The sequence below is a fragment of the Piscinibacter defluvii genome (genome assembly GCF_004011805.1).
GTDB classification, from domain to species: domain Bacteria; phylum Pseudomonadota; class Gammaproteobacteria; order Burkholderiales; family Burkholderiaceae_C; genus Piscinibacter; species Piscinibacter defluvii.
The window spans coordinates 55,965-112,109 of the sequence record NZ_RCHJ01000017.1 but is presented as its reverse complement, the minus strand read 5'-3'; the positions used below and the strand labels follow the sequence as shown (position 1 = coordinate 112,109).

At 67.5% G+C, this 56,145-nt stretch carries 53 protein-coding genes, 3 pseudogenes and 1 other annotated feature (2 of these 57 running past the window's edge); of the genes and pseudogenes, 23 read left to right on the top strand and 33 right to left on the bottom strand.

Annotated elements, in window-relative coordinates; translation table 11 throughout:
- From traC to trbC, 7 genes are all read left to right on the top strand, one after another.
- On the top strand, positions 1–2,250 hold the 3' portion of the coding sequence (gene traC / locus D9C15_RS25080) for a type IV secretion system protein TraC (protein WP_128001248.1). 351 nt of this gene lie to the left of the window's left edge; the window shows 2,250 of its 2,601 coding nt (coding positions 352–2,601); its start codon lies off the left edge, out of view; it ends in the stop codon at positions 2,248–2,250.
- A gap of 70 nt (positions 2,251–2,320) precedes the next feature.
- Positions 2,321–2,713 (top strand): hypothetical protein, encoded by a 393-nt coding sequence (locus D9C15_RS25075; RefSeq protein WP_128001246.1) that lies wholly within the window; start codon positions 2,321–2,323, stop codon positions 2,711–2,713.
- Positions 2,710–3,252: a conjugative transfer signal peptidase TraF gene (gene traF / locus D9C15_RS25070; protein ID WP_128001244.1), complete on the top strand. Its 543-nt coding sequence runs from the start codon at positions 2,710–2,712 to the stop codon at positions 3,250–3,252. The genes D9C15_RS25075 and traF (D9C15_RS25070) overlap by 4 nt, the downstream gene beginning before the upstream one ends.
- A 9-nt stretch (positions 3,253–3,261) precedes the next feature.
- Entirely contained in the window at positions 3,262–3,672 is a 411-nt protein-coding gene (locus tag D9C15_RS25065; protein ID WP_240668590.1) for a hypothetical protein, read from the top strand.
- Positions 3,648–4,343 (top strand): type-F conjugative transfer system protein TraW, encoded by a 696-nt coding sequence (traW, locus tag D9C15_RS25060; RefSeq protein WP_240668589.1) that lies wholly within the window; start codon positions 3,648–3,650, stop codon positions 4,341–4,343. Before D9C15_RS25065 ends, traW begins: the two co-directional genes overlap by 25 nt.
- Before the next feature lie 41 nt (positions 4,344–4,384).
- On the top strand, positions 4,385–5,419 hold the full coding sequence (locus tag D9C15_RS25055; protein WP_128001338.1) for a TraU family protein: 1,035 nt from the start codon (positions 4,385–4,387) through the stop codon (positions 5,417–5,419).
- Positions 5,406–6,107, top strand: a complete 702-nt coding sequence (trbC, locus tag D9C15_RS25050; RefSeq protein WP_205854896.1) for a type-F conjugative transfer system pilin assembly protein TrbC — start codon at positions 5,406–5,408, stop codon at positions 6,105–6,107. Before D9C15_RS25055 ends, trbC begins: the two co-directional genes overlap by 14 nt.
- Positions 6,108–6,286: 179 nt before the next feature.
- Here the strand turns inward: trbC and D9C15_RS25045 are convergent, their stop codons facing one another.
- Both D9C15_RS25045 and D9C15_RS25040 read right to left on the bottom strand, forming a co-directional pair.
- Complete coding sequence (locus D9C15_RS25045; RefSeq protein WP_128001242.1) at positions 6,287–8,026, bottom strand: ATP-dependent helicase; 1,740 nt, start codon at positions 8,024–8,026, stop codon at positions 6,287–6,289.
- A gap of 2 nt (positions 8,027–8,028) precedes the next feature.
- The gene (locus tag D9C15_RS25040; RefSeq protein WP_128001240.1) at positions 8,029–9,828 is read right to left on the bottom strand and encodes an ATP-dependent nuclease; all 1,800 of its coding nucleotides are present in this window, start codon (positions 9,826–9,828) and stop codon (positions 8,029–8,031) included.
- A 396-nt stretch (positions 9,829–10,224) separates the two neighbouring features.
- Between D9C15_RS25040 and traN the strand changes: the two genes are divergently transcribed.
- The 6 genes from traN (at position 10,225) to D9C15_RS25010 (ending at position 16,394) form a co-directional block, all read left to right on the top strand.
- Positions 10,225–12,696 (top strand): type-F conjugative transfer system mating-pair stabilization protein TraN, encoded by a 2,472-nt coding sequence (gene traN / locus D9C15_RS25035; RefSeq protein WP_128001238.1) that lies wholly within the window; start codon positions 10,225–10,227, stop codon positions 12,694–12,696.
- The gene (locus D9C15_RS25030; protein WP_170064639.1) at positions 12,693–13,106 is read left to right on the top strand and encodes a hypothetical protein; all 414 of its coding nucleotides are present in this window, start codon (positions 12,693–12,695) and stop codon (positions 13,104–13,106) included. Before traN ends, D9C15_RS25030 begins: the two co-directional genes overlap by 4 nt.
- Positions 13,103–14,014, top strand: coding sequence for a conjugal transfer protein TraF (gene traF, locus D9C15_RS25025; protein WP_128001236.1), 912 nt, complete (start codon positions 13,103–13,105; stop codon positions 14,012–14,014). Before D9C15_RS25030 ends, traF (D9C15_RS25025) begins: the two co-directional genes overlap by 4 nt.
- Positions 14,015–14,061: 47 nt before the next feature.
- Positions 14,062–15,516, top strand: coding sequence for a conjugal transfer protein TraH (locus D9C15_RS25020; RefSeq protein WP_104301921.1), 1,455 nt, complete (start codon positions 14,062–14,064; stop codon positions 15,514–15,516).
- A gap of 76 nt (positions 15,517–15,592) precedes the next feature.
- Positions 15,593–15,973 (top strand): conjugal transfer protein TraG N-terminal domain-containing protein, encoded by a 381-nt coding sequence (locus tag D9C15_RS25015; protein ID WP_240668587.1) that lies wholly within the window; start codon positions 15,593–15,595, stop codon positions 15,971–15,973.
- Positions 15,974–15,989: 16 nt separating this feature from the next.
- Positions 15,990–16,394 carry a lysozyme gene (locus D9C15_RS25010; RefSeq protein WP_240189582.1) on the top strand — a complete coding sequence of 135 codons (405 nt, stop codon included), beginning with the start codon at positions 15,990–15,992 and terminating at the stop codon, positions 16,392–16,394.
- A gap of 18 nt (positions 16,395–16,412) precedes the next feature.
- Here the strand turns inward: D9C15_RS25010 and D9C15_RS25005 are convergent, their stop codons facing one another.
- From D9C15_RS25005 to D9C15_RS24960, 10 genes and pseudogenes are all read right to left on the bottom strand, one after another.
- Positions 16,413–17,564, bottom strand: coding sequence for a S1C family serine protease (locus D9C15_RS25005; protein ID WP_104301920.1), 1,152 nt, complete (start codon positions 17,562–17,564; stop codon positions 16,413–16,415).
- 24 nt (positions 17,565–17,588) lie between these two features.
- Positions 17,589–18,554 (bottom strand): annotated as a pseudogene (locus D9C15_RS25000) (zinc metalloprotease HtpX).
- Complete coding sequence (locus tag D9C15_RS24995) at positions 18,532–19,029, bottom strand: phosphate-starvation-inducible PsiE family protein (RefSeq protein WP_128001234.1); 498 nt, start codon at positions 19,027–19,029, stop codon at positions 18,532–18,534. Before D9C15_RS24995 ends, D9C15_RS25000 begins: the two are co-directional and overlap by 23 nt.
- The gene (locus D9C15_RS24990) at positions 19,026–19,268 is read right to left on the bottom strand and encodes a potassium transporter KefB (protein WP_104301917.1); all 243 of its coding nucleotides are present in this window, start codon (positions 19,266–19,268) and stop codon (positions 19,026–19,028) included. Before D9C15_RS24990 ends, D9C15_RS24995 begins: the two co-directional genes overlap by 4 nt.
- Before the next feature lie 3 nt (positions 19,269–19,271).
- Complete coding sequence (gene trx-GI, locus D9C15_RS24985) at positions 19,272–19,712, bottom strand: heat resistance system thioredoxin Trx-GI (protein WP_104301916.1); 441 nt, start codon at positions 19,710–19,712, stop codon at positions 19,272–19,274.
- Positions 19,709–21,589: an ATP-dependent zinc metalloprotease FtsH gene (gene ftsH / locus D9C15_RS24980; RefSeq protein ID WP_128001232.1), complete on the bottom strand. Its 1,881-nt coding sequence runs from the start codon at positions 21,587–21,589 to the stop codon at positions 19,709–19,711. Before ftsH ends, trx-GI begins: the two co-directional genes overlap by 4 nt.
- 27 nt (positions 21,590–21,616) lie before the next feature.
- Positions 21,617–23,047 carry a cardiolipin synthase gene (cls, locus tag D9C15_RS24975; RefSeq protein ID WP_104301915.1) on the bottom strand — a complete coding sequence of 477 codons (1,431 nt, stop codon included), beginning with the start codon at positions 23,045–23,047 and terminating at the stop codon, positions 21,617–21,619.
- Between the two features lie 17 nt (positions 23,048–23,064).
- Positions 23,065–25,503 (bottom strand): annotated as a pseudogene (locus tag D9C15_RS24970) (ATP-dependent Clp protease ATP-binding subunit); the annotation flags it as partial.
- A 38-nt stretch (positions 25,504–25,541) separates the two neighbouring features.
- Positions 25,542–26,764 (bottom strand): IS3 family transposase gene (locus D9C15_RS24965; RefSeq protein ID WP_104301911.1). Its coding sequence is split into 2 segments (ribosomal slippage): positions 25,542–26,479 and positions 26,479–26,764, totalling 1,224 coding nucleotides; the frame shifts between segments, so codons are not numbered across the junction.
- Positions 26,373–26,489 (bottom strand) — a sequence feature (AL1L pseudoknot). It overlaps the preceding gene by 117 nt.
- 457 nt (positions 26,765–27,221) lie before the next feature.
- Entirely contained in the window at positions 27,222–28,700 is a 1,479-nt protein-coding gene (locus tag D9C15_RS24960) for a transposase (protein ID WP_128001230.1), read from the bottom strand.
- Positions 28,701–28,982: 282 nt separating this feature from the next.
- On the opposite strand from D9C15_RS24960, the gene D9C15_RS24955 reads away from it, so the two are divergent.
- Positions 28,983–31,757 (top strand): conjugal transfer protein TraG N-terminal domain-containing protein, encoded by a 2,775-nt coding sequence (locus D9C15_RS24955; RefSeq protein WP_128001228.1) that lies wholly within the window; start codon positions 28,983–28,985, stop codon positions 31,755–31,757.
- On the opposite strand, the gene D9C15_RS24950 is transcribed toward D9C15_RS24955, so the two are convergent.
- The 5 genes from D9C15_RS24950 to hemN all read right to left on the bottom strand — a co-directional run bounded on the left by D9C15_RS24950 (position 31,758) and on the right by hemN (position 37,120).
- The gene (locus tag D9C15_RS24950) at positions 31,758–32,156 is read right to left on the bottom strand and encodes a hypothetical protein (RefSeq protein WP_128001226.1); all 399 of its coding nucleotides are present in this window, start codon (positions 32,154–32,156) and stop codon (positions 31,758–31,760) included. It lies immediately after the preceding gene.
- 12 nt (positions 32,157–32,168) lie between these two features.
- Positions 32,169–33,434 (bottom strand): tyrosine-type recombinase/integrase, encoded by a 1,266-nt coding sequence (locus D9C15_RS24945; protein WP_128001224.1) that lies wholly within the window; start codon positions 33,432–33,434, stop codon positions 32,169–32,171.
- Between the two features lie 197 nt (positions 33,435–33,631).
- Complete coding sequence (gene icd, locus D9C15_RS24940) at positions 33,632–34,891, bottom strand: NADP-dependent isocitrate dehydrogenase (protein WP_128001223.1); 1,260 nt, start codon at positions 34,889–34,891, stop codon at positions 33,632–33,634.
- 120 nt (positions 34,892–35,011) lie between these two features.
- On the bottom strand, positions 35,012–35,710 hold the full coding sequence (locus D9C15_RS24935; protein ID WP_128001221.1) for a sulfite exporter TauE/SafE family protein: 699 nt from the start codon (positions 35,708–35,710) through the stop codon (positions 35,012–35,014).
- 3 nt (positions 35,711–35,713) lie between these two features.
- Positions 35,714–37,120, bottom strand: coding sequence for an oxygen-independent coproporphyrinogen III oxidase (hemN, locus tag D9C15_RS24930; protein WP_205854895.1), 1,407 nt, complete (start codon positions 37,118–37,120; stop codon positions 35,714–35,716).
- 161 nt (positions 37,121–37,281) lie between these two features.
- On the opposite strand from hemN, the gene fnr reads away from it, so the two are divergent.
- Positions 37,282–38,028 carry a fumarate/nitrate reduction transcriptional regulator Fnr gene (gene fnr / locus D9C15_RS24925; RefSeq protein ID WP_128001334.1) on the top strand — a complete coding sequence of 249 codons (747 nt, stop codon included), beginning with the start codon at positions 37,282–37,284 and terminating at the stop codon, positions 38,026–38,028.
- A 28-nt stretch (positions 38,029–38,056) separates the two neighbouring features.
- Here fnr and D9C15_RS24920 read toward each other — a convergent pair whose 3' ends face one another.
- The 9 genes and pseudogenes from D9C15_RS24920 to D9C15_RS24880 all read right to left on the bottom strand — a co-directional run bounded on the left by D9C15_RS24920 (position 38,057) and on the right by D9C15_RS24880 (position 45,789).
- On the bottom strand, positions 38,057–38,317 hold the full coding sequence (locus D9C15_RS24920) for a hypothetical protein (RefSeq protein WP_310734493.1): 261 nt from the start codon (positions 38,315–38,317) through the stop codon (positions 38,057–38,059).
- Between the two features lie 20 nt (positions 38,318–38,337).
- A complete protein-coding gene (locus tag D9C15_RS24915) occupies positions 38,338–38,610 on the bottom strand; it encodes a nitrogen fixation protein FixH (RefSeq protein ID WP_128001217.1) in 273 nt (90 codons plus the stop codon).
- A 26-nt stretch (positions 38,611–38,636) separates the two neighbouring features.
- On the bottom strand, positions 38,637–40,094 hold the full coding sequence (gene ccoG / locus D9C15_RS24910; protein ID WP_128001215.1) for a cytochrome c oxidase accessory protein CcoG: 1,458 nt from the start codon (positions 40,092–40,094) through the stop codon (positions 38,637–38,639).
- A gap of 9 nt (positions 40,095–40,103) precedes the next feature.
- The gene (gene ccoP, locus D9C15_RS24905; RefSeq protein WP_128001213.1) at positions 40,104–41,024 is read right to left on the bottom strand and encodes a cytochrome-c oxidase, cbb3-type subunit III; all 921 of its coding nucleotides are present in this window, start codon (positions 41,022–41,024) and stop codon (positions 40,104–40,106) included.
- The gene (locus tag D9C15_RS24900; protein ID WP_128001211.1) at positions 41,021–41,200 is read right to left on the bottom strand and encodes a cbb3-type cytochrome oxidase subunit 3; all 180 of its coding nucleotides are present in this window, start codon (positions 41,198–41,200) and stop codon (positions 41,021–41,023) included. Before D9C15_RS24900 ends, ccoP begins: the two co-directional genes overlap by 4 nt.
- Before the next feature lie 10 nt (positions 41,201–41,210).
- A complete protein-coding gene (ccoO, locus tag D9C15_RS24895; RefSeq protein ID WP_128001209.1) occupies positions 41,211–41,828 on the bottom strand; it encodes a cytochrome-c oxidase, cbb3-type subunit II in 618 nt (205 codons plus the stop codon).
- Positions 41,829–41,847: 19 nt separating this feature from the next.
- A complete protein-coding gene (gene ccoN / locus D9C15_RS24890) occupies positions 41,848–43,296 on the bottom strand; it encodes a cytochrome-c oxidase, cbb3-type subunit I (RefSeq protein WP_128001207.1) in 1,449 nt (482 codons plus the stop codon).
- Between the two features lie 105 nt (positions 43,297–43,401).
- Positions 43,402–43,536, bottom strand: a pseudogene (gene ccoS, locus D9C15_RS24885) (cbb3-type cytochrome oxidase assembly protein CcoS); the annotation flags it as partial.
- A 3-nt stretch (positions 43,537–43,539) separates the two neighbouring features.
- Positions 43,540–45,789 carry a heavy metal translocating P-type ATPase gene (locus tag D9C15_RS24880; RefSeq protein ID WP_240668586.1) on the bottom strand — a complete coding sequence of 750 codons (2,250 nt, stop codon included), beginning with the start codon at positions 45,787–45,789 and terminating at the stop codon, positions 43,540–43,542.
- 34 nt (positions 45,790–45,823) lie between these two features.
- On the opposite strand from D9C15_RS24880, the gene D9C15_RS24875 reads away from it, so the two are divergent.
- The gene (locus D9C15_RS24875; protein WP_128001201.1) at positions 45,824–46,276 is read left to right on the top strand and encodes a DUF192 domain-containing protein; all 453 of its coding nucleotides are present in this window, start codon (positions 45,824–45,826) and stop codon (positions 46,274–46,276) included.
- A 48-nt stretch (positions 46,277–46,324) separates the two neighbouring features.
- Here D9C15_RS24875 and D9C15_RS24870 read toward each other — a convergent pair whose 3' ends face one another.
- The 3 genes from D9C15_RS24870 to D9C15_RS34385 all read right to left on the bottom strand — a co-directional run bounded on the left by D9C15_RS24870 (position 46,325) and on the right by D9C15_RS34385 (position 48,396).
- Complete coding sequence (locus D9C15_RS24870) at positions 46,325–46,906, bottom strand: superoxide dismutase (protein WP_128001199.1); 582 nt, start codon at positions 46,904–46,906, stop codon at positions 46,325–46,327.
- Between the two features lie 76 nt (positions 46,907–46,982).
- Positions 46,983–48,281 (bottom strand): exodeoxyribonuclease VII large subunit, encoded by a 1,299-nt coding sequence (gene xseA / locus D9C15_RS24865; protein WP_128001197.1) that lies wholly within the window; start codon positions 48,279–48,281, stop codon positions 46,983–46,985.
- Entirely contained in the window at positions 48,274–48,396 is a 123-nt protein-coding gene (locus tag D9C15_RS34385) for a hypothetical protein (protein ID WP_259372614.1), read from the bottom strand. The genes xseA and D9C15_RS34385 overlap by 8 nt, the downstream gene beginning before the upstream one ends.
- 240 nt (positions 48,397–48,636) lie before the next feature.
- Here D9C15_RS34385 and D9C15_RS24860 point away from each other — a divergent pair, with 240 nt between their 5' ends.
- From D9C15_RS24860 to D9C15_RS24830, 7 genes are all read left to right on the top strand, one after another.
- Positions 48,637–49,272, top strand: coding sequence for a MotA/TolQ/ExbB proton channel family protein (locus D9C15_RS24860; RefSeq protein WP_128001195.1), 636 nt, complete (start codon positions 48,637–48,639; stop codon positions 49,270–49,272).
- 91 nt (positions 49,273–49,363) lie between these two features.
- Positions 49,364–49,786: an ExbD/TolR family protein gene (locus D9C15_RS24855; protein WP_128001330.1), complete on the top strand. Its 423-nt coding sequence runs from the start codon at positions 49,364–49,366 to the stop codon at positions 49,784–49,786.
- Between the two features lie 5 nt (positions 49,787–49,791).
- Positions 49,792–50,790, top strand: coding sequence for a tetraacyldisaccharide 4'-kinase (gene lpxK / locus D9C15_RS24850; RefSeq protein ID WP_240668585.1), 999 nt, complete (start codon positions 49,792–49,794; stop codon positions 50,788–50,790).
- Positions 50,791–50,795: 5 nt separating this feature from the next.
- A complete protein-coding gene (locus D9C15_RS24845; protein ID WP_128001191.1) occupies positions 50,796–50,993 on the top strand; it encodes a Trm112 family protein in 198 nt (65 codons plus the stop codon).
- Complete coding sequence (gene kdsB, locus D9C15_RS24840; RefSeq protein ID WP_128001189.1) at positions 50,993–51,748, top strand: 3-deoxy-manno-octulosonate cytidylyltransferase; 756 nt, start codon at positions 50,993–50,995, stop codon at positions 51,746–51,748. The genes D9C15_RS24845 and kdsB overlap by 1 nt, the downstream gene beginning before the upstream one ends.
- A gap of 128 nt (positions 51,749–51,876) precedes the next feature.
- Positions 51,877–52,530, top strand: coding sequence for an adenylate kinase (gene adk, locus D9C15_RS24835; RefSeq protein WP_128001187.1), 654 nt, complete (start codon positions 51,877–51,879; stop codon positions 52,528–52,530).
- Positions 52,531–52,543: 13 nt separating this feature from the next.
- Positions 52,544–53,302 (top strand): 3-hydroxyacyl-CoA dehydrogenase, encoded by a 759-nt coding sequence (locus D9C15_RS24830; RefSeq protein WP_128001185.1) that lies wholly within the window; start codon positions 52,544–52,546, stop codon positions 53,300–53,302.
- A 42-nt stretch (positions 53,303–53,344) separates the two neighbouring features.
- Here D9C15_RS24830 and D9C15_RS24825 read toward each other — a convergent pair whose 3' ends face one another.
- The 4 genes in view from D9C15_RS24825 to D9C15_RS24810 are tightly spaced (at most 22 nt apart) and all read right to left on the bottom strand, a layout consistent with a single transcriptional unit that may run on beyond the window.
- Positions 53,345–54,553, bottom strand: coding sequence for a hypothetical protein (locus D9C15_RS24825; protein WP_128001183.1), 1,209 nt, complete (start codon positions 54,551–54,553; stop codon positions 53,345–53,347).
- Between the two features lie 4 nt (positions 54,554–54,557).
- Positions 54,558–54,989: an ExbD/TolR family protein gene (locus D9C15_RS24820; RefSeq protein WP_205854894.1), complete on the bottom strand. Its 432-nt coding sequence runs from the start codon at positions 54,987–54,989 to the stop codon at positions 54,558–54,560.
- Positions 54,990–55,001: 12 nt separating this feature from the next.
- Entirely contained in the window at positions 55,002–55,427 is a 426-nt protein-coding gene (locus D9C15_RS24815; RefSeq protein WP_128001181.1) for an ExbD/TolR family protein, read from the bottom strand.
- 22 nt (positions 55,428–55,449) lie between these two features.
- Positions 55,450–56,145: the 3' portion of a MotA/TolQ/ExbB proton channel family protein gene (locus D9C15_RS24810; protein ID WP_128001179.1), read on the bottom strand. 138 nt of this gene lie beyond the right edge of the window; 696 of the gene's 834 nt are visible here — the last part of the coding sequence; its start codon lies beyond the right edge, outside the window — the gene reads right to left on this strand; the stop codon is at positions 55,450–55,452.

Here is a 56,145-nt window from a genome sequence, read left to right as displayed (position 1 = left end):
CTGCGCGTCGAGGATGCCGACCAGGCCGACAAGGCCAAGCACTGGGGTCGCCCGGCGCGCAACGACAACCTGTTCCACCGCCTCGCGCGGCAGCGCGTGGGGCACCTGCTGCACGGCGCGCAGCAGTCGCTGACCACCGGCTTCCACTACACGATCCGCGACTTCCGGCTGATGATGAGCGTGTCGGTGCCCGGCGGCGTGGAACAGGCCGGCGACCTGACCCGGCGCGACGAGCTGGTCGCGCTGCGCGAGTCCATGGCGTCCACGCTGCGCTCGGCGTCGCTGCCCAGCCGTGTCTGCGACGCCGCGGACCTGATCAACTGGTGTGCGCTATTCACCAACCCGGACCGGGTCTCCCAGACCGACGCGCCGAACCTCCACTACGACGACGGCCGCGAGATCCGCGACCAGATCGTCGATTTCGACACCATCCAGGACCCGCATCCTGCCGGCCTGACCCTCTGGAAGGAGGGCCACGAGGGATCGCTGGAAGCACGCTTCTACTCGATCAAGTCCTTCCCCGAGCGCTTTGCACTGTGGCAGATGGGCTCTCTGATCGGCGACCTGATGCAGCCGGCGCTGCAGTACAGCGCGCCCTTCCTGCTGACCATGGGCGTGCACGTGCTCGACCCCAACGTCATGAAGTCCGTGGTCACGGCCAACCACGTGCGCGCGACCCAGAACGCACGCAGCAAGATGGCCGAGGTGATGCCCGACGTGGGCAAGAAGCTGCAGGACTGGACCGCGGCGGCCAACGCCATCGACGTCGGCAGCAGCCTGGTGAGCCTGTACCACCAGCTGGCGATCTTCTCGCCGCCCGAGAAGGCCGTGTCCGCCCAGGAGACCGCCAACGCGATCTGGCGCGGTCGGGGCTTCCAGCTCAACGCCGATGTCTACATGCACCGGCAGGCGCTTCTGGCAAGCCTGCCGATGACGCTCTCGGAGGCCTTCCACAAGGACCTGGCCAAGATGCGCCGCGTCTCGCGCAAGACGATGGCCAATGCCATCCACCTGGCACCGCTGATCGCCGAGTGGCGCGGCACGCGCACGCCGGCCCTGGTCTTCGGTGGTCGGCGCGGCCAGCTGATGACGCTGGACATCTTCGACAACGACCTGGGCAACTACAACTTCGCGATCATCGGCGCGCCCGGGTCCGGCAAGTCGGTGCTGATGAACGAGATGGCCTGGTCCTACCGGGCCATCGACGCCAAGGTCTGGATGCTCGACCTCGGTCGGTCGTTCGAGAAGCTGTGCCGCAAGGCCAAGGGCACGTACATCGAGTTCCGGCCCGACGTCGACATCTGCCTCAACCCCTTCACGCACATCGTCGACATCAACGAGGACATCGACATGCTGGTGCCGGCCATCTCCAAGATGGCCTCGATGTCCCGGCCGCTGGACGAGGTCCAGTACAAGGCCATCTCGGCGATGGTCATCAAGCTGTTCCGCGAGCACGGCAACGCGCTCACGGTGACCGCGCTGCGCGACGCCTTCAAGGCCGGCACCATCGAGGAGCTGGGCGTGCGCGAGGACCCGCGCATCCGCGACCTGGCCGTGATGCTGAACCCCTACGCCCGCGGCGGCCAGTACGAGCGCTTCTTCGAGGGGCGCAACAACATCGACTTCGGCAACGACTTCGTCGTCATCGAGAACGAGGAGCTGAAGCGCCGGCCCGACCTGCATGCGGTCGTCAACATCCTGCTGCTGCACCAGATCACCGGCGAGATGTACCTGACGCGCAACCGGCGCAAGGTGCTCTTCATCGACGAGCTCAAGCAGCAGCTGGGCGACATCGGCGCCGACGACCCCGTGAAGGCGGCCGTGGTCGAGGAAGCCGCACGTCGCGCCCGCAAGTACGGCGGATCGCTCGGCACGGCCACGCAGAGTGCCGACGACTACTACGGATCGGCCCAGATGGAGGCGGCCTTCAACTGCTCGGACTGGGTGTTTCTGCTGCGGCAGAAGCCCGAGTCGATCGAGATGCTCGACCGCAAGGGGCGGCTGTCGATGGACGAGCCAAAGAAGCGGCTGCTCAACTCGCTGCGCACGGAGCCCGGCGTGTTCTCGGAGGTCTACATCTCCTCGCCGGTGGGCGAAGGCGTGGCGCGCAACATCCTCGACCCGGCGACCCATCTGCTGTTCTCCAACAAGCTGGAGGACAACGCGCCGATCGACGAGCTGCGGGCGCAGGGCCTGAGCATCGACGACGCGATCACCGAGCTGCTGCGGCGGCGCGGGCACGCGGTGTGACTTTGGCGAGGCTCCCATGGACGTCGACGCCAGCGCCAGTCCTCGCCAACCCTTGGCCGGACCTGTGGGCATGGTGCCCATCCTCCTACATGCGGCGTTCGCTCTGCTGATCGTGCTGGGCACGCTGGCCGCCTACGACCGCGCGGTGGTGCGTCCGGCCCAGCGCGTCGGCGTCGTCGATGTCGGCGAGGTGTATCGGCAGAAGGAGGCCGAGTTCACCCAGCTCCTGACCCGCGCCACCACCGACGCTGACCGCGAGAAGGCGTTTGCGCTGGCCCGGAGCTTCTCGCAGCGGCTGCCGGCGGCGCTGGAGGAACTGCCGCGCGACTGCGCCTGCCTGGTGGTGCTGAAGAGCGCCGTGGCCGGCCGGACACCGCGGACCGTCGATCTGACGGCACTGCTGCAGCAGAAGCTGGGCCATCCACAGACACCCTACAGGAACGACCCCCAGGAGGCCCGATGAAGCGCAGCCTTCGCACCCAGTCCATCGACTTTGCGGCGCACATGCGGCGACGCTGGTACATCTACCTGCCGGTCTTCGCGATCTGGACCTTTGCCTACACGCGGCTCTTCATCGACCCGACACCGCGGGTGCCGGTCCTGTTCAACTGGACGGGCAGCCTGCCCTACCGGGTGGCATGGCTGCAGCACGGCGAGCATCCGCTGCAGCGCGGCGAGTTCGTCATCTTCTCGTTTGCAGGCGAGGCGCGAGCCACGTACCCCGGACTGGACGGTCAGCCGTTCTTCAAGGTCGTGCGCGGCCTGCCGGGCGACGTGGTGACGGTGTACGGCCGCACGGTGTCGGTCAACGGTGTCGTCGTCGGCACGGCCAAGGCCCAGGCCTTCGACCGGCGCCCGCTGGAGCCGATTGCGCCGACGGTGATCCCGCCGGGCCACTACTACGTGCAGGGCACCGGCCCGGACTCGTTCGATTCGCGCTACCGCAGCAGCGGGCTCGTGCGGGCCGAGCAGGTGTTGGGCACCGTGGTGCCGCTGTTCTGAGGGGCTGCCATGGATCCGCATCCGATGCTGCGTTGGCCGGTGCCCCGTCACCTGGCCCGACTGACCTCCCGGGCCACTTTGGCGTCCCTTGTCGCCGTGACCGCGTTCGCTGTGGCCTTGCCGGCTCTGGCACAGACACCGTCCGAGCTGGCCGTCACGGGCGAGGTGCCGATGGCCGACTACCTTGCGCTGCTCCAGCAGATCTCCCCTGCGGCACACCAAGGGGCGCAGGCCTATCTGCAGGCGCACGAGCGCCGGTGCCGCCGGAGTCTTTCGAGCCGCGAGCTTCGACAGGCGATGGCGGAAGGAGACGGCGATCCGCTACTGATGGCGATGATCCGGGCCAGCCACCTCCAGGACGGGCCGGGCCTGACCCGGCTGGGCGAGCAGGTCTCATGCACCCGGAAGGCGGCAAGGTGAAGTTCGACCTGCCAATGCCTCGGGCAGGTTGCACCAGCCCGGCGGCGCGCGTCATTCAGTGCCTGCTGGCGGTCGTCGCAACGATCCTGAGCACGGCCGCCCACGCCGTGGACCTGGGGACCATCGGCCCGACCTACGGCATTGCCGAGCCCCACCTGCTGGAGTTCATCCAGCAGCGCCTGCGCGACAAGGAACGCACGGGTGAACTGCAGCGTCTGATCGACGAGGCGCGCAACCGTGGTGTGGCCGCAGTACGCCAGCCCGCTCCGGTCGAGGGCGTACGAAGCACCGAGACTGCACGGTCCTGGACCATCGATCCGACCTTCACGCTCGACCGCAACATCGTCGATGCGCAGGGCAGGCTGCTGTTCCCGGCCGGGACGCGCAAGAACCCGCTGGAGGTGGTGTCGCTGTCCAAGCGGCTGCTGTTCTTCGATGCCCGTGACGGACGACAGGTCGCTCGGGCCCGCGAGCTGATCGCGCGCTACGACGGCAAGGTCAAGCCCATCCTGACCGGTGGCTCGTACCTGGACCTGATGAAGGCCTGGCGCGTACCGGTGTACTACGACCAGCAGGGGACGCTGACCCGCCGTTTCGGCATCAGGCAGGTGCCCGCCCTGGTCTCGCAGGAAGGCATGCGCCTGCGCGTCGACGAGGTGCTCGTGCAATGACCACCCTGCCCGCCCTGATCCGCTGGCTTGCCGCACAGACGATGCCCGCGCTTCGCCGATGGGCCAGCCAGGTGCTTGCCCGCGCGTTGCTGGCTGCCGCCCTGCCCTGGGCAGCGCCCGCGCAGGCCGCCGACAGCCTGACCTGTACCGGCCGCTTCCCCAACCCGATCACCGAGATCTGCTGGAGCTGCATCCTGCCGATCAGCATCGGCAGCGCCACGATCGCCAATTTCGATGGGCAGGAGGACATCCCCAACCCGTCCAACCCGGTCTGCAGCTGCGGCGTGAACCCCACCATCGGCCTGTCGATCGGGTTCTGGGAGCCGGCCCGGCACGTGGAGGCCGTGCGCAAGCCGTTCTGCCTGGCGTCGCTGGGCGGCATCGACCTCGACCCAGGCATCCCGGCGCCGGCGGCGGCAAGGTTCACACGCCCTGAAGGCGATGGCGACGGCGGCAGCTTTTACCAGGCGCACTTCTACGTGAACCCAGTTCTGTACTGGCTGGAGGTGGTGACCGACTTCCCGTGCCTGGAGCGGGGCTCGTTCGACCTGGCCTACCTGACTGAGGTGGACCCGCTGTGGAACGACGACGAGCTGACCCTCATCCTCAACCCCGAGGGCGTGCTGTTCGCCAACCCGGTGGCGGTGGCGGCCTGCGCGGCCGATTGCGTGGCCGCGACCGCGGGCTTCGGCATCGCCGAGATGTTCTGGTGCGCCGGCTGCCAGGGCGGCATCTACCCCTTCGATGGCCACGTCCCGTACCACATGGGTGGCGTGCGAACGGCCGCCCTCATCGCGCAGCGGCTGACCGCCAAGATGCACCGCGAGCTGCTGGCCTGGGGCTGGCATGGCCGGCCAGGCCTGTGCGGGCCCTACTTCCTGCCGGCCATGGACAAGACCGCCTACAAGACCCAGCTGACCTACCCGGTGGCCAACACCGCCAAGGACGGCGGCCGCTGCTGCCAGCCCTTCGGCCGCAGCACCATCGTCTGGGGCGCCGGCAAGGAGTACCCGGTGCGCGGCGAGGACTTCGCGTTCATGCTGTTTCGGAAGAGGAACTGCTGTGTGGGCTACTGACAGGGCCACGCTCATCGGCCGGGCGCTCGGCGCCGGGGTCGCCGCGCTCCTTCTTGCCAGCAGCGTGCTGGGTGCCCCGGCGACGCCACCTGCCGTCACCGACGCCGACATAGAGCGCGCACGCCAGCAGCATCGGATGCCGACCGAGGCTGAGCTGGCGAAGGTGCCGGTTCCGGGTACACCGCGCATCGAGAGCCTTCCGCAGCCGGCGACCCGCATGCCCATCGACCTCGAGGCCATCTCCAAGGGCTTCGACGTGCAGAACGGAGCTCATGCATCGGCGATGGCTCCGGGCAAGGCAGGGCCGAAGGTGCTGATCTTCGTGAGCTTCGCGATGCCGGAGGCGACGCTCCAGCGCTTGGTCGACCAAGCAGCGCTGGCGGGCGCGACGCTCGTGCTGCGGGGGTTGGTCAACGGATCGATCAGAGACACGGTGACCCGCATGCAGGCGCTGATCGGCAGCCGCCGTGTTGCCGTCCAGATCGATCCGGAAGCGTTCGATCGCCATGGGATCACGAGGACTCCGACGTTCGTCCTGGTCATGGGCGGCGCCGGGACCGAGGCCTGTGCATCCCGCGCGTGTGGCTCGTCGCAGCAGTTTGTGAAGGTCGCTGGAGATGTGACCCTGGACTATGCAATGCGGTACCTGAATCGGGACCCCCAAGCTTCAGTACGTACAAAGCGGTAGTCCCCGCTCTCACCGCGCCTCACGCCCAAGGGCAGCAACCGGCCGTCGAAGACTGAGAGCGGCTGTTCGCTGAAAATTTCCCGGCTGATGTCTCGCGCCAAAAGCAGACGGCGAAAGGCCCTGTACGCGGCCTGTTGGGCACTTCGCCGGCGAAGAACGATCCCGAAACTGGGCTTGCCCTACAGCTTGTGACCCTTAAGTAGCGCAGACGGGGTGTACATGTCGGTCAGCATCAAGACGTGATGGCGCGCCCTTGTGATCCCGACGCGCAGAAGCTTCCGGCACTTTGGATGCGGAGCGGCCTCCTTGTTGAACAGCAACGGGCTGCTGTTCGGGTCGTCGAAGATGATTACGGCGTCGAACTCCTTGCCTTTTGCCTTGTGCACCGTCATCACGTGAATGCCGCGCAGATCGTTCCCGCCCGATAGCAGTTGATCCTCGGCCAGCGCCATGTCGAGAGCGGTGCGGGCACCCTTGTAGTGCCCTTGCGTTTGCCAGAGTTCGGTGAAGCCTGCGGCAATGCGGTGCCCGCGTTGAAAGACGATCAGTTGCTCTGCCTCTTGCGCGATCTCTTGCAGCGGGTTCGCACCAGACTCGCGCAGGAAGCGGCGAGCTTCAATCCAGTCCCGCTTCGGCTCGCCCGTAAAGCCGTGCGTTCGCAAGACGCTAAGGGTTCCCAGCAGTTTCGCCGCGACGCCGTTAGCCCTTGGCTGTTTGCCTTTGCGGCAATCATTGGCGCTGATTGCAAGACGCTGCGCTTGCTTCAGGTTGCCGTCACCGCCGCGTGCCTTGAAGACCGACGCCGCAAGCTCAAGGGCGTCCGCAAGGTCTGCCAGTGCATCGGCTTCGGCGCGGCGCGGTTCCATGAGAAACGCGATCATCCTGCTCGACAGCAGAACCGATGCTTCGTCGATCATCACGCGGTGCGGGATGGTCCTGTTGGTGCCGTTTCCCGTCAGCGCTCGAGAGATCACATTGACGCCACGATTCCACGTTGCAAGGAGCGCGAGGTTTTCGATTTCGTGCGGTGCTGCGGCCTTCTTTGCGTTCTGAAGAGCGATGCCTACGGAGGAGCGAATCTTCGCATCACGCTGATCGGCATTGGCGCGAAAGAGTACGCGTGATACCCCCTTGTATGCAGCTCCGCGTGGCGTCGACAGCAGGATGTCGTTCGCGAACGCGACGATCTCTGAGTTTGGGCTGCGATGGTTCTGTCCGAGTAGATCAACGCGCAGCGGCTTAAGTGTCTCCATGATGTGCGTCACGCGCTCGGAACTCACACCGGGGCGGAAGTCGTATATCTGCTGGTCGAGGTCGGCCAGGCACATCAACTGCGTTCCGGCGGACAAGTGCCGCACACTCTGCCACTGCTCGTCGGCTGTGTCTTGGGCCTCATCGACGACAATCATCGGATGCCGTGCGGCGAAAAGTGCCCGAAGACGCTCGCTGCGTGTCAGCAGTTCGAGGGCCTTCTGCGAGAACAGATCGAAGGCGACGATGCCTTCCTCTCTGAAAAGCCGGTCGCGCTCTTCGGCCCAATCAAACCCCAGACTCTCGAATGGATGCCGTAAGGCGGCCTCGTCGTGTGGAAGGAGAAGGCGCAGCGTCTTCGGGGCACCGAGAAGGTAACCATAGGCCTTCAAGACCTCCCAGAAGAACGAGTGGAACGTCTGAATCGAAAGCTTGCTTTGTAGCGCCTTTGGCAGTTGCGTTCTGCTCGCCTCGATCACGCGCGCCACCGCCGCGCGGGAGAAGCTCAAGAACAGGACCGTTTGTCCGGGCTTGAGGCCCGCCTCAATGACGCGTTGCGCCTTCGCGAGCGCGATGGTCGTCTTTCCGCAACCAGGGCCACCGGTGACCAATATTGGCCCTGCCTCATCGAGAATGCTCTGACGTTGAGCGCAGATGACCAACGCCATCTTTAGGCCTTCGCTGGCGCAACCGCTTTGGCAGCATCGGGTTCGGGCTTCTTTCGTTTCGGCTTTGGATACCGCTGATAGATGTCGCTCAGGAACTTGGTCAGCGTCGCGGGCAATTCTGCAGGCGTGCACAGCTCGAGCAGTCGGGCTGCGCCGCCTTCGCCCTTCAGGCCCTTCAGCGTCGAGACTGTCAGAGCGCGAATGGCAGCGTCGTCAGGGCGTGCCGTAGGAATGCCAAAGTGGCCATCGGTGTCTTGCTCACGCAAGGCGTCGAGGTACTGCCATTGGCGGACAACGGGCACCTCGTTGGCCATCATGGTTTCCGCACCCTTATGGCTGATCTCGCAGGCCACGACGTAGGTGTCTTGCAGGGCCTTGATGTCATCAGCGGTGCGCTTCTTCCTGTCGAAGAAGGCGAAGGCGGGAACGCCGATTTCCTTGAAGAAGGCGCCCATCTTTTCAAGGTTGCCGTCGCCGTCGGCGTTAATGACGCTTACGCCAGCAACATCCAGCTGAAACAGATCAGGATTGTTGTCCTCCATCTTCTGCGCAACGACCAGCAGGGCATCCTGTTCCGTGATGCCCTCGCCAACGATCACCGCCTGCCCAAGCATGGCCTCGGCGATCGCACGACGAAAGTTCTGTCGATAGTTTTTCGCCTTCATGCCGGTCGGCAGCTTGATTGCCGTGCCCGAGAGGTCGCCGTGCTCGTCGCGATTGAGCTTGACGATGCCGTCAGGCTCAAATCTCTCAATGACATAGGGTGAGTGCGAAGTGACGAAGCACTGAGACGTTTCTTCGAGAAGGTAGTTTGCGATGCGTCGCTGCGTATGCGGCGGCAGAGCGATCTCAGGCTCTTCCATCGCGAAGATCACGTTGTCCCTCTTGATGTCGGCGATGAAGGTGAGGAGTGCAAGGACCAGCGTGTTCAGTGTCCCCGTTCCCGCCTGCTGGAACGGGACAGCACCTTCGCCTTTCCCCATCGTGAGGAAGAACGAGATGGTCTTGCGGAGGTGCTCGCGCGTGAGCTGCGAGACAAACAGGCGCGTCGACCGTCCGTCGCCACCCGGAGCGATGTATTCCGCAAGGCGAGCCTCAATCTCGTCGAGGATCGGACCGAGTTCGGTTGCCTCTGCGTCAATGGGCGGTTCGAGAGACGCCAGACGCGTGCGAATGCTCTCCCACATTCCCTTGCGCGCTTCCTTCATGCGCAGGATGTTGTCGAGTAGGGTGCCGCGCTCCAGGCTGAGCGCGCGTGACCCCGTCCGAATCGTGCGCAGGTAGAGGAATCCAATAGAGCGCTTTACGCGAGAAGGGATTGCTTTCGGTTCGCCATCGGCGTCTTCGTCGCCACGCCCGTACACGGTTCGCGCGACGAACTGATCGTCTTCGATGTCGTACTTAGCAATAGTGATGAGGCGCAGACAGAATTCGACGTTTGGATCGTCCGCTGCCGCGATCTCCCCTTCACCTAGTAGTCTGCGCTCAACCTTGTGCCAGAACTCAAGGTTCGCGGCACACATCGTTTTGATGTCGTCCGTCAGGTCGGTCAGTATGGCCTGGATACGGATCGGCACAGGCGTCTCGCCGTCTGCTGCCAAGTAGCCAGCATTCCGAAAGTCGAACTCCTCGACTGGCGACGACCGGTTCAGCCGGTCCGGTCCTAGAACGAGATCGAGGGCCTCGCACACTGTGCTCTTGCCGACATTGTTGCCGCCGATCAGGAGGGTATGTCCAGTGAACTGCAATACGGCCTTTTTGATTCCTCGGAAGTTCTCAATCGTTAGCTGAGATACGCGCATTGCTCCTCCAGCGTCACTCTTCTTGGTTGGCGTCCTGCTGCAGGCCATGATAGGCGAACGCTCCAGCGATCGTGTCTCAAGCGTCAGTCAACACCCCATTACCTCGTGCGGTCCCTTACCAAGGATCGCAGACCCGTGCCTCATTTCACTCGATGATGGTGACTGCGTTGTCGCGCTCCAGGAGGGAACTGGAGCTCCACGATACGGATCGTTGACCAGAGTCGCAGAACGAAGGACAGCAAACCGCTGTGTAGCTGCCGGTCGGCGTGCGTGAGGCAAAGGCAGCACCGACGCTGCCGAACAGCCGTTCCCCAAACGCTTGCCCAGCCTCGAAACCCCTCTCTCTCAGCCGCCGTTTCCCCGAGACACCGCACGAACCGCCCCTGACCATGGGGCGTGCTTCTCCCCACCCCGCCCGGCCTCGATAGCCGCTTCCCGTACCCGCCGCCATCCACGGCCAGCCGGGCCTCGCCGTGGCGCCGCCTCGTCGCCTTCATCACCGCCGTCTGCTTCCTGACAACGCAGACCGCCGCCGTGGCCGGCCCGCACGAGGAAGGGGTCGCCGCTGGCCAGGCCGCGAACCCGGTGGCCCGCGGCAACATCACCACCCCGGGTGCCACCGCCGTGGTCCCGGGCTACACGACCACGCCACCGGAGCGCAGCTACTACCGCCAGCCCAACCTGTCGTCGCAGGGCAAAGCGAGGCTGTCTGCCTGTGCACTCACCCCCACCGACCCTCTCTGCCAGGCGCAGCGTGGCGCCTTCTCGTCGGCAAACACGCCGCGCCCGACGATCGGCGCCGATGACCCTGCCGTGGCTGCTGCGCGTGCAATCGGCCGGACGCCGTCGGCCGAGCTGGGCAGCCTGGCTGCCTACTACAGCGGTTGCACCACCACGGTCACGCCGGTGCCCGCCGGCATGCAGCCACGCAATTGCCTGCGCTACGTCGGCGTCGGCAACTACAGCTGCAGCCGAAGCCTGACCGTCAGCACGACGCGGACCACCAGCTGCAACCCGGGCGACTGGTTCGCCCACGCCGCCTCCGGCCGCACGGGTCTGGACGTGCAGTGCCTGCCTGACCGCGCCGTTACCGCGCAGCACTTCCGCGTCACCCAGGACGGCAATCCGCTCAGCTTCTTCGACGTGGACATGACGACGCCGGTCGTCTTCCCGCAGATCGTGTCGGTTCTCGACACCACCTACTCGATGATCGACGGCCAGCCCATCCGCACGGCCGTCTGGGTGGCCGACAAGAGCTGCAGCGGATCGACCTGCAGCCTGACTGCGATGGTGGCCCCGGAGCGCGCCGAGGTCTGTACCGGTGGCGGCGACTCCGGCTACAGCTGCACCAGCGTCGAGCCCTTCCTCAAGGTCTACGCCGCCTGCCGTGCCGGCACGCAGAGCGGCGACAACATCCAGGACACCGTCTGCCAGGGCGACAGCGGCTGCACCACCACCGCCCTGGACGGCACCAAGTGCTACGCGCCCGCTCCCGGCTGGACGCCTTACGCCGGCATCGACATCACGGGCACCGTGGCCGGCACCTACTGGAACATCGACGCCGACCGGGCCGTGATCGGCTGGGCGCCCAACCCCGCCTTCGGCCCGATTCCGACGATGCGCCTGTCCTACACGCGGCCAGCCACCACCGTCACCGAGACCGACCGCTGGGACGACCAGTGCCCGACCCTGGACGTCGGTGGTCGCTGCACCACGACCTCGCCCGCCGTCTGCACCGATGGCCCGGCGACCAAGGTCGTCGACGGCGTGGCCGTCACCCGCGACTGCTGGGAGTACCGGAGCACCATGTCGTGCAGCGGCGGCGCGTCGGCCGACCAGTGCGCACCGCTGGTGGCAGCAGGCTGCACGCCGCAGTCGTCGACTTGCCGGCAGACCAATGCCGTCACCGGCCTGTGCGAGGTGTTCGAGGACGGCTACAGCTGCCCCGTGCCCGCCGAGACCGTCACCACCGCCAGCAACTGCCCGACCAACGTCTTCTGCCTGAGCGGCAACTGCTTCGACATCGGCGCGCCGAACGACCCCGACTTTGCGCGCAGCATGTCGATGCTCGAGGCCGGGCGCGAGGCAGGCATCTACCTGGACGCCGACCGCATGCAGGTCTTCAAGGGCGAGGAGAACCGCTGCCGCGACCGCCTGCTGAAGAACTGCTGCTACGCCGACGGCGCCGGCGCCGGCATGACGAACCAGAGCATCTTCGGCGGCGGCTCGCGTCTGGTCTTCGACGTGCTGATGAACTCGCAGAACCAGCAGTTCATCTACCAGGGCATCTCGGCGCTGCTGATGGGCGGCGGCTTCAGCGGCACGTTCACGACCTATGGCGTGACGGTGGCGGTCAATGGCGCCGCCCTGCCCGCTGGATCGGTGGCCGTGTATGCCGGCGACAGTCTGGTCGTGGCCTTCGACCCGTGGACGCTGGCCATCGCGGTGATCATCTACATCGTCCTCTCGATGATGTCCTGCAACGAGGACGAGGGGAAGCTGGCGATGAAGGAAGGCGCCAAGCTGTGCCACACGATCGGCACCTGGTGCTCATCCTGCTTCCGGGTCCTGGGCGTGTGCGTGTCCTGCGTCGAGCACACCACCTCGAAGTGCTGCTTCAACTCGATGCTGGCGCGCATCGTCAATGAACAGGGCCGCGCGCAGATCGGCAAGGGCTGGGGCGGTGCGCAGAACGCCGACTGCTCCGGCTTCACCGTCGCGCAATTGCAGGCGCTCAACTTCGCTGCGATGGACCTGTCGGAGTTCTACGCGTCGCTGGTGCCGACCCTGCCGAACGTCAACGCGCTGCAGGCCGGCAGCGCCAGCCGCGTGCCCACCTGCTACTACGGCCAGGGGAAGTGCCAATGAGGGCCATCACCGTTCTGGTCGGCGCCGCATGCGCCTTGTTTGTCAGCACTGCCATGGCTCAGGAACGACTGCAGGTCCGCGATGCCAGGCAGCTGATGCTGTCGGCCCTGGACGCACCCGACGGCAAGGCCCACGGGGTCCTGGTCGGCGAGGTCGCCGACGCGATCTCGAAGCGCTTCAGCGCCACGACGCCGATCTACATCGACGTGAGCACCGAGAAGCGCTACGCCCAGCCCGGCTGCAGTCGCCTGAACGTGCGCTTCTGGCAAGACGGCGTGCAGTTGCCGAACTACGGCGCTGGCGGCGTGCAGGCACCGCGGCGGCAGACCATCGACTTCGGCATCAACTACTGCCGTGACGGCCAGCCGCCGCGGTCGCCCGTCTTGATGGACATGAGGCGGCGCCCATGACGCTGCGCCGCCCTGCCTCGCGCCAAGTTCGGCTCGCACTCTGCCTCGTTGTCATGCTTGGCAGCGGGACGGCCACCCTGGCGCAGCCGCAAGACCCCGGACGGCCGTACTGGTCCGACAACTGGCGCGGCTGGCACTTCTACGAGGAGTCGGAGATCCCTCCGCCCGAACCACCGGCTTCCGCACCTCGGCAGGCCGCAACGCCATCGAGTGCCGCCACTGCACCGCGGCGGTCGCCCGCGAAGCTCCCGGAGGTCGTCGAGTTCGAGCGCCTGCAGAAGGCCCTCGAGGAGCGCCGGCACATCGCCATCATGCGGCCGACCGAAGCCAACGTACGCCGCTACATGGAGCTGGAGGCCCAGGTGGTGTCGCGCGCATCCACCTTCGCCGACGTGGCGCAGCGCATCGCTTGGGCCAGCCCCGAGCTCGACCCCACGCTCCAGGGGCGCCCGGTGAACGCGAAGGCCCTGGAGGTGTTCGACCAGCTTCAGACGGCCCAGCGCAGCCAGTCCATCAGCGCCCTCGGCCGCGACCATGTCCTGTTCTTCTTCTTCCGCAGCGACTGCCCCTACTGCCATGCCTTCGCGCCGACGCTCGAGGCCTTCCAGGCCCGGCACGGCATCAAGGTGGTCGCGATCAGCGTCGACGGAGGCCCGATCCCCGGCTTCGCGGACGCCCGACGGGACAACGGGATCGCCACCACGCTGCGGGTGAGCCAGGTTCCCGCCGTCTACCTCGCCCAGCCCTTCACCGGAAAGATCACCCCGATCGGTTTCGGCGTGCTGTCCGAGGCGCAGCTGGTGGAGCGCATCTCGATGGTCGCGGCTTCACCCGACAGCGCCGCCACACCGTTCCTGGGCGCGACTGGCGGCCTGCAGGCCCAGGCCCGCTTGACCCATCAGCGCTGAGGCGGTGAGCCCGCACCGGCGCAGACCGAAATCCAAAGGAGCCCCCGATGAAGCGTACCGACGGCGACCAGTCCCTGCACCGCGCTGTGGTGGTCGCCCTGTGCTGCGCCGCGCTCGCCGTGGGCCCCGCGCCACTGCGGGCCGGTGACCTGAACGCCGAGGTGAACAACATGTTCAACAGCTTGGGCGCCATCGGCAACTACACCGCACCGGGAGCGTTCCGGGGGCAGACCTTCAACACCTACACCGGGGGCAGCCTGTTCATGCGTGCGCCGAACAAGGTCTACCAGCTTGCCGCGATCCAGTTTCCGAGCGCCCGCGCCGGCTGCGGCGGCATCGACGTCTTCGGCGGCTCCTTCTCGCACATCTCGGCGGCCGAGTTCAAGAACATGCTGCGCAACATCACGGCCGCGCTGCCGGGCATCGCCTTCCAGCTGGCGCTGGAGTCGGTCTCGCCGCTGCTGGGCGGGCTGACCAAGTGGGCCAAGGGCCTGGAGACCTGGATCAACAACGCGCGCATCAACTCCTGCGAGACCGCAAAGGCCATCGTCAGCACCGCCGCCGAGGCGGCGGGCTTCAGCTCGCAGGAGGCCTGCTCCGACCTGGCCATCGAAATGGGCCTGGAGACCGATCGAGATGCCGCGCGCCGCCGCTGCGCGACCGACCGCCCCAGCATCCTGGCCTCGGCCCGCTCCTCGGGCGACGCCAACATCCGCAACAAGGCGCCCTTCGTCGGCAACCTGACGTGGAAGGCGCTGCAGCGCACCGGCACTTACCTAGACGACCAGGAGCGCGAGCTCATCATGAGCATCGTCGGCACGGTGATCTTCTACGCCGAGGATGCCGCGCGCGATCCCGAACCCGTGGCGCCGACGATCACCTCGATCAGCCAGTTGCTGTACGGCCAGGCGGCGGGCACCGGCACCAACGTGACGCAGCACCTGCTCCGGTGCAACAACTACACGGACTGCGACGTGGTGACGCTGAACACCAGCTACACCCACACGCCCTTCACCGCCCGTGTCGAGACCATGATGCGCTCGATCGCCGACAAGATTGCCACGCGCACGGCGATCCCGAACAACTCGGCCGAGGTCGGCTTCGTCAACCAGACCACCGAGCCGGTCTACAAGATGCTCTCGATCGGCGCGACGATCCCCGGCTCGGGGCTGTCCGACAGCCTGATCGCGCAGTACCGCGACGTGATCGCGGCCGACTACGCCTACGTATTCCTGGAGCGGAACCTGCGCGTGGGCATGGCGGCGCTGGACAAGGACTACACCTTGCAGCAGACCCAGCGGGATCGCGCCAACCTGGTGAGGCAGCGGGCCCAGGCCATGCTGCTGCAGCTGTCGCAGGAGAAGAACCTGCTGTACCAGAAGGTCGGCTCGTTCCGGGCGGTGTCCAGCCACCTGGAGCAGCTCGAGCGGCAGCTGCGGTCGAGCATGCCCCAGCACGTGATGGACATGCTGGGGCAGCAGGCGGCCTTCCAGGCCCGCTGACACATCGGTCGGCAGGACCGACTCCGCGGGCACCACGCCAGCAACCCGGAGGCGGGCCAATCCCCAGGAGCGACGCATGTGGGAGATCTACGCCTACCAGAACGCCGACAGCCTGTTCGGCATCTTCAACGCTGCGGCAGCCATCCACGGCTCCGGCGACTACATGGCGGCCGTCGCCGCCGTGGCCTTCTGCGGGTTCATCGCGGCCCTGGTGGCCTACGCCTTCGCGCCCGAGAAGCTGCAGGGCTGGAAGTGGCTGGCCACGGTGCTGCTGGTGTTCTCCGTCCTCATCGTGCCGCGGGTGACCGTGGGCGTAGTCGACAAGACCGGCGGATCCGCCGTAAAGGTGGTGGCCAACGTCCCCTTCGGCGTGGCCTTCCTCGGCAGCGTCACCAGCACGGTCGGGCACACGCTCACGGGCCTGTTCGAGAGCTATCGAGCTGGCCAAGCGCTTTGAGGGATTCGAGCGTAAGGTGAAACGCGGAATCGAGATCACTGCCGTCCCCTACATCTGCCCGGCAGGGTTCTGGACGATTGGGTACGGCCATCTCTGCGACCCCAAGCATCCGCCGATCACGGAGGCAGAAGCCGAGGTCTATCTGGCGCGCGATCTGCAGACGGCACTGACGGCGACGCTGCGCTACTGCCCGGTACTGGCCACTGAGCCGGAGGCGCGGCTCGCGGCCATCGTTGACTTCACGTTCAACCTTGGCGCGGGGCGGTTGCAGACGTCGACGCTGCGACGGCGCATTAACCAGCGGGACTGGTCTTCTGCTGGGCAGGAACTGCGGCGATGGGTCTATAGCGGTGGAAAAGTACTGCCGGGACTGGTCACACGGCGTGAGGCTGAAGCCGCTTGGCTGCTCAACGCCGCATGAACCAGAGATTCAACTGAATCAAATCCCGGGCTGCAACTCCACCTGCACCTCTCGCGATTTGCCGGCCCGCTCCACGGACAAGACTACGACATCGCCGACCTTCCTGTCGTCGAGCCGGGCGAGCAGCTTGGCCACATCGTCGATCGCCGTGCCGTCGATGCGAACGATGCGGTCGCCGGGCACGATGCCTTGTGGGGTAATCTCGACCCCAGCGAGCCCGGCTTTGTGCGCTGCCGAGCCGGGGGTGACACGCAGCACGAACACGCCCTTGCTTCCCGTCAGCGCAAGCAGGCGCTGATTGAGCTGTTCGTCCACCTCGATGCCAAGCGCCGGGCGGATGTATTTGCCGGTCTTGATGAGTTGCGGCACTACCCGCATGACGGTGTCCACCGGCACGGCAAAACCGATCCCGGCCGAGGCGCCGGAGGGGCTGTAGATCGCCGTGTTGATGCCGATAAGCCGACCGGCCGAATCGAGCAGGGGGCCGCCCGAGTTGCCGGGGTTAATGGCGGCGTCGGTCTGAACCAGGTGATCAATGGCCGGGCCGCCCGCTTCTCCCGGTAACGAGCGGTCGAGCGCGGAGACGATGCCGGTGGTGAGCGTCCAGTCCAGGCCAAAGGGGTTGCCGATAGCAAACACCTTCTGTCCCACCTTGAGGTCGGCGCTGGTGCCGACCGGCACGGCAGGCGGGCGTTTGAAGCCGACGCCGATCTTGAGTACGGCGATGTCGTGTGCTGGGCTGGCCCCCACCAGCGCGGCCTGGTAGTCGCGGCCATCGGCGAGTTTGACGGTGGCTTCGGACGCGCCCTGGATGACGTGGAAGTTGGTGACGACGTGGCCGGCGTCGTCCCAGATGAAGCCCGAGCCAGTGCCGCGCGGCACGGAGAAGACGTTGCGCGTCCAGACATCGCGTACCAATTGTGCGGTAGTGATGTAGACCACCGAGGCGCGCGATTTCTCGAACAGTTCGATGGTGGCTTTCTCGTCCGCCGCCAGATCGCCACGCGCCGTCACAGTGCGTTCTGCCGCCTCGCGCGGACTGAACCAGGCCTCGATGGCGGGCAGGAACTGCCACAGCAGCATGAGCGCGGCAATACAGGCGGTGATGAAGAGCCAGCGCCGGACGAAGTGGTCCGGCGCGGGACGTTGGTACGGGTCGGGGTAGGCCATGAGAAGTCTCCTGTTGATAGGCAATCAGCGCCACAGCCCGCTCGGGCGCCAGCGCGGTGGGCGCGGCGTCAAAGCGGATTCCGGCAAGAAATGGGGCGCGTGGAGTGGCAACGCTGATGCTGGCCCAGGCGCCAACGTCAGTAGGCGTGAGATGCGTTCTTGCGTGGCCGGATGCGTGCGCAACCAGGAGGGTTCGGGATTGCCCCATCCCGGCCACAACCAGGCGCGCCAGGAGCGGCTGACCCGCTCGATTTTCGCCAGCGCGGACGCAAGCCCCTGCGGGTCGCCAGTCAGTTCCGCAGCGTGGCGGTCAGCGTCGAACTCACGCACGCGAGACAAGCCGAGCTGTGCGAGCAGGGCCAGCTGGGGCGAGGCGGCCAGCAGAAGCAGTCCAGGCCAATTGACCGCCACCGCGCCGGCCAGCAGTGCGGGCAAGCTGAACACAATAGTGATCTATCCGACCATCGCCAGCAGGCTCGTGAGGCGACTGACGGAATCCGCCGGCCCCATGACACGCAGATCCTCATTGGCGATGTGCGCGACCTCGTGCGCGAGCACACCCGCCAGTTCGCGCGAACTCAGGTTGCGCAGCAGGCCATCGGTGAGGGCGATCGATGCATGCTGCTTCGAGCCGATAGCGAAGGCGTTGACGACGGCACTGGGCACGTAGTGCGGCACCGGCGTGGCGGACAAACCGGCACGGGCGGACAGTTCGCGCAACATGGCCCAAATCTCGGGGGCTTCGTGCGGGTGCAGTGCCCGTGCGCGATACAGGCGCAGGGTCAGCGCCGACGCTGCTGCCGGCTCCAGCAGCAGCGCGCCTGCAACTGCAGACAGCGCGAGCCAAGAGCCGCCTTCGCCGAACAGCAGGCTCCCCGCAGCGGACGCGATCCCGACCAGGGTCAGGGCCAGCAGCCCGGTCTGCAGGCGGTTGAGCCAGCGATGTTGCAACCACGCAGCGCGCAGGTCACTGGGATGATGACGATTCATGCCCAGATCTCTCGGCGACGCGGTCGTCGCGATCGCGCAGCAGCCAGTAAGTGGTACCAAGCGCAAGTGTGGCGCCTGCCAGCGCGGCGATTTTGGCGGGACTCGTGTCGGGGTCGAGGACCACGAACTTGCGTGCCAGCGCGATCAGGCCGATGAGGATCACGGTCTTGACCTGGATGATGCTGTCCCGACGCAGCGCCACGCGCACGATGGAATGCTTGAACTCCATCGCAATCAAAAGTGTCATGATCATGCCGAACACGCTCTGGAACACCTTGTGGTCCAGGGGATTGAAGGCATCGAGGACCAGCAGCGTGAATACGATAGAGATGAGCTGGAGAAGCGACACCACGATGATGACGGCAATCACCGCCGACAGCACGAGCGCGATGACCCACTCAAAGCGCTCGTAAAAACTCATGATGGCCCACTGGTCACGCAAGACCTGAAATGGGTTGAGGCGTGTTGATTTCATGAAGATGGACTCCCTGCGAAATTGCCGCTGACGGGACGATGGCGCATTGCACTGATGCTTCGTTCGACTATCTCGGCCGGCATGTCCAGCGCCGACATTGCCTGGTCCGTCAGCCCAAGGGCTGCGGCAAAGGACTGCTGATAACCCAGCAAGGTGGGCACTCCGAACGCAGCCGGCATCACGGCCGCCACACTGCACCCCGCTAGCAATATCAGCGTGACGCTCAGCAGGCCCAGCATCGATCAGCGCCCAACCTGCGCCGTCGCCCAGCGCACGATGTCCTGCGCGCCCATGGCGCCCGCCTGACGCCCAATCTCCCGCCCACCTTGGAACAGGGCCAGCGTCGGAATGCTGCGGATACCGAACTGCGCGGCCAGGTGGGGCTCAGCCTCGGTGTTCACCTTCGCCAGCCTGATACTGGGTTCGAGCTGGCGCGCCGCTTGCTGAAACTGCGGTGCCATCATCTTGCAAGGCCCGCACCACGGCGCCCAGAAATCGACAAGCAAAGGAAGATCGCTGCGCTCCACGTGGCGCCCGAATGTCGCCGTGGTCAACTCGATGGGCTCGCCCGTGAACAAGGGCTGCTGGCAGCGGCCACAGTTAGGTTGATCCGCGAGCTTGGCGGCCGGCACACGGTTGATGGACTGGCAATGCGGGCAGACGATGTGAAGGTGTTCGCTCATGGTGTGGCCCCTTGGGATGTAGAGAGTGAGGTTTCGGACTGGGGGGGCGCCGACTCGCGGGATTCGGACTTCAGCCCCTGGGTCAGCTGACGGATGTCGTTTTCGTCCAGGGTTTCCCGCGCCAGCAGTTCGCGCGCGCAGCGCTCCAGCACCGCGCGGTTGGTATCGAGAATCCGGTAGGCGCGCTCGAACACGCCCATCACGATGTCGCGGATCGCCTGATCGATGCGCGCCTGGGTGGATTCCGCCACCCGGCAACCACCTTGGGCCAGCTCGGGGACGTCGAGAAAACGCGGCCGCTGCGCCTCAAACGCGATGTAGCCGAGTCCCTCGTCCATGCCAAAGCGGGTGATCATGTCGCGGGCAATGTCGGTGGCCCGTGCGAGGTCATCGGCAGCCCCGGTGGACAGCTCGCCGAACACGAGCTTCTCGGCCGCACGACCGCCCAGCAGCACGGCGATCTTGTGTTCCAGATCGGCGCGCGTCATCAGGAAGCGGTCTTCGGTGGGGCGTTGCAGCGTGTAGCCCAGCGCGCCGATGCCGCGCGGGATGATCGAGATCTTGTGCACGGGGTCGGTGCCGGGCAGCGCCAGCGCCACCAGCGCATGGCCCATCTCGTGATAGGCCACGGTTTCCCGCTCCTTGGGATTGAGCACTCGGTTCTTCTTCTCCAGGCCCGCCACGATGCGCTCGATGGCGGCGGTGAAATCCTGCAACTCCACGGCGGACGCTTTGCGCCGGGTCGCGGCCAGCGCGGCCTCGTTGACCAGGTTCGCGAGGTCTGCACCCGAAAAGCCGGTCGTCAACGCCGCGACTTGTTCGAGATCGACATCACTGGCCAGGGTAACCTTCTTGACGTGCACCTTCAGGATATCGAGACGGCCTTTCTTATCGGGACGGTCCACCAGCACCTGGCGGTCGAAGCGACCGGCGCGCAAAAGCGCCTGATCGAGAATTTCAGGCCGGTTGGTGGCGGCGAGAATGATGAGCCCCACTGAACTGTCGAAACCATCCATCTCGGTCAGGAGCTGGTTGAGAGTTTGCTCGCGCTCGTCGTGGCCGCCGATGGGGCCTCCTACGCCGCGCGCACGGCCCAGCGCGTCGAGTTCGTCGATGAAGATGATGGCCGGCGCCTGCGCGCGGGCCTGCTCGAACAGGTCGCGCACGCGCGCCGCCCCCACGCCGACGAACATCTCGACGAACTCCGAGCCGGAGATGGAAAAGAATGGCACCCCAGCTTCGCCCGCGACGGCTTTGGCGAGCAGTGTCTTGCCGGTGCCGGGCGGCCCCACCAGCAGCACACCTTTCGGGATGCGCGCCCCGAGACGACCGTAGTCCTGCGGGTGCTTCAGGAAGTCGACGATCTCGACCAGTTCGGCCTTGGCTTCATCGACGCCCGCGACATCGGCGAAGGTGACGCCCGTGTTCTTCTCCATGAACACCTTGGCGCGACTCTTGCCGATGCTCATGAAACCACCGATGCCCTGCTTCTCGGCGAAGCGGCGGAACAGGAAGAACCAGACGCCGAAGAAAGCCACGGCCGGCAGAATCCAGGAGAGCACATCACGCAGCCAGGTGCTTTCCACCACTCGCGCGTAGGACACATCGTATTTCGACAGCTGCTCGGCCAGGTCGGGTTCGACGCGGGTGGCCACGATGGTGGTCTTGCCCCGGCTGTCCGGCGACTTCAGGCGCCCGGTGACCGTGCGGTCCGACACCAGCACTTCGGCGAGGCGCCCCTCGGCCAGCGCCTTCTCGAATTCGCTGTAGGGCACGGGCTCGACAGTCTTGGCCGCCTGCCAGTAGTTCTGCAGCGTCAGCAGCAACAGGCCGGCGACGATCCAGTAGCCAATGTTCCATTGATCTTTCTTTTCCATGGGCAATGTTCCTCGCAAGTCGTGTCGCTAGAGAATGGGGGTGAACAGACGGGCCACCCCGTCGCGCAAGCGGATGGCCAGCGGGCGGGCGCGTAACGCCATGGCCGACATCTCGTTCGATGCATCACGGGCGGCATCAAAAAGGGATTCCAGCCGCGTAGACAGCGCGGTGTCGTACACCTCCACATTGAACTCGAAGTTGAGGCGCAGGCTGCGCGCATCCCAATTGGCCGAACCCAGGCAGCACCACTGGCCGTCTATCAGCATCAGCTTGCTGTGGTCAAACGGGCCAGGCCGTTCGAAGATGCGTACACCGTGCTCCAGCACCTGCCAGTAGTGGGCGCGCGCGGCCCATTGCACCGTGGGATGGTCGCCGTTTGCGGGAGTCAGCACCTCGACGCGCACGCCGCGCAACGCGGCCGTGCTCAGCGCCGCGATCATCGGCTGATCGGGCACGAAGTAAGGTGTCCAGATGCGCACCGAATGCTTCGCCGCGCTCAAAGCGCCCATGAAGGTCCAGCGCATCCTGTCCAGGGCCTCATCGGGACCGGCCTCGATGCCGCGCGCCCAAGAGGTTCCTTGCTCATCAGCCGTTGCGGGCGGTTCGCCCCAGAAACCCTTGCTGAGCCGCTCGCCCGTGGTATCGCACCAATCATCGGTGAAGCACCGCATCAGATGCGCAACCACCGGCCCGCGCAGACGAAAGTGCAAATCGTGACAGGCCTGCTCCGGCGCATCGGGCCGCCAATACGGGCTGAAGATGTTCATGCCGCCGGTGAAACCCGTCTCGCCATCGATCACCAGCAGCTTGCGGTGATTGCGCAGATGCGCGGCATGCAGGCGCGCGGGAATCAACGTCGGGTTGAACGTCGCCGCCGGAACGCCGGCGCGTTGCAAGGCGCGGTAGGCGCTGCGGGGCCTCCAGCGGGCATAGACGTCGTCGATCAGCACCCGCACTTGCACGCCGCGCTCATGAGCCCGGCGCAGCGCATCGACGAACTGCGCCCCGATGCCTTGGCTGTCGAAGATGTACGAAGCCAGCGCGACGCTGTGCCGCGCCGACTCGATGGCAGCGAGCATGGCCGGGTAGGCCTGCTCGCCATCGACGAGCGGCTCGATGCGGTTGCCGCTGGTCAGCGACTGGCCGGTGGCACGTCCCACCAGGTGCGCCAGGCCGGCAAACGGCGCCGATACGGCCTGGGGCATCGTAGGCGCGAGGTCCTGCCGAACAGCAGGATCTGCCCCCGGAAACAGCCGCCGCGCCCGCCGCTGGTAACGGTTGATGCCGAACAGCCCATACAGCAGCGAACCGCCCAGCGGCAACAGCGCGATCAGCAGCACCCACAGCGTGGCCGATCGAGGGTCACGCTTGTAGATGACCGCGTGCCCCGCTGTGGGGATAGCGACCGCCAGCGACACGAGGGTGGCTGCCCATGTCAGCCCGTTGGGGTCGGACACGACAGCCTCCCCATGACTCAAGATTCGCCGCCCGCTGACTTCTTCTTGCGCGCAGGCTTGCTCGCGTCGCTCGGCGGCGTCTCGGCCACGTTCGCGGCATCGGGCTTCTCAGGCTCGGCCGGCTTCGCGGGTGGCTCCTGGCGCTCGAAGACCACCCGTTCGGCCTTGTCGTCCCAGCGGGCGCTGGCTTGATCGGCCTTGCCGATACCGCCACCCAGCATCTCGCGCGCCAGAGCAGTTTCCAGCTCGCTGCGGATCAGCCGCTTGAGCTCACGCGCGCCGAACTCGGGCTTGTAGCCTTCCTCCGCGAAGTGATCGATCAAGGTCTGATCGAAGGTCAGCGTCACGCCCTGGCTGGCGGCGTTGCGGGCCACACGATCGAGCTGCAGGCCGACGATATGGCGGATCTCCTCCTTGCCCAGCGCATGGAAGACGATGATCTCGTCGATGCGGTTGAGGAACTCGGGGCGGAAGTGTCCGCGCAGCACGTCCATCACCTCGCCCTTGGTCTTCTCGTATTCCTCGCCGGCGGCGCCACGGGCCTTCAGCCGACGCTGGATGATGTCCGAGCCCAAGTTCGAGGTGGCGATGATGATGGTATTGGTGAAATCCACCACCCGGCCCTTGCCGTCGGTGAGCCGCCCGTCGTCGAACACCTGCAGCAGGATGTTGTAGACGTCGGGGTGAGCCTTCTCGATCTCGTCCAGCAGCAACACGCTGTAGGGTTTGCGCCGCACCTTCTCGGTGAGCTGGCCACCCTCGTCGTAGCCGACGTAACCCGGAGGCGCCCCCACCAGGCGTGCCACGGTATGGCGTTCCCCGTACTCGGACATGTCGATGCGCAGCAGCGCACCTTCATCGCCATAGATGGACTCGGCCAGCGCCTTGGCGAGCTCGGTCTTGCCCACGCCGGTCGGCCCGAGGAACAGAAAAGTCGCCACCGGCTTGCTGCCTTCGCGCAGGCCCGCGCGCGACAACCGCACGGCATCGGCCACCGCGCGCACCGCTTCGTCCTGGCCCACCAGGCGCTCGTGCAGCCGCTGCTCCAGATGCAGCAGCTTCTCGCGTTCTTCCACCGTCAGCTCGTTGACCGGAATGCCGGTCAGGCGCGAGACGATCTGCGCGACATGCTCGGCCTTGACTTCGGCGCTGCCCGAGGCGCGCTCGCGTTCCCACTCCTCGACGAGCTTCTTGAGTTCAGTCTCCTTGGCCTCGATGCGCCTGCCCAGCTCGGCGGCCTTGTCGTACTGCTTGCGCGAGGCCACATAGTCCTGCTCACGCCGTAGCTGGTGCAGTTCGGACTCCAGCTCTTGCACCGCCACCGGGCGGGCCGTGGCCGACAGCTTCACGCGTGCGGCCGCCTGGTCGAGCAGGTCGATGGCCTTGTCAGGCAAAAAGCGCGCGGTGATGTAGCGGTCCGACAACTCGGCGGCGGCGATGATCGCATCCTCGGTGATGCTGACCTTGTGGTGCGCCTCGAAGGTGTCGCGCAGGCCGCGCAGGATCATCATGGTCTGCGCTACCGTCGGCTCGGGCACCATCACCGGCTGGAAGCGACGCTCCAGTGCGGCGTCCTTCTCGATGTACTTCTGGTACTCGTTGAGCGTCGTGGCGCCGATCAGGTTCAGTTCGCCGCGCGCCATCATCGGCTTGAACACGTTGGCCACGTCCAGCCCGCCTTCGCCGCCACCCTGGCCTGCACCGACGATGGTGTGCACCTCGTCGATGAAGAGAATCAGCTCGCCCTGGTGCTCGGTCACTTCCTTGAGCACCTTCTGCACGCGCTCCTCGAACTCGCCCCGGTACTTGGCGCCAGCCACCATGGCATTGATGTTGAGTTCCACCAGGCGCTTGTCGCGCAGCGTCTCAGGCACTTCGCCGGCCACCATGCGCTGCGCCAACCCTTCGACGATGGCGGTCTTGCCGACGCCGGGCTCGCCGATCAGCACCGGGTTGTTCTTCTTGCGCCGGGCCAGCACTTCGATGGTCGTCTCGATCTCCTGCGCGCGGCCGATGACCGGATCGAGCTTGCCCTCGCGCGCCATCTTGGTGAGGTCGCGCGAATACTTGTCGAGTTCCGGCGTGTTGGTCGGCGTCTCGGCGCGGCCATCCTCGGCCCCTTTGCCGACCACCTTGCTTACCTGCTGGCGCAGCGCTTGCGGCGTGAGGCCGTAACGGCGCAGCAGGTTGGCCGCCAAACCTTCGCCTTCCTCGGCGAGCCCGATCAGGAAATGCTCCGGCCCGACATAAGAGTGGCCGAGTTCGTTGGAGGCCACGAAAGCACGGCTGAGCGCGTCCTTGACCCGGGGCGACACGCCGATCTCGCCCTCGAACGGCTTATCGCCGCGCTTGGCTTCGGATTCGATCTGGCGCTTAAGGTCATCGACCTTGATCTTGAACTGCCCCAGGATGGTCTTGACCACGTCGCTGTCGGATAGCGCCAGCAGCAGGTGTTTGAACCGCCCCGGGAATCGCGGAGGCCAGTTGGTTTGAGTCAGGCAGTCGCGGCCTGACCAGCGCGTTGGCGATGGTAGTTCGCCTCGAACTCGGCCGGGGGCACGTAGCCCAGCGGCCCCATCAAGCGGTGGTGGTTGAACCAGGACACCCACTCCAAGGTGGCCAGTTCCACCGCCTGCTTGGTCTTCCACGGCCCCCTGCGGTGGATCACTTCGGCCTTGTAGAGCCCGTTGATCGTCTCGGCCAGGGCGTTGTCGTAAGAGTCGCCCTTGCTGCCCACGGAAGGCTCGATGCCCGCCTCGGCCAGCCGCTCGCTGTAGCGAATCGACAGGTATTGCGATCCTCTGTCCGAGTGATGCACCAGGCCATCGCCTTCGGACGGCTTGCGGTCGTACAGCGCCTGCTCCAGCGCATCGAGCACGAACTCGGTGTGCATCGAACTGCTCTGGCGCCAGCCCACGATGCGCCGGCTGAACACGTCCACCACGAAGGCCACGTACACCCAGCCCTGCCAGGTCGAGACGTAGGTGAAGTCCGAGACCCAGAGCTGGTTGGGTCGCTGGGCCTTGAACTGCCGGTTGACCTTGTCCAGCGGACACGCCGCCTTGGGGTCGGGCACCGTGGTTCGCTGCGTCTTGCCCCTGCGCACGCCCTGCAAGCCTTGCTGGCGCATCAGCCGCTCCACGGTGCAGCGCGCCACGGTAACGCCTTGGCGGTTGAGTTGCCGCCAGACCTTGTCGGCCCCATAGACCTGCAGGTTGCTGCGCCAGACGTCCTCGATGCGGGGCAGCAAGGTGCTGTCTCGTTGGGTGCGCAGCGAGCGCAGGCTTGGATTGCGCAGCCGTGCGGCGTGTCGTCGGTACGCCGAAGGGGCGATCTGCAGGGTGCGGCAGATCGACTCGACCCCCAGGCGCTGGCGGTGCTCGTCCACGAACGCGTTCAGGACTTCAGGCGGCGGTCGAGTTCCGCCTGGGCGAAAAACGCGCTGGCCAGCTTCAGGATCTCGTTGGCCTTGCGCAGTTCGCGGTTCTCTCGCTCGAGATCCTTGATGCGCCGTGCATCCTCGCTCGTGAGCCCCTCGCGCTGGCCGGTGTCGCGCTCGTGCTGCTTGATCCAGTTGTCCAGCGTCTGGGCTGTGCAGCCGATCTTGCCAGCGATGGATTCAATGCACGCCCACTGCGACGCATGTTCGCCACGGTGCTCCAGCACCATGCGCACCGCGCGCTCGCGCACCTCGGGGGAAAACTTCGACTTCCTCATCTTGGCTCCATCTTCTCAAATGAAGGAGCCTCCTCAGAAACCGGGGCGGTTCAACCTGCTGGGCGATTGATGTGACTCAAATTTCCAGAGAGGGTGTGCTGGGGCAGTCCGATCCGGCGATAGGTAAAGGTTTGATCGGGAGCCTACAAGTGCTGGCGCATAGGAATTTCAAACGGTCTGGTCTGTGAAAAGCCTGGAAAGCCCGACTCAGCCCTGGGTGGGCAGCCGATGCCTGCCTGGATGGCTTGGAACTGGCGCCTGGGCCGTTGCCTTGTCTGGATTCGGCCCGCCCTGACGGCTCGCCTCGCGCTCGTTGGGCCTTGATCTCGGGGTTGACCCTGTGTTTTCCGCCATCCAGTCCGCACGCGGGCGCAGCGCCACCGGCCACTGGCGCCAGGCTGCGCAGCCCTTTGTGATGTGTACGGTGTCCGGGACGGTCGACGCGGCTCAGGCGGCTTCAGTCTTGCCGCGCCTCGCGCGCTCGGCCTCTGGGCGGCGGCTGCGGATCCAGTCCCAGGTGGGTCAGGATCTTCTCGATCACCGGTCGCTCCAGGATGGCCGCGATGATCTTGAGCTCCCCGGCGCCGCAGTTGGGGCAGTGCTGCATGTCGATGTCGAACACGCGCTTGAGTAGCCGCGCCCAAGCAATTCGGTGCGGTCGGTCCGGCCGGTCCGGGTTAGTCTCGGTCTGGACCACGCATTCGCTGGCGGCAACGGCTGCGGTGGCCCGTTCCTCCACCTCGGGCCCTTGCGGCACCACCAGGGACCGCAGCTTGGCGTTGGGCGCCAGCACGCCGTGGAACCTGATGAGATGCAGACGCGGCCGGGGAACCAGCGCCGCAAGCCGCTGCATGAACTCCAGCGGGCTCAAGACCAGATGCGTCGTGCCGTCGCGCCACGGTGTCTTCAGCTTCAGCTCGACCTGCCCGGCGGCATTGACCTGCACCCGTTCGTCGGAAAGCGCCGGCCGGGTGATGTAGCGGCACAGCTGCTCCAGCCGCTTGGGGTCATGGGCTTCGACCCGCACCGCGGCGTGCAGGCTGAATCCGTCGATGTCGGCGCACAGCGGCTGGCGGGCCGAGTCCTCGCGCGGCATCGCGCCTCTCAGGGTCAGCACCTTCTGCCCGGCGCGCGGCCCGAAGGCGATTCGGTAGGTGATGGCCGCGGCCTGCAGCGGCCGCAGCGTGCGCGCCTCCTCGCCGTCGGCATCCGGCTCGGCCAGGTAGGTCTGGCCCATGTCTTCGACCAGCACGCCCCGGCGCGTGAGCATCTTCATCAGCCGGGCGATGACGGTCTGCAGCAGCGCGTGCAATTCGTCGTCGGTGGGCGCATCCGCCTCAATGAAGGCCGGCGAACCATCGGCGTCGCAGCAGTACACCCCGTCCAGTACCAGACAGTGCAGGTGGATGTTGAGGTTGGCGGCCGAGCCAAAGCGCTGGATCAGCGTGACGGCGCCGCCGTGACCTTCGTCAGCCTTGAGCCCCGCCTGCCGCAGCAGATGTCGCGTGACCACGCGCTGCACCACCTGCAGCACCGGCGTGACCAGTTCCGGCTGCGCGGCCAGCAGCACGCGCAGCGGGATCGGCAGCGACAGCACCCATTGCCGCACCGGCACGTGCGGGATGACGTGGTCGACCAGGTGCGCAGCGGTCTGCGACATGCGCCGGGCGCCGCAAGAGGGGCAGAATCCCCGGCGCTTGCAGCTGAAGGCCAGCAGCTTGTCGTGGCCGCACTCGCCGCAGCGTAGCCGCAGGAATCCATGCGCCAGGATGCCGCACTCGAGGAAGGCGTCGAACTCGTCCTTGATGAACCGCGGCAACTCGGCGTCCGTGCTGGCCTCGGTGTGGGCGATGAAGCTGGCCGCATGCTGCTGGACCAGGCGGTACAGCGTGGTCTGCTCCGGTCGGTGGCGTTCGTAGTGGAGCCGGCTGGCCAAGCCGGGTAAGGAACCGGGCTGGCGGGCGGCGTGCACGGCATGCAGAGGACTCGATGGGGACCTCTACCGTCCCAGCATCGCCCTGCACTCGCCATCGCCCTTCGGTCGGGCTTGTGGGTGCAAGAAGATGGCCCTCCACCGGGTGCAGCCGGTTGGGGTGGGCCAGCCCCGGCGGGAGTCCGTCGTTCACCTTAGTGCCGATATCCCCGTGCTTTTGAGGTCGTTCCTGGCCGACGCCATCGTCACATCGCTTCAGGATCCACGCTCCCCCTGGAGCGACGCATGTGGGAGATCTACGCCTACCAGAACGCCGACAGCCTGTTCGGCATCTTCAACGCTGCGGCAACCATCCACGGCTCTGGCGACTACATGGCGGCGGTCGCCGCCGTGGCCTTCTGCGGGTTCATCGCGGCGCTGGTGGCCTACGCCTTCGCGCCCGAGAAGCTGCAGGGCTGGAAGTGGCTGGCCACGGTGCTGCTGGTGTTCTCCGTCCTCATCGTGCCGCGGGTGACCGTGGGCGTCGTCGACAAGACCGGCGGATCCGCCGTCAAGGTGGTGGCCAACGTCCCCTTCGGCGTGGCCTTCCTCGGCAGCGTCACCAGCACGGTCGGGCACACGCTCACGGGCCTGTTCGAGACGGCATTCCAGGTCATCCCGGGTGTCGGCGCCCTGCCGAGCGAACTGAGCTACGAGAAGAACGGCCTGATGTTCGGCAACCGCCTCATCCGGGAGACTGGAGGCGTCGCCTTCCAGGATCCGAACTTCCGCACGGACCTGGTCAACTTCATCCACAACTGCACGATGTACGACCTGATCGACGGCACGGTCGATCCGGGCACGTTCTCGAGCTCGGACGACGTGTGGGCGCTGATGGCATCGCCCAACCCGGCCCGCTTCACGACCCTGACCAGCGCCGGCGGCTCGATCACCGTCGACACCTGCCCGAATGCCTACACGAACCTCAACGGTCGGCTTCCCGCGCAGCTGACCCGCATCCAGGGCAAGCTCGCCTTCCAGCTGAATCCGACGCTGCCGGCGGCAGCCGCCAATGCCGCCATCGCCGGGCAGATCCAGCAGGCCTACCTGAAGAACAGCATCGCGACCGCGGCAGCGACAGCGGCCGACCTGATCCGCCAGAACGCAGTGCTCAATGCGATCAACGACACCAGCAACATCATCGGTCAGAAGGTGAACGACCCGGCGGCCATGGTGCTGGCTGTCGGGCGGGCGCAGTCCGTGGCGCAGCAGAACGCGGCCTGGCTGAACGCCGGCAAGGTCGCCGAGCAGGCGCTGCCGGTGTTCCGCAACGTGATCGAGGCCATCACCTACGCGCTGTTCCCCCTCCTCGTCCTGCTGATGCTGCTGACCAGCGGGCGCGAGACCATGCTGGCCTTCAAGGGCTATGCCGCGGTGCTGATCTGGATCCAGCTTTGGCCACCGCTGTACGCCGTGCTCAACTACATGGCATCCATCTATGCCGCCTACGACCTCGCGGCAGCAGCCGACCTTGGCAGCGGCGCCAAGGCTCTGTCGCTGCAGACGGCATCGACGATCTACTCCCGGGCGATCTCCGGCGAGGCCGTTGTCGGCTACCTCGCCATCAGCATCCCGTTCATCGCCTGGGCGGCGCTCAAGCGGATGGAGACCTTTGGCACCGCGCTGGTGGGCGGCCTCTCAGGCCTGCAGTCGATGGTGGCCGGCGCCACGGCAGGTGCCGCCGCGGGCAACCTGAGCATGGGCAATGTCTCGATGGACCAGATCCGGCTTGCGCCGAACCGGACGTCCGCGTTCATGAGCAACTGGCAGAACGACATCAGCGGCAACACCTTCTCGTCGAACATGCTGACCGGCCGGACCGCCGTGAGCCTGCTGCGCAACCAGGGCTACGCGTCCCGGGTCGTCTCGATGCGTGTGAGCGAGCAGGACGTGCAGGACGCGAGCCGCCAGGTCGACGCAGCCCGCAGCGAGGCGGTCGCTGCCAGCACCGAGCGTTCGGCGGTGCTGTCCGAGGCATTCACCAAGGGCTTGGCAAAGCTGAAGTCATCGCGGAGCAGCACGGGGTCGACATCCAGCAGCTTCGAGCAGTTGGGGCAAACCATCGATCGGCTGGATCAGATCTCCCGAAGCGTTTCCGAGTCCACTGGGTTGACACAGTCTCAGGTTGCTCGCATTGCGCTTGGCGTTACAGGTCACGCTGGATTCAATGCTCGGTTCGTTGGCGCCCAACTGAACGCGAGTGCAGACAAGACCTACCTGTCCGGACTGAGTGCAGACGAGCGGAAGGTGCTTGGTGCGCTCACGTCCGAACAGGCCTCGGAGTTCAAGCAGTTCGGCGACCGCGTGTCTCGCGACAGTTCCGTCGCGAGCCTTGTAGCCACCGATGCTCGCGAAGCACGCGAACTGTCGTCCAGGATCGCCACCACAACCGCGCGCTCCGCCCGCGCAGATGCTTCCCTCGCCGACCGCACCGCGTTCTCTGAGCGGCTTGCCGTGGCCCGGGAGAGAGGCGATTCGATTTCAATCGACATTGCGCAGGATCCCTACAACCTGGCGATGTTCACTCGGTACGCTGAACAGTACGGCGGCACAAGCGCGTCCGCTCAACAACTGCTGAGCGCTGAACTTGCCCGACAGGCGCTGGCTCCAACCCGAAACTTCAGCGACGGCACTGGCATGCCGTCATCCTTCGACGACGTCCGCCATCTATACACGACCAACAGCGGTGACCCGCGCGTCACGCCGGATATTGACGCTACATATCGACGAGCGGCGGGCGCGGTTCGTCAGGCTGCTCTTCCAGTCGCTCCACCGGCACAAACTGCGCCCGAACCAAGCGACGCTCGCCAGCAGATTCAGACGTCGTCGGACGATCTCCGTGGCCGGACTGCTGCTCGACGGCAAGAGTTCGATGACAAGCGGAGCCCCGGGCGCGCCGACGACGGCACGATTTCCCCACGGCAGTCGCTCTTCAAAGGCACCGCAAGGCAAGTGGCCCGGGATGCGGCCGAGACCTTCCAAGATGCCAAAGACGCGGTGAAGGGGATCATCAAGCCGTAGTCAATCGGGCCCGCGAGATGGCGGGTCCCCCTCAGGAGGCTTCATGAAGGGTGGGTGTCCCTTGTCACGCCAATAGTTGGCCGCGAGGTCCTCGGAAGTCACGCCGGAACCTGGAATCGCGCCTCCTGTATACGTGTTTGATCCCTTGATGCCTCCGAGCTTGAGTACCGCTCCGGCGATCGCAGCGCCGATCAACGCGCCGACACCGGCGAGAACAAGCCTTGTCGCACTGTCCTCACCGCTGCCGGTTGCGAAGCCTGCGATTGCACCCGCCGCGACGATCGCAAGGAAGAGAGCCAGTCGCAAGTCGAGCCTCCCGCGATTCAGTGGAAGAAATTGCAGCATCAGGGTACTGCCAAAGCCGGCGTTGTAGACGTTGCTTGACTGCAACATCCGCATCCCCAAGTCGCTTCATGCGGTCACGCAGTGCTCACGACCGTCAGAAGACACCGTTGAGCCAGCGACGGATGCGCTGGCCAATCGATCGATCTGATCCGCCAGGTATTGGAGCGCGCGCCGCCGCTCGTCCGCCATTTCGTGATGGTGATATGCGGCCGTCACCTTGTTTCGCTCGGCATGCGCCAGAAGCAGCTCGACCACCTCGCGGCTGAATCCGTGCTCGCGGAGCAAGGTCGCCGCCGTACCTCGGGTCCCATGGGGCGAGAAGTCCGGAACGCCGAAGTCGAGTCGCTTGAAGAAGTGGTTCAGCGTAGCGTCGCCGAGCGGCACCGCCGCACGAAGAACCGACGGGAACACGTAGGCCTGCGGTTCGGAGCCGAATGCCTTCAGCAGCCCGAGGAGTTCGAGTGCCTGCCGGGACAGGTAGACACGGTGCGGCGCCTTCATCTTCATGCGCTCGGCCGGGATGTCCCACTGGGCCCGCTCTAGATCGAACTCGCGCCACCGAGAGCGCAGCACCTCTGACTTGCGGCACATCGTGTACATGAGCATCCGTGTGGCAGCGATGGTCACGAAGTGCGCACCTTGTTTCGCCACCGACCGCCAGAAGGCTCCGAGTTCTGGCTCGGTCAAATGCCGGTGGTGCTCGGCAGCAGGCACCTCGATGACGCCTCGCAGTGGCAAGGCCGGGTTGACCTCGACGAGCAGCTTCTGGATCGCGTAGTTGTAGATCTGCTGGATGTGTTGCCTGACGCCCTCCGCCGTCTTCGGCGTTCCTCTCAAGTCCTCGATGATCGCGAGCACGTCGGCGGGCCGGACGCCGCCCAGCGGCTTCTCGCCGATCGCTGGCCATACGAAGCGCTCGAGCCGGGACTCGATCTGGTTCCGGTAGGTCTCGGACCTGGTCATCAGGCGCTCCCGGATCCAGCGCCGGGAGAACGCCTCGAACTGGTCGGCAGCGGGCTGGCTGTCCTTCGCCTGCTGCCGACGCTCCGCAGTCTCCTGGCGACGAACTTCGGCGGGGTCTACCCCTCGCTCCAAGAGCGACCTGAGTTCGAAGTGCCGCGCCCGGGCGTCGGCCACCCCGATCTCCGGGTATCGCCCGATCTTGACGTCTCGGCGGCTGCCGGCGAATCGGTACTGGTAGCGCCAGGTCTTCTGGCCGGTCGTGCTGACCTCGACGAAAAGCCCCCCGCCATCGCTTAGCTTGTAGAGCCGCGCCTTCGCCTTGGCGTTGTTGATCCGAGTGGGCGTGAGGGTGTAGTTGCTCAGTCGCATGCGTCGTCTCCCGACACTTTTCAGCCACCTCCAAGTGGAGGAATTTGGGCCGTTTCGGGCCCCGTCTCCCGTCAATTTCCCCTCCAAAATGGCGGGATTTCGTGGTCTGCCGTGAGACGTGCTGAAAAGACGAAGCCCCTGATTTCTTCAACAAAATCAGGGGCTTACGGGGCATCATGAGACGCCGTGGAGCGAGGTCACATGTGGTCGATCATGACCTGGCCGAAGCCCGAGCAAGACACCTGGGTCGCACCTTCCATCAGGCGCGCGAAGTCGTAGGTGACCTTCTTCGACTGGATGGCCTTTTCCATCGACGTGATGATCAGGTCGGCCGCCTCCAACCAGCCCATGTGGCGCAGCATCATCTCGGCCGAGAGGATCTCGGAGCCGGGGTTGACGTAGTCCTTGCCGGCATACTTGGGCGCCGTGCCGTGGGTGGCCTCGAAGCAGGCGACCGAGTCGGACAGGTTGGCACCCGGTGCGATACCGATGCCGCCGACCTGCGCGGCCAGCGCGTCGGAAATGTAGTCGCCGTTCAGGTTCAGCGTGGCGATCACCGAGTACTCGGCCGGGCGCAGCAGGATCTGCTGCAGGAAGGCATCGGCGATCGAATCCTTGATGGTGATGTCCTTGCCCGTCTTCGGGTTCTTGAACTTGCACCACGGGCCACCGTCGATCGGTACCGCGCCGAACTCGCGCTGCGCCAGCGCGTAGCCCCAGTCGCGGAAGCCACCCTCGGTGTACTTCATGATGTTGCCCTTGTGCACCAGCGTCACGTTGGGCTTGTCGTTGTCGATCGCGTACTGGATCGCCTTGCGCACCAGGCGCTCGGTGCCCTCGATCGACACCGGCTTGATGCCGATGCCGGAGGTCTCGGGGAAGCGAATCTTCTTGACCCCCATCTCCTCGATCAGGAACTTGATGACCTTCTTCGCCTTGTCGCTCTTGGCTTCCCACTCGACGCCGGCGTAGATGTCCTCCGAGTTCTCGCGGAAGATCACCATGTCGATCTTCTCGGGTTCCTTCACCGGCGAGGGCACGCCCTTGAAGTACTGCACCGGGCGCAGGCAGACGTACAGGTCGAGCTCCTGGCGCAGCGCCACGTTCAGCGAGCGGATGCCACCGCCCACCGGCGTGGTCAGCGGGCCCTTGATGGAGACCACGTACTCGCGCAGCGCCTCGAGCGTCTCGGCCGGCAGCCAGACGTCCGGGCCATACACCTTGGTCGACTTCTCGCCGGCGTAGATCTCCATCCAGTGGATCTTCTTCTTGCCGCCGTAGGCCTTGGCCACCGCGGCGTCGACCACCTTGATCATCACCGGCGTGATGTCGAAGCCGGTGCCGTCGCCCTCGATGTACGGAATGATCGGCTGGTCGGGCACATTGAGCGAGAAGTCCGCGTTGACGGTGATCTTCTGCCCGCCTTCGGGCACCTTGATGTGCTGGTACTTGGACATGGGGCTGCGGCGCTTTGCGCTGGGAGTTTCGGTGTCGGAACCGGCCCGGATTCTAGTCGAGCGTGCCTGTCGGGTGACTGACGCCCGAGGCCCTGCGCGGGCCTTGCGCGGGCTTCGATTTCAGGCGCCGGGCACGAGGCAGTAATCGCCGCCCATCGCGCTGGCGATGCCGTGCCACAGGGCCCATCCCGACGCCAGCGCCAGCAGCGCGCCGGCCAGGCGCACGGCGGCCGACTGGGCCAGTTCGCCATGCCGCCCGGCCAGGCGCAGCCACAGCGCGGGCCCGAGCCACAGGCCGAGCGCCGACCCGGCACCGAACAGCAGCATCAGCGTCGCACCGCCGAGCGCCGAACCGCCGAGCGCCGAGACCACCAGGGCCGACTGCAGCAGGCCGCAAGGCCAGGCGACCCACAGGGCCCCCGCCGCTCCGGCGCGTGCCGGCGCGTGCAGCCAGATCACCCGACCGGTGGCGGCGGGCCGACTGAGGCGCGTGCCGATGGTTTCGATCCAGGCCGGCTGTCGCCCGCGCCAGAGCAGCCAAAGGCCGAGGGCGACCGCGGCCACCTGCAGCAGGGTCCACAACGGCCGCAGCACCGCCACCTGCGGGCCCTGCGTGGCCAGCCAGGCGAGGCTGCCGGCCGCCAGCGCACCGCCGGCGGCGTAGCTGGCCAGCCGGCCGGCGTGGAAGGCCAGGGTCGAGCCCGCCGAGCCGCCGCAGCCGCGCAGCACGCCGGCGCAGGCCGGGCCGCACATCGCGGCGCAATGCGGCGCACCGGCCAGGCCCATCAGCAGCGCAGTCGTGGCGAGGGCGGCGTTCATCCTTCAGATGATGCGCGAAAACCGCTCCCGCGCGCGATCGGCCTGCAGGTGGCGGTCGAACACCATCGCCACGCTGCGGATGAAGTACCAGCCCAGCGGCGTCACCTGCACCGCCTCGGGCTCGAGCTCGACCAGGCCGTCCTGCTCGAGCCGGCGCAGCTGTTCCAGTTCGTTGGCGAAGTACTGCTTCGGCTCGACCAGGTGCGCCAGCGCGACCGATTCGAAATCCAGCCGACCCTGGCACATGATGGCCATGATCACGGCGCGGCGCAGCAGGTCGTCGCGGGTCAGCGCGAGTCCGCGCACCACCGGGAACTGGCCTTGCTGCAGCGCGTCGTAGTACTCGGTCAGCGTCTTGGCGTTCTGGCTGTAGGTCGCGCCGATGCGGCCGATCGCCGAGACGCCGAGACCGATCAGGTCGCAATCCGGCTGGGTGCTGTAGCCCTGGAAGTTGCGGTGCAGCCGGCCCTGGCGCTTGGCCGCGGCGAGCGCGTCACCCGGCAACGCAAAATGGTCCATGCCGATGTACTGGTAACCGTGGCCGACGAAGCCGGCAATGGCACCCGAGAGCATGCGCAGCTTGTCCTCCGGCTTCGGCAGGGCCGTGGCGTCGATGCGCCGCTGCGGCTTGAAGCGCGCCGGCAGGTGCGCGTACGAGTAGAGCGCGATGCGCTCGGGCCGCAGGTCCGCCACCTGCTGCACGGTGCGCGCGAGCGACTCGGGCGACTGGCGCGGCAGGCCGTAGATCAGGTCGACGTTGGTCGACTCGAAGCCGAGCCGACGGGCTGCCGTCATCAGCGCCGCCACGCTCTCGCGGCTCTGCACCCGGTGCACCGCCTGCTGCACGGCCGGGTCGAAGTCCTGCACGCCGAAGCTCAGGCGGTTGAAGCCGAGGCTCGCCAGGTGCTGCAGGCGCGCCTCGTCGACGGTGCGCGGGTCGACCTCGATCGAGGTCTCGGCGCCCGGCGCCACGCGGAACGCATCGCGCAGCTTGCCCATCAGCCGCGTCAGCTCGGCATCGCTCAGGAAGGTCGGCGTGCCGCCGCCGAAGTGCAGCTGCGACACCGGGCGCCCCCGGCCGAGCTGCGCCACGTGCAGGTCGATCTCGCGTTCGAGCGCGTCCAGGTACTCCGTGGCACGCTCGTGATGCTTGGTGACCACCTTGTTGCACGCGCAGTAGTAGCACAGCGATTCGCAGAACGGGATGTGCACGTAGACCGACAGCGGGCTGCCACCGCCGATCAGGCCCGGCCCCTGGCTGCGCTGCTGCAGCGCCTGGATGTAATCGGCGGGCCCGAAGGCGTCGACGAAGCGGTCGGCGGTCGGGTAGGAGGTGTAGCGTGGCCCCGCCACGTCGAGGCGGCGCAGCAACTCCTCGGTGATCACGGGGCCAATGGTCTCGGTCAGCATGACCTGCACTGTGCCGCCGCACCGACATCGCACCTTGACGGTCATCAACGTTGGGTCAGGTCGGCGTGCGCACAATGAATCACGTTGAGCGGCGTCACGACAGGACCATGAACACCAATACCCAGCCCCTGCCCGCCCAGGATCCCGACAGCCGGTCGGCCATGCGCCCGTGCGCGGACGGTGTCGTGCCGATCCGTGCCGAGGCCTTCAAGGTCGCCTGCTCGAACTGCAACCTGCGCGAGCTGTGCCTGCCGGTGGGCCTGTCCGAACCCGACATGGAGCGGCTCGACGCGCTCGTCGCCAAGCGCCGCTCGGTGCCGCGCGGCGATGCGCTGTTCCGTGCCGGCGACGCCTTCCAGTCGCTCTACGCGGTGCGCACCGGCTTCTTCAAGACGTGCGTCTCCTCGGAGGACGGGCGCGACCAGGTCACCGGCTTCCAGATGGCCGGCGAGTTGCTCGGCCTGGACGGCATCAGCCACGACCGACACAACTGCGACGCCGTCGCGCTGGAGGACTCGCAGGTCTGCGTGATCCCGTTCGGCCAGCTCGAAGCGCTGTCGCGCGACTTCACCGCGCTGCAGCACCAGTTCCACAAGATCATGAGCCGCGAGATCGTGCGCGACCACGGCATGATGCTGCTGCTGGGCAGCATGCGCGCCGAGGAGCGCCTCGCCGCCTTCCTGCTCAACCTGACGCAGCGCCTGCAGGCACGTGGCTTCTCGTCCTCGTCGCTCATCCTGCGCATGACGCGCGAGGAGATCGGCAGCTACCTCGGCCTGAAGCTCGAGACCGTCAGCCGGACCTTCTCGAAGTTCCAGGACGAAGGCCTGCTCGAGGTGAAGCAGCGCCACATCCGCATCATCGACCAGGCCGGCCTGCGCCAGCTGATCAACCACACCGCCTGCTGAGCGCGCGCCCGGCGCGGCGCCCTGCCCGTCAGCGCGGCCAGCGGCGGCCGCGGTCCTCGTTGAGTTCGTCGGCGCTCATGCCCAGCAGCGCGGTCAGCGCGCCGGACAGCGAGATGACGGCCCAGAAGATCAGGAAGGTCACCGTGTAGACACCCTGGCGCGAGAGCTGCACGGCCTCGCCGCCGAACCAGCGCAGCTCGCTCGGGTCGACCACCACGAACACGAGCATCTCCAGCACGCCGGCCATCAGGAAGGACGGCCAGAGGATCGTCAGGGCACGCTGCTTCACGCCTCTCGCCTCCGCCTCGTTCACTGCGCCGGCGTCGCGGCGTGGTTGCGCGCCTTCTGCGCCGGCGCGAGCGGATCCTTGGGGTCGCGGGGGGTGGCGACGTCGTCGTTGGGCCCGAAGCGGCCGTTGGCGGTGACGATCGGGTCGACGTGCGTCCAGGCCACCGCCGCGGTGATCAGGCTCGCCACCACCACCGCGGCCGGGCCGGCGATCACCAGCCAGACCATGCCGGAGCGCCACCAGGGCAGCGAGGGCCGTTCGTTCGGCGCAGTGCGCGCGGTCGTGTCGTTCATGGGCAGTCCTTGTGGTTCCTTGCGTCTCAGCGCGGCACGACGAAGGTCGACTTCTCGTGCACCTCGGCCTGGCCGGCATCGTGCCCCGCCTGGCGCTTGATCTCGAAGCGGATGGCGTGCGCGCCGGCCCCGAGCGAGGCGGCCGCCTCGGGCGGGATCTGCACCGCCACCGGCACCCAGCGCGCCTCGGTGGCGCCCACCTGCACCTCGGCCGGGCTGGCCAGGCGGATGCCCGGGATGCCCTCGACCTCGATGCGGTACTGCTGCGGCGACTCGGTGGCGTTCATCAGCTGCAGCCGGTACACGTTCTCGATGCGTCCGTCCTCGACCAGCCGCGCCAGCGCGCCACGGTCGCGCACCACGTCGACGCGGAACGGACTGCGCAAGGCCAGGCTGGCCCCGAAGGCGGCCACGATGGCCACCAGGATGCCGGTGTAGATCAGCACGCGCGGCCGCAGCACGCGGCGCAGCATCTCGGCGCGGGTCCAGTGGTTCTTGATGCCGTTCTGCGTCGCGTAGCGGATCAGCCCGCGCGGGTAGTTCATCTTGTCCATCACGCTGTCGCAGACGTCGATGCACGCCGCGCAGCCGATGCACTCGTACTGCAGCCCCTTGCGGATGTCGATGCCGGTCGGGCAGACCTGCACGCACAGCGTGCAGTCGATGCACTCGCCCTTGCCCGCGTCCTTCAGCGCCGCGTGCGGCATGGACTTCGGGCGCGACCCGCGCGGCTCGCCGCGCGACTCGTCGTAGCTGATGATCATCGTGTCCTTGTCGAACATCGCGCTCTGGAAGCGCGCGTAGGGACACATGTACTTGCAGACCTGCTCGCGCATGAAGCCGGCGTTGCCGTAGGTCGCGAAGCCGTAGAACAGCACCCAGAACCATTCCCAGGGCCCGAAGCCGAGCGTGAACGCCTCGGCCCAGAGTTGCTTGACCGGGGTGAAGTAGCCGACGAAGGTGAACCCGGTCCACAGCCCGATGGCGATCCACGCCGCTTGCTTGCCGCCCTTGCGCAGCAGCTTCTCGCCGCTCCAGGGCGAGGCGTCGAGCTTCATGCGCTTGGCGCGGTCGCCCTCGAACTTCTGCTCGACCCACATGTAGATCTCGGTGTAGACCGTCTGCGGGCAGGCGTAGCCGCACCACAAGCGACCTGCCACCGCGGTGAACAGGAACAGGCCGTAGGCCGAGACGATCAGCAGGAGCGTGAGGTAGATGAAGTCCTGCGGGTGAAGCACCAGCCCGAAGATGTAGAAGCGCCGGGCTCCCAGGTCGAACAGCACGGCCTGGCGGTCGTTCCAGCTCAGCCACGGCAGCCCGTAGAAGACGAGCTGGGTGAGCCAGACGAGGGCCCAGCGCCAGCCGGCGAACCAGCCGGTCACGGCGCGGGCGTAGATCTTCTGCTGCGCTTGGTAGAGCGACACCACCTCGACGGCGGCGTCGCCGCCGCCCGACGTGGCACCGCGGACGGCGGGCTCGGTCATCGATCGATGTTACTGCGCGGCGACAACCGTCTTCTGCGACAGGTTCCAGACGTAGCCGGCGAGCACGTGGATCTGCTCGGGCGTCAGGCGCGAGGCCTGGGCCGGCATCACGTTGTTCTTGCCGTTGGTGACGATGGCGATCACCGCTTCCTCGCCCCAGCCGTGCAGCCAGACCTTGTCGGTCAGGTTGGGCGCGCCCAGGGCCTTCATGCCCTTGCCGTCCGGCCCGTGGCAGGCGGCGCAGGCGGCGAACTTGGCCTTGCCCAGTTGTGCCGCGATCGCGTTGTGCGGGCTGCCCGCCAGGCTCAGCACGTAGTTGGCGACGTTGCGCACGTCCTCGCTGGAACCCACGGCCGCGGCCATGGGCGGCATCACGCCGGCGCGACCGTTGGCGATGGTCGCCTTGACGGACTCGAAGCTGTCGGTGGCCAGGCGCGATTCGACCGGCAGCGTCAGGTTCGGGAAGCCCTTGCTGCCCTTGCCGTCTGAGCCGTGGCAGGCGGCGCAGTTGTTGATGTACAGCCGCTCGCCGATGGCCATCGCCTGCGGCTCCTTGGCGAGCTGCTCGGCGTTCATGTCGTTGAACTTCGCGTACACCGACGCCATCGCGGCCTGCGCCTTGGCCTGTTCGGCCTCGTACTGCCCGGCGCTGCTCCACTTGAACACGCCGGCCATGCTGCCCAGGCCCGGGAACAGCGCCAGGTAGAGCGCCGAGAAGACGATGGTGATGACGAACAGGCCCATCCACCAGCGCGGCAGCGGGTTGTTCAGCTCCTTCAGGTCGACGTCCCAGACGTGGCCCGTGCTGTTGTCCGCGGCCATCACGCGGCGCCGCGCCGCGATGATCAGCAGCGCCAGGCAGGCGATGATGCTGACCACCGTGGCCGCGGCGACGTAGATCGCCCAGCCGCTCGAAACAAAATCGCTCACTGTTGTTCTCCTTGCCGGGCCCGGCCCGACAGCTCGGCCGGATCGTCCGCAAACGGCAGCTGGGCTGCCTCGTCGAAGCGTGCACGGTTGCCGCGCGACCAGGCCCAGGCCACGATGCCCAGGAAGGTCAGCAGCGACACGACGGTCACGACGCTGCGCAGGTCGTTGATGTCCATGCCGGCCTCCTCACTTGCGCGCGGTGCCGAGCACCTGCAGGTAGGCAATCACCGCGTCCATCTCGGTCTTGCCCTTGACTTCCTCGCCCGCCTTGGCGATCTCCTCGTCGCTGTAGGGCACGCCGACGGCGCGCAGCGCGCGCATCTTGGGCGCCAGGTCGGCTGGGTTGACGGCGCCGGTCACCAGCCACGGGTAGGCCGGCATGTTCGACTCGGGCACCAGGTCACGCGGGTTGATCAGGTGGATGCGGTGCCATTCGTCGCTGTACTTGCCGCCCACGCGGTGCAGGTCCGGTCCGGTGCGCTTGCTGCCCCACTGGAACGGATGGTCGTAGACGAACTCGCCGGCCGTGGAGTACGGCCCGTAGCGCAGCGTCTCGGCGCGGAACGGCCGGATCATCTGCGAGTGGCAGTTGTAGCAGCCCTCGCGGATGTAGACGTCGCGCCCGGCGAGCTGCAGCGCGGTGTAGGGCTTGAGGCCTTCCACGGGCTGGGTCGTGGACTTCTGGAAGTACAGCGGGACGATCTCGACGAGACCGCCGACCGCCACCACCAGCAGGATCAGCACGATCATCAGGAAGTTGTTGGTCTCGATCTTCTCGTGACCGCTGGCTTGTGCATGTGCCATGTTGCTTTTCTCCGTGGGTTCAGGCGTGCGCAGGCGCGGCGGGGATCGGCACCGGCTCGTACTTGCCCGAGGTGGCCGTCTTGATGACGTTCCAGCCCATGATCAGCATGCCGCCCAGGTACAGCAGGCCGCCGCACAGGCGGATCACGTAGAAGGGGTAGGTCGCCTTCACGCTCTCGACGAAGCTGTAGACCAGCGTGCCGTCCGGGTTGATGGCGCGCCACATCAGGCCCTGCATCACGCCGGCGATCCACATCGCGGCGATGTAGAGCACGATGCCGATGGTCGAGACCCAGAAGTGCAGCTCGATCGCCTTGACGCTGTACATCTGCTTGCGCCCAAACATGCGCGGGATCAGATAGTACAGCGTGCCCATCGACACCAGGCCCACCCAGCCGAGCGCACCGCTGTGCACGTGGCCGACGGTCCAGTCCGTGTAGTGCGACAGCGCGTTGACGGTCTTGATCGACATCATCGGCCCTTCGAAGGTCGACATGCCGTAGAACGACAGCGAGACGATCAGGAACTTCAGGATCGGGTCGTCACGCAGCTTGTGCCACGCCCCGCTGAGGGTCATGATGCCGTTGATCATGCCGCCCCAGGAGGGCGCGAGCAGGATCAGCGAGAAGAGCATGCCCACGCTCTGCGTCCAGTCCGGCAGCGCGGTGTAGTGCAGGTGGTGCGGGCCGGCCCACATGTAGGTGAAGATCAGCGCCCAGAAGTGCACGATCGACAGCCGGTAGCTGTAGACGGGACGCTCGGCCTGCTTGGGGATGAAGTAGTACATCATCCCCAGGAAGCCCGCGGTCAGGAAGAAACCCACCGCGTTGTGGCCGTACCACCACTGCACCATCGCGTCCTGCACCCCGGCATAGGCCGAGTAGCTCTTCGTCAGGCTGACGGGAATCGCGGCGCTGTTGACGATGTGCAGCAGCGCGACCGTCAGGATGAAGGCGCCGAAGAACCAGTTCGCCACGTAGATGTGGCGCACCTTGCGCGTGCCGACGGTGCCGAAGAAGACGATGGCATAGGCCACCCAGACGACGGCGATCAGGATGTCGATCGGCCACTCGAGCTCGGCGTACTCCTTGCCGGAGGTGAAGCCCAGCGGGAGCGAGATCGCCGCCAGCAGGATGACGAGCTGCCAGCCCCAGAAGGTGAACCAGCCCAGCGGCCCGCCGAACAGGCGCGTCTGCGAGGTGCGCTGCACCACGTAGTAGCTGCTGGCGAACAGCGCGCAGCCGCCGAACGCGAAGATCACCGCGTTGGTGTGCAGCGGCCGCAGGCGGCCGTAGCTGAGGAACGGGATCCCCAGGTTCAGCTCCGGCCAGGCGAGCTGCGCGGCGATGATCACGCCGACCAGCATGCCCACGATCCCCCACAACACGGCGGCGAGTGCGAACGCGCGCACCACGCCGTCGTCGTAGACAGGCGCAGTCGCTCCTCCCGTCAACGGTCTATCGGCCATCGGTTGCTCCTTCTTGCTTGACGAATATTTCCATTGTTTGCGATGGGGTCATTGACCCCCTTGCGCGCCGTCAACCTTTCCCGGAGGTGGGAACTCACCGGGACGCTCCGGCTCGAGGATGCGTTCGCCCTCGCGCTCCAGGTCATCGAACTGGCCCGAGTTCACCGCCCAGGCGAACACGCCGATGATCAGGAACACGAGCACCACCGACAGCGGGATCAGCAGGTACAGGATGTCCATCGCTCAGCCCTGGGTCCTCACGCGCGACAGGCGCAGCGCATTGCCCACCACCGCCAGCGAACTCGCCGCCATGCCCAGCCCCGCGGCCCAGGGCGGCAGCCAGCCGACCAGGGCGAGCGGCACGCAGGCCGCGTTGTAGAGCGCCGCCCAGGCCAGGTTCTGCCGGATCACGCGCAGCGTGCGGCGCGCCTGGTCGCGCGCCTCGGTCAGGCCGCCGAGGCGCGTGCCGAGCACGATCAGGTCGGCCTGGGCCCGCGCCACCGCGGCGCCATGCGCGAAGGCGAAGGACACGTCGGCACGGGCCAGCACCGGGGCATCGTTGATGCCGTCGCCGACCATCGCCACGCGCGCGCCGCGCTGCTGCGCTGCCGCCAGCGCGGCCAGCTTGTCGGCCGGGCTCGCGCCGCCTTCGACGCGGGTGATGCCCAGGCGCCGCGCCAGCTCCTGCGCACGCGCCGGGGTGTCGCCCGACAGCAGCATCACCTGCAGGCCCTCGGCCTGCAGGCGCTGCACGGTCTCGGCCGCATCGGCGCGCAGCGACTCGCGCAACTCGAACACCGCCCGCGCGCGCCCGTTGCATCCGAACCAGATCGCGCTGCCGCCCGCCTCGGCCTGCGAGGCATCGACCCAGGCGCGGCGTCCGAGCCGCCACAGGCGCCCCTGCGCATCGCGCGCCTGCAGTCCGGCGCCGGGCAGTTCCTCCACCTCGCGCCAGTCCACGACCGCGCCACCGGCATGTGCCGCCAGTGCGCGTGCGGCCGGGTGGGTCGACAGGCTGGCGAGCGACCCGGCCAGGCGCGTCGTGTCGGCCGGTTCCGCGTCGCCGTCGAGCAGGCGCTCCGCGGCGATCTCGAGCCGGTCCTCGGTCAGCGTGCCGGTCTTGTCCAGCATCACCGTGTCGATGCCGGCCAGCGCTTCGAGCGCCTCCAGGCGCTGCAGCAGCAGGCCGCGCCGCGCCAGCCCGCCGGCGGCGGCCAGCAGCGCAGAGGGCGCCGCGAGCGAGAGCGCACAAGGACAGGTGACGATCAGCACCGACACCGCGACCCAGACCGCACGGTCCGGCTCGACCAGCGACCAGCCCGCCGCCGCCAGCGCAGCGAGCAGCAGCACGCCCCAGAGGAACGGCCCGGCGATGCGCTCGGCCTGCTGCACGATGCGCGGACGCTGCGTCAGCGCGCTGCGCATCAGGCGCACGATGTCGGCCTGCCGCGTGTCCTCGCCGACACGCAGCACACGCATCAGCAGCGGGCCCTGCAGGTTGGTGCTGCCGGCCACCAGTTCGTCGCCCGGCCGCTTGGGCAGCGGGGTCGATTCGCCGGTCAGCAGCGCCTCGTCGACCAGCGCGCGGCCCTCGAGCAGTTCACCGTCGGCCGGCAGCACCTGGCCGGCCAGCACCCGCACCCGGTCGCCCGGCTGCAGGCGACCGAGGGAGACGGACTCGACGCTGCCGTCCGGGCGCAGCCGCTGCGCCATGTCCGGCAGTGCCGCGGCGCCCTGCTCCAGCAGGTCGGCCACGCGGTGCCGCGCGCGCACCTCCAGCCAGCGCCCGGCCAGCAGGAAGAACACGAACATGGTCAGCGAGTCGAAGTAGACCTCGTGGCCGAACGGACCGCCCGGGTCGAAGGTGGCCCCGCTGCTGGCCACGAAGGTGACCGCGATGCCCAGCGCCACCGGCACGTCCATGCCGAGCCGGCGCTGGCGCAGCGCGCGCCAGGCACCGGCGAAGAACGGCCCCGACGAGAACAGCAGCACCGGCAGGCTGAGCAGCCAGCTGGCCCATTGCAGCAGGCGCAGCGCGTCGGCGGAGATGTCGCCCGGCGCGGCCACGTAGGCCGGCGTGGCATACATCATCACCTGCATCATGCACAGGCCGGCCACGGCCAGGCGCCACAAGGCCCGCCGCTGCTCGCTGCGGCGCAGTTCGCGCGCGCCGGCCGCCGCATCGGGCAAGGCGCCGTAGCCGGCGGCCTGCACGGCCGCCACCAGCGCCGACGGCCGGGTGCGGCGCGGGTCCCAGCGCACCTCGGCGAGTTCGGCGGCGGACTGCACCCGGGCGTCGAGCACGCCGTCGACCTGCCTCAGCGCCGCCTCGATCAGGCCGGCGCAGGCCCCGCAGTGCAGGCCGGAGACGCGAAAACGCGAGGTGGCTTCGCGCTCGCCGCCCGGGGTGTCGTGCCAGGTGGTGAAGCGGGCCTGCTCGAGCGGGTCGTCGAGAACCTGCAGTGGCGCGTTGGGGAGCGTGGCGAAAGACACCCGGGTAATCTACGCGCTCAGCCCGAGCCTGAAAATGACAATCATCAAGTACGCCATCGCCGCCGCCCTGGTGGCCGGTCTGGCCCCGCGGCCCGGCGCCGCGCAGGAAGGGCCGCAGCAGCTGCCGGCGATCCGCCTGACCGCCGGATTTCACCTGATCGAGGCGGAAGTGGCGCAGACGCCCCTGCAGCGCCAGATCGGCCTCATGAACCGCCCGAGCCTGCCGCCCAACGGCGGCATGCTGTTCGCCTTCGAGGCGCCGGCCCAGCAGTGCTTCTGGATGAAGAACACGCTGCTGCCGCTGTCCATCGCCTTCCTCGCCGACGACGGCACGATCGTCAACATCGAGGAGATGAAGGCGCAGTCGCTCGAGTCGCACTGCTCGAAGAAGCCGGTGCGCTTCGCGCTCGAGATGAACCAGGGCTGGTTCGACAAGCGCGGCATCAAGCCCGGCACGAAGATCAGCGGCGCGCCGTTCCGGCCCTGAACGAAAACAGGCCGGCGCGAGGCCGGCCTGCAGCGACGGGAGCCGGGTTCAGCCGAAGTTCTTCTCGGCGAACTCCCAGTTGACCAGCGCGTTCAGGAAGGTCTCGACGAACTTCGGGCGCAGGTTGCGGTAGTCGATGTAGTAGGCATGCTCCCACACGTCGATGGTCAGCAGCGGCTTGTCGCCGGTGGTCAGCGGCGTGCCGGCGGCACCCATGTTGACGATGTCGACGCTGCCGTCGGCCTTCTTCACCAGCCAGGTCCAGCCCGAGCCGAAGTTGCCCACCGCGCTCTTCGTGAACGCCTCCTTGAAGGCGGCGTAGCTGCCCCACTTGGCATTGATCGCCGCAGCCAGCGCGCCCTTGGGCTCGCCGCCGCCGGCGGGCTTCATGCAGCTCCAGAAGAAGGTGTGGTTCCAGATCTGCGCGGCGTTGTTGTAGATGCCGCCGGAGGACTTCTTGACGATCTCCTCGAGCGACAGGCTCTCGAACTCGGTGCCCTTCTGCAGGTTGTTCAGGTTCACCACGTAGGCGTTGTGGTGCTTGCCGTGGTGAAACTCCAGCGTCTCCTTGCTCAGGTGCGGAGCGAGCGCATCGATGGCGTAGGGCAGCGGGGGAAGAACGTGTTCCATGCGGATCCTCTTGGTGTGGGATTGTTCGGGGGACGGACCGGACCATTGTAGGCAGGGGCGCATCGCCCTGCCGGCCTCACTCCCGTCCGCGCCGGATGGCCTCGACCTGCAGCGTCGCGTGGCCGTCGGCGAGCGTGGCCTCCAGCGCGTCACCCGGTGCCAGGCGTGCAACCGAGCCGACCACGCGACCCTGCGCGTCGGCCAGCCAGGCGTAGCCGCGCTCCAGCACATGCTGCGGGTCGAGCGCTCGCAGCCGGTCGTCCAGCGCGGCCAGGCGCTGCGCCTCGGTCCGGCGCAACACGCCGCCGGCCCGCGCCAGGCGTGCGCCGAGCTGCTGGAGGCGGTCGTCGGAGCGTTCCAGCACACGCCGCGCCGCGCGGGCCAGGCGTGTGCCCAGCAGCACCAGTTCGGCCTCGCGGCGGCGCAGTCCCTCGGCCGGGCGCGCCAGACGCAGCGCCAGCGTGTCGAGCCGCTGTGCCTGCAGGTCGAGCTGGCTGCGCACGCGGCGCTGCGCGCGGCGCGCCAGCATGCCGAGTTGCTCGCGGCAGGCGGCGGCCTCGGGCGCCGCCAGCTCGGCCGCCGCGGTGGGCGTGGGGGCGCGCAGGTCGGCGGCGAGGTCCGCCAGCGTCACGTCGGTCTCGTGGCCGACGCCGCACACCAGCGGGATCGGCGAGGCCGCCACCGCGCGTACCACGCGCTCGTCGTTGAAGGCCCACAGGTCTTCCAGCGAGCCACCGCCGCGGCACAGGATCAGCGTGTCGACCTCGGCGCGCCGGCCTGCGGTCTCCAGCGCCTGCACCAGCGCGGCCGGCGCGTCGGCGCCCTGCACCGGGCTCGGGTAGACGATCACCTCGACCTGCGGGCTGCGCCGGGCCAGGGTGGTGAGCACGTCGCGCAAGGCCGCGGCGGCGAGCGAGGTGACGACGCCGAGGCGGTGCGGGAACGCCGCGATCGGCCGCTTGCGCACCGGGTCGAACAGGCCTTCGGCCGCCAGGCGCGCCTGCAGACGCAGGAACTGCTCGTACAGCGCACCGGCACCGGCCCGCTGCATGGATTCGACGACAAACTGCAGTTCGCCGCGCGGCTCGTACACGGCGAGACGCCCGCGCAGTTCGACCAGCTGGCCTTCGCCCGGCACGAAGTCGAGCAGCCCGGCGGCGCGGCGGAACATCGCGCAGCGGATCAGCGCGGCGGCGCCGTCGGCGTCCTTCAGGCTGAAGTAGCAATGGCCGCTGGCCGCGCGCGAGAAGCTGGCGATCTCGCCGCGCACGCCGCAGGCGGCGAAGCGTGCGCCCAGCGTGTCGGCGATGGCCTGCACGAGCCCGGCGACGCTCCAGACGAGCGCGCCGGAACGGGCTTCCGCGGGATCAACCATGCGCCGGGCCAGCAACGGCGCGGATCGAGAACTCCACAAGCACGCGCCACAAGGCCTGGCGGGCCAAGGGCATGGTCATCGTACTGTCACTTTCGTGCAAGTCATTGATCTGCATGGATTATTTGCTGCCCAAAATTTCAGCAATCCAGCCGGCACGGCGCCAGGACACGATCAGGCGGTGCGAGACACAGGGTTGCCCACAAAGTTATCCACACAAGCGGTGAATTGTCGATCCGGATCCGGCACGGCCGCCCGCGCACGGGGCAAAGACGCTGGCGCCGAGCCTGCTGGAGCGGTCGAACCCTTGGTCCATAATCGCGCGTCCCGCGCACCGCTCGTCGCCGAAAGGGCTCGCTTGCTGTCGATCATACAAGCCGCCGGCTGGCCGATCTGGCCGCTGATCATCTGCTCCATCATCGCCCTGGCGCTCGTCATCGAGCGCTTCTCCAGCCTCCGGTCGGCGCGCGTGATGCCGCCGCGGCTGCTCGACGAGGTGATGTCCGTGACCCGCGCCAGCCTGCCCTCGGCCGACGTGGTGAACAAGCTGGCCGACAACTCCATCCTCGGGCGCGTGCTGGCCAGCGGGCTGCGTGCGGTGATCGCCGACCCGCGCATCACCGAGGACAGCCTGCGCGGCGCCTTCGAGTCGGCCGGCCGCGCGGCGGTGCACAAGCTCGAGCGTTACCTGAACACGCTGGGCACCATCGCCTCCGCCTCGCCCTACCTGGGGCTGCTGGGCACGGTGATCGGCATGATCGAGATCTTCGCCTCGCAGTCGCCCACCACCGGCAGCAACCCGGCGATGCTGGCGCACGGCATCTCGATCGCGCTGTACAACACCGCCTTCGGCCTGATCGTGGCGATCCCGGCGCTGATCTTCTACCGCTACTTCCGCGGCCTGGTGGACCAGTACACGCTGGACCTGGAACAGGCCGCGAACCGCCTGGTGCCGCACCTGATGCGCTTCGTCACCCCGCGCAGCGGCGCCTGAACGATGAAACCCCCACGCTCGCTTCGTTCGCTGCCCCCCCGCGGGGGCGCGTCAGTGGCTTCGGGCGGCCGCGGGCGCCACTGACATGTCGCTGAACTTCCGCAAGCCGCGCCCCGAGGAACCGGAGATCAACCTGATCCCCTTCATCGACGTGCTGCTGGTGATCCTGATCTTCCTGATGCTCTCGACCACCTACTCGAAGTTCACCGAACTGCAGGTGACGCTGCCGGTGGCCGAGGCCGAGAAGCTGCGCGAGCGCCCGCGCGAGATCATCGTGGCGGTCAGCGCGGACGGGCGCTACGTGGTCAACCGCAAGCCGGTGGACGGACGCAGCGTCGAACTGCTGGCCGCCGAGCTCTCCGCGGTGGCCGCCGGATCGACCGACCTGGTGGTGATCGTCTCGGCCGATGCCACCGCGGCGCACCAGAGCGTGGTCAATGTCATGGATGCGGCGCGCCGGGCCGGCCTGGCCCGCCTGACCTTCGCGACCCAGTCCGGCGGCGAAGGCCGCTGAGCGCCGTGGACGGCGCGGCACGCCGCCTGCAGCAGGCGTGGCTGTCGCGCGGCGCGCTGGCCTGCCTGCTGTGGCCGCTGAGCCTGCTGTACCGGCTGCTGCAGGCGCTGGCACGGCGCCGGCACGCCGCCGCCACGCTCGACGTGCCGGTGATCGTGGTCGGCAACCTGATCGTCGGCGGCGCCGGCAAGACACCCACGGTGCTGGCGCTGCTCGCGCTGCTGCAGCAGCAGGGCTGGAGGCCCGGCGTCGTGTCGCGCGGCTACGGCCGCGACACCGACGACCTGCTCGAGGTGGGCGAACACACGGACCCGCGCCGCTGCGGCGACGAGCCGCTGCTCCTGCACCGGCGCGGCCGGGTGCCGGTGGTCGTCGGGCGCGACCGCGTCGCGGCGGCGCGCCTGCTGCGTGAGCGGCATCCGGCGGTCGACGTGATCGTCAGCGACGACGGCCTGCAGCACCGCCGCCTGCCGCGCGACGCGCAGCTGATCGTGTTCGACGAACGCGGCATCGGCAACGGCTGGCTGCTGCCCGCCGGCCCGCTGCGCGAGCCCTTCGACCCGGCCCCGCCGCCGCGCAGCGTGGTGGTCTACAACGCCGCTGCGCCCAGCACGCCCTGGCCCGGCTGGGTGGTGCGGCGGGCGCTCGGCGGCGTGCTGCCGCTGGCGCACTGGTGGGCCGGCAGCCGCGCCTGGCTGCCGCTGGACACGCTGCGCGGGCGCCGCCTGGTCGCCGTCGCCGGCATCGCGCGGCCGCAGCGCTTCTTCGGGATGCTGCACACGGCCGGCCTGGCGATCGACGAGCGGCCCCTGCCCGACCACCACGACTTCGCCGAGCTGCCCTGGCCCGCCGGCACGCCCGAGGTGGTGCTGACCGAAAAGGACGCGGTCAAGCTGCGCCCCGAGCGCTGCGCGACGACGCGCGTCTGGGTCGCGGCGTTAGACTTCGCGCTCGATCCCGCGGCCGCGGCCGCCCTGCTGGCCCTGCTGCCGCGCCGCCCCTGACGACGATGGAAACCCGCCTGCTCGAATTGCTCGTGTGCCCGATCTGCAAGGGCCCGCTGGAACATCGCCGCCCGCCGCAGCACGAGGCGCAGGAACTCGTCTGCCACGCCGACCGGCTGGCCTTTCCGGTGCGCGACGGCATCCCGGCGATGCTCGAGTCCGAAGCCCGTCCGCTGGCCGAGAGCGAAGGCCGCGGCGCCTGATGCGCTTCACCGTCCTGCTGCCCGCGCGGCTCGCGTCGACCCGCCTGCCGAACAAGCCGCTGGCCGACATCGCCGGCGTACCGATGATCGTGCGTGTCGCGCAGCGGGCCGCGCAGTCGTCGGCGCAGGCGGTGGTGGTGGCGGCCGACGATGCATCCATCGTCGCGGCCTGCGAGGTGCACGGCGTGCGCGCGGTCATCACGCGGCGCGACCATGCCACCGGCAGCGACCGTCTGGCCGAGGCCTGCATGCTGCTCGGCCTCGACGGCGACGACCTGGTCGTCAACGTGCAGGGCGACGAGCCGCTGATCGACCCGGCGCTGGTCGACGCCTGCGCCGCTGCGCTGCTGCAGCGCGGCGACTGCGTGATGAGCACGGCCGCCCACCCGATCGCCGTGCGCGGCGAACTCGACAACCCGAACGTCGTCAAGGTGGTGCTCGACGCGGCCGGCCGCGCGCTGTACTTCTCGCGCGCGCCGATCCCGTGGTGGCGCGACGGTCGCGCGTCCGGTGCGCCCGCGCTGCAGTCGCCCGCGCCGCTGCGCCACATCGGCCTGTATGCCTATCGTGCGGGTTTCCTGCGCCGCTTCCCCACCCTGCCGCCGGCGCCGCTCGAGCAGCTCGAATCGCTCGAGCAGCTGCGCGTGCTGTGGCATGGCGAACGCATCGCGGTGCACGTCGCCGATGCCGCCCCGGGGCCCGGCGTGGACACCCCCGAGGACCTCGAGCGCGTGCGCGCCCTGTTCGCGCGCTGACCCCATCCGGCGCCTCCGGGAAGGCGTCAGTTTCGCGCAGGGGGTCGCATGCTATTCTCGATGCGACAGCGCCGGCCGCCCTCGTGCATGGACCGGAAGCACGAGACAACGACCACCGAGGCAATCCGATGAGACTCATCCTCTTGGGCGCACCCGGCGCCGGCAAGGGCACCCAGGCCGCGTTCATCTGCAAGCAGTTCGGCATCCCGCAGATCTCCACCGGTGACATGCTGCGCGCCGCCGTGAAGGCCGGCACCGAACTCGGCATCGCCGCGAAGAAGGTGATGGACGCCGGAGGCCTGGTCAGCGACGACATCATCATCGGCCTCGTGAAGGAGCGCATCGTGCAGCCCGACTGCGCACGCGGCTTCCTGTTCGACGGCTTCCCGCGCACCATCCCGCAGGCCGAGGCGATGAAGAGCGCCGGCGTCAAGCTCGACGTGGTGCTCGAGATCGACGTGCCCGACAGCGCGATCATCGAGCGCATGAGCGGCCGCCGCGTACACGTGGCCTCGGGCCGCACCTACCACGTGAAGTTCAACCCGCCCAAGGTCGCCGGCAAGGACGACGTCACCGGCGAGGACCTGATCCAGCGCGACGACGACAAGGAAGAGACGGTGCGCAAGCGGCTGCAGGTGTACCAGAGCCAGACCCGCCCGCTGGTGGACTACTACTCGGCCTGGGCCGCCACGGGCGATGCAAACGCCCCGCGCTACCGCAAGATCGACGGCACCGGCGGCGTCGACGAGATCACGGCGCGCGCGCTGGCCGCGCTGAGCTGAGGAGACCGGGCTCATGGACATCGCAGGCAAGGTCTTCCTCGTCACCGGTGGTGCCTCGGGCCTCGGCGAAGGCACCGCGCGCATGCTGGCCGGTGCCGGCGGCAAGGTGGTCATCGCCGACCTGCAGGTCGACAAGGGCGAGGCCCTGGCCAAGGAACTCGGCGGCGTGTTCGTCCGCTGCGACGTCAGTCAGGAGGCCGATGCCCAGGCCGCGGTGGACGCCGCGGTCGGCCTCGGCAAGCTGGTGGGCCTGGTGAACTGCGCCGGCATCGCGCCGGCCGCCAAGACCGTCGGCAAGGACGGCGCGCACCCGCTGGCGCTGTTCAGCAAGGTCGTGACGGTCAACCTGATCGGCAGCTTCAACATGATCCGCCTGGCCGCCACGGCGATGGCGAAGAACGCGCCCGAGCCCACCGGCGAGCGCGGCGTGCTGATCTCCACCGCCAGCGTGGCCGCCTACGACGGCCAGATCGGCCAGGCGGCCTATTCGGCCTCCAAGGGTGGCGTGGTCGGCATGACGCTGCCGATCGCACGCGACCTGGCGCGCAACGGCATCCGCAACATGACGATCGCGCCGGGCATCTTCGGCACGCCGATGCTGTTCTCGATGCCGCAGGAGGTGCAGGACGCACTCGCCGCCGGCGTGCCGTTTCCGAGCCGCCTGGGCACGCCGCAGGACTACGCCAAGCTGGTGCGCTCGATCATCGAGAACGACATGCTCAACGGCGAGGTGATCCGCCTGGACGGTGCGATCCGCCTGCCGCCCAAGTGACGCGAGGGCCGTCGTCGCGACGGCCCTCCCTGCCCCGCCCCGTCAGGACCGGCGCTTCGCGTAGAGGCTCCACAGCCGCGCGAGATCGGCCGTGCCGTCGGCGCCGCCGACACCACGCAGCGTGGCCTGGGCCTTGGCATCGCCGGCCATCACCTGCGCCACGCCCAGATGCAGCTTGGCATCGTCCGGGCGCTTCAGGCTGCCCTTGGCGATGCCCTGCTGCATCAGCGCGATGCCCTTGGCCGCGTCGCCGCCCATCGCCTGCGCGAAGCCGAGTGCCACCAGCGCATTGCCGTCCTTGGCCGCCAACGCCTCCTTCTCCTCGGTGGCCGCGCTGGCCTTGGCCTCGTCGATCTTCTTGGCGACCAGGTCGCGCAGCCGCTTGTGGCGCTCGCCTTCCGGTCCCTGGCCGAGGATGCCGGCGGCAAAGCCCTTGTCGACCACCTGCTTCGCCTCGAGCATGTGGCCGGCCTGCAGCGCCAGCTGGCCCATCTCCATGTAGTCGGCCGCCGCACTCATGCTGCCGGTGGCCAGGCTCAGCCGGTAGGTATCGAGCACCAGCCGGTCGCTGAAACCGGGCTTGCGCTGCATGCGGCTGAGCAGGTCGACCCAGTACTCCTTGCGCGGGTAGTAGGTCACCAGGCGCTCGAGCGCGAACACGGTGGCGTTCTGGTCCTTCAGCTGCGTGGCCGCGTTCAGCAGCAGGTTCAGCCGGTCCTGCGCCGGCGGCGTGCCCGACTTCTCGGCGGCCTGGATCTCGGCGGTGAGTTCGCGCGCCGCGCCGGCGAAGTCACCCGACAGGTACTGGCTCTGGATCAGCAGCGTGCGGATGGCCGGGCTGGTGCCGCCTTCCTTGAAGTAGCGCTGGCACCACTGCATCGCCTTGGCGTAGTCCTTGGCGCGGTAGTAGCCGCCGGCGATCGACTCGGCCATGCGTGCCTTGTCCGCCGGAGCGACCTTGCCGCTGCCGGCCAGCACCTCGAACGACTTGGCCGCCGTGTCGAGGTCGCCTGCGCCCGAGGCCGCGGCGATGCGCATGCGCTCGATCATGAAGCTCTCGTTGGCGTTCTTGTTGCCGACCGAGTCGGCCTCGCGCACCTTGGCCAACGCCTCCTTGTACTTGCCGGACTTGATCAGCTCCTGCGCCGCCTGCAGCGGCTTGCCGACGTCCGGGCGCAGGGCCTCCTGGGCCCGCACGGCCGGCGACAGCGCCAGCGCGGCCGCCAGCGCGATCCAAGACAGTTGCTTCATCGCTTCACTTGACGAACTGTTCGTTGCCGACCATGCCGAGCTTGGTCACGCCCAGGCGCTGCGCCGAGGCCAGCACCATCGCCACCGACTTGTACTCCACCAGCTTGTTGGGCCGGATGTGCACCTCGGGCTGGTCGGGTTCGGCGGCGGCCTGCGCGAGCCGCGCCTCCAGCGTGGCCTTGTCCGGCAGCGCCTCGCCGTTCCACAGCACCGTGCCGTCGAAGTCGATGTCGATGGTCACGACCACCGGCTCCTTGGTCGGCGGCGGCGGGTTGCCCGCGGGCATGTTCAGGTTGACGGTGTGCAGCTGGATCGGGATGGTGATGATCAGCATGATGATCAGCACCAGCATCACGTCGATCAGCGGCGTGGTGTTGATGTCCAGCATCACCTCGGGTTCGCTCGAGCCGCTGCCCGAGCCGACGTTCATTCCCATGCGCGTTCGTCCTTATCCCTTGGGCGGAGGTTCCGTCACGAAGCTGATCTTGGCGATCGCCGCGCGCTGGCACGCGAACACGACGCGCCCGATCGACTCGTAGCGCGCGTGCTCGTCGCCGCGGATGTGGATCTCCGGCTGCGGCGTCTTGGTCGCCACCTCCTTGAGGCGCTGGAACAGCGCCTCGCTGTCGGCGACCGGCATCGCGTTCCAGAAGATGTCGCCGTCCTTGTTGACCGAGATCTCGATGTTCTCGGGGCGTGTCTGGCGCGCGATGTTGGTCTCCTTCGGGAGGCTCATCGCGATCGTCTGCGTGACCACGGGGATCGTGATCAGGAAGATGATCAGCAGCACCAGCATCACGTCGACGAGCGGCGTGGTGTTGATCGCGGAGACGACCTCGTCCTCCCCGCTGCTCGAACCGATGGTCATGGCCATGTCGGCACTCCTCGGTGGTGCTTCAGCGCGTCGCCTTGGCGCCCATCAGCACGCCGTGCAGGTCGGCGGCGAAGCCGCGCACCGCGTCCAGCGTCACCTTGTTGCGGCGCACCAGCCAGTTGTAGCCGAGCACCGCCGGCACGGCGACCGCCAGGCCGATGGCCGTCATGATCAGCGCCTCGCCCACCGGGCCGGCCACCTTGTCGATCGAGGCCTGGCCGGCGATGCCGATCGCGGTCAGCGCGTGGTAGATGCCCCAGACGGTACCGAACAGGCCGATGAACGGCGCGGTCGAGCCGACCGTCGCGAGGAACGCCAGGCCGTCCTGCAGGCGCGACTGCACCTCGTCGACCGAGCGCTGCACGCTCATCGTCACCCAGGTGTTGCGGTCGATGTTCTCGGTCAGCTCGCCCTCGTGGTGCTCGCCCGCGTCGATGCCGGTCTCGGCGATGAAGCGGAACGCGCTGCCCTCCTTCAGCTTCTTGGCGCCCTCCTGCAGGCTGGCCGCCTTGAAGAAGCTGGCGCGCGCGGCCTTGGCCTCGCCGCTGATCTTCAGGCTCTCGTACAGCTTGGTGACGAGGATGTACCAGCTGCCCATGCTCATCAGGACCAGGATCACCAGCGTGCCCTTGGCGACGAAATCGCCCTGCGCCCACAGCGCTTGCAGGCCGTACGGGTTGTCGACGGTCTCCTTGGCCGTGGTGGCCACGGGCGGCAT

What these genes read in the sequence shown, in the direction of transcription:
- D9C15_RS25075 (WP_128001246.1), top strand. Translation starts at nt 2,321, where the DNA reads ATGGTGCCCATCCTCCTACATGCGGCGTTCGCTCTGCTGATCGTGCTG.
- traF (WP_128001244.1), top strand. Translation starts at nt 2,710, where the DNA reads ATGAAGCGCAGCCTTCGCACCCAGTCCATCGACTTTGCGGCGCACATG.
- D9C15_RS25065 (WP_240668590.1), top strand. Translation starts at nt 3,262, where the DNA reads ATGGATCCGCATCCGATGCTGCGTTGGCCGGTGCCCCGTCACCTGGCC.
- traW (WP_240668589.1), top strand. Translation starts at nt 3,648, where the DNA reads ATGCACCCGGAAGGCGGCAAGGTGAAGTTCGACCTGCCAATGCCTCGG.
- D9C15_RS25055 (WP_128001338.1), top strand. Translation starts at nt 4,385, where the DNA reads ATGCCCGCGCTTCGCCGATGGGCCAGCCAGGTGCTTGCCCGCGCGTTG.
- D9C15_RS25045 (WP_128001242.1), bottom strand. Translation starts at nt 8,026, where the DNA reads ATGGCGTTGGTCATCTGCGCTCAACGTCAGAGCATTCTCGATGAGGCA.
- D9C15_RS25040 (WP_128001240.1), bottom strand. Translation starts at nt 9,828, where the DNA reads ATGCGCGTATCTCAGCTAACGATTGAGAACTTCCGAGGAATCAAAAAG.
- D9C15_RS25030 (WP_170064639.1), top strand. Translation starts at nt 12,693, where the DNA reads ATGAGGGCCATCACCGTTCTGGTCGGCGCCGCATGCGCCTTGTTTGTC.
- traF (WP_128001236.1), top strand. Translation starts at nt 13,103, where the DNA reads ATGACGCTGCGCCGCCCTGCCTCGCGCCAAGTTCGGCTCGCACTCTGC.
- D9C15_RS25020 (WP_104301921.1), top strand. Translation starts at nt 14,062, where the DNA reads ATGAAGCGTACCGACGGCGACCAGTCCCTGCACCGCGCTGTGGTGGTC.
- D9C15_RS25015 (WP_240668587.1), top strand. Translation starts at nt 15,593, where the DNA reads ATGTGGGAGATCTACGCCTACCAGAACGCCGACAGCCTGTTCGGCATC.
- D9C15_RS25005 (WP_104301920.1), bottom strand. Translation starts at nt 17,564, where the DNA reads ATGGCCTACCCCGACCCGTACCAACGTCCCGCGCCGGACCACTTCGTC.
- D9C15_RS24995 (WP_128001234.1), bottom strand. Translation starts at nt 19,029, where the DNA reads ATGAAATCAACACGCCTCAACCCATTTCAGGTCTTGCGTGACCAGTGG.
- D9C15_RS24990 (WP_104301917.1), bottom strand. Translation starts at nt 19,268, where the DNA reads ATGCTGGGCCTGCTGAGCGTCACGCTGATATTGCTAGCGGGGTGCAGT.
- trx-GI (WP_104301916.1), bottom strand. Translation starts at nt 19,712, where the DNA reads ATGAGCGAACACCTTCACATCGTCTGCCCGCATTGCCAGTCCATCAAC.
- ftsH (WP_128001232.1), bottom strand. Translation starts at nt 21,589, where the DNA reads ATGGAAAAGAAAGATCAATGGAACATTGGCTACTGGATCGTCGCCGGC.
- D9C15_RS24955 (WP_128001228.1), top strand. Translation starts at nt 28,983, where the DNA reads ATGTGGGAGATCTACGCCTACCAGAACGCCGACAGCCTGTTCGGCATC.
- D9C15_RS24950 (WP_128001226.1), bottom strand. Translation starts at nt 32,156, where the DNA reads ATGCGGATGTTGCAGTCAAGCAACGTCTACAACGCCGGCTTTGGCAGT.
- D9C15_RS24945 (WP_128001224.1), bottom strand. Translation starts at nt 33,434, where the DNA reads ATGCGACTGAGCAACTACACCCTCACGCCCACTCGGATCAACAACGCC.
- icd (WP_128001223.1), bottom strand. Translation starts at nt 34,891, where the DNA reads ATGTCCAAGTACCAGCACATCAAGGTGCCCGAAGGCGGGCAGAAGATC.
- D9C15_RS24935 (WP_128001221.1), bottom strand. Translation starts at nt 35,710, where the DNA reads ATGAACGCCGCCCTCGCCACGACTGCGCTGCTGATGGGCCTGGCCGGT.
- hemN (WP_205854895.1), bottom strand. Translation starts at nt 37,120, where the DNA reads ATGCTGACCGAGACCATTGGCCCCGTGATCACCGAGGAGTTGCTGCGC.
- fnr (WP_128001334.1), top strand. Translation starts at nt 37,282, where the DNA reads ATGCGCCCGTGCGCGGACGGTGTCGTGCCGATCCGTGCCGAGGCCTTC.
- D9C15_RS24915 (WP_128001217.1), bottom strand. Translation starts at nt 38,610, where the DNA reads ATGAACGACACGACCGCGCGCACTGCGCCGAACGAACGGCCCTCGCTG.
- ccoG (WP_128001215.1), bottom strand. Translation starts at nt 40,094, where the DNA reads ATGACCGAGCCCGCCGTCCGCGGTGCCACGTCGGGCGGCGGCGACGCC.
- D9C15_RS24900 (WP_128001211.1), bottom strand. Translation starts at nt 41,200, where the DNA reads ATGGACATCAACGACCTGCGCAGCGTCGTGACCGTCGTGTCGCTGCTG.
- ccoO (WP_128001209.1), bottom strand. Translation starts at nt 41,828, where the DNA reads ATGGCACATGCACAAGCCAGCGGTCACGAGAAGATCGAGACCAACAAC.
- ccoN (WP_128001207.1), bottom strand. Translation starts at nt 43,296, where the DNA reads ATGGCCGATAGACCGTTGACGGGAGGAGCGACTGCGCCTGTCTACGAC.
- D9C15_RS24875 (WP_128001201.1), top strand. Translation starts at nt 45,824, where the DNA reads ATGACAATCATCAAGTACGCCATCGCCGCCGCCCTGGTGGCCGGTCTG.
- D9C15_RS24870 (WP_128001199.1), bottom strand. Translation starts at nt 46,906, where the DNA reads ATGGAACACGTTCTTCCCCCGCTGCCCTACGCCATCGATGCGCTCGCT.
- xseA (WP_128001197.1), bottom strand. Translation starts at nt 48,281, where the DNA reads ATGGTTGATCCCGCGGAAGCCCGTTCCGGCGCGCTCGTCTGGAGCGTC.
- D9C15_RS34385 (WP_259372614.1), bottom strand. Translation starts at nt 48,396, where the DNA reads ATGCAGATCAATGACTTGCACGAAAGTGACAGTACGATGACCATGCCC.
- D9C15_RS24845 (WP_128001191.1), top strand. Translation starts at nt 50,796, where the DNA reads ATGGAAACCCGCCTGCTCGAATTGCTCGTGTGCCCGATCTGCAAGGGC.
- kdsB (WP_128001189.1), top strand. Translation starts at nt 50,993, where the DNA reads ATGCGCTTCACCGTCCTGCTGCCCGCGCGGCTCGCGTCGACCCGCCTG.
- adk (WP_128001187.1), top strand. Translation starts at nt 51,877, where the DNA reads ATGAGACTCATCCTCTTGGGCGCACCCGGCGCCGGCAAGGGCACCCAG.
- D9C15_RS24830 (WP_128001185.1), top strand. Translation starts at nt 52,544, where the DNA reads ATGGACATCGCAGGCAAGGTCTTCCTCGTCACCGGTGGTGCCTCGGGC.
- D9C15_RS24825 (WP_128001183.1), bottom strand. Translation starts at nt 54,553, where the DNA reads ATGAAGCAACTGTCTTGGATCGCGCTGGCGGCCGCGCTGGCGCTGTCG.
- D9C15_RS24820 (WP_205854894.1), bottom strand. Translation starts at nt 54,989, where the DNA reads ATGGGAATGAACGTCGGCTCGGGCAGCGGCTCGAGCGAACCCGAGGTG.
- D9C15_RS24815 (WP_128001181.1), bottom strand. Translation starts at nt 55,427, where the DNA reads ATGGCCATGACCATCGGTTCGAGCAGCGGGGAGGACGAGGTCGTCTCC.